The organism is Bacteroides sp. AF32-8BH, assembly GCF_003435205.1.
Classification (GTDB): Bacteria; Bacteroidota; Bacteroidia; order Bacteroidales; family Bacteroidaceae; genus Bacteroides; species Bacteroides ovatus.
The window spans coordinates 230,687-288,357 of the sequence record NZ_QVLZ01000001.1 but is presented as its reverse complement, the minus strand read 5'-3'; the positions used below and the strand labels follow the sequence as shown (position 1 = coordinate 288,357).

Below are 57,671 nucleotides of genomic sequence, written 5' to 3'. Positions count from 1 at the left end.
TTAGACACCAAATTAAATGGATCTCCATTAAAAGTTCCCGATTCGGAAATAGAATAACTATTAGACTTTCCATAAGAAACGTTCGGACGGAAAATGATATTTGTCAATGTGTCCGGTTTCCACTCCAACCGAAAGTCTGCATTAAAGTTCGTATTCTTATTGCGGCCTTTACTGTTCGAATTTGAATAAGAATTTCCATTTTGCAGGAAACGTTCCGAGTAGTTTGTAGATGTTGCATCCCGATCACTGAAATTATAACGGGCACTACCTCCCAGTTCCAATTTTTCAGTCTGGGTAGCAAAGTTAGCCCCTAACATCCTGGTAGCAGTCAAACCATTGCTGTTCCGGAAACGAGGTCCGCCACCTCCACCGGAGAATCCCTGATCGTTCACATTATTAGCAGAACCGATTAAAGAGAATTGGCTATTATCGACAAAACGATTCAACATCAAGTTGCTTCCGTAACGATCTTCTGTACCACCGGCAACACTTGCATTACCAAACCAACCTTGATTCATACCTTTCTTCACTTTCAGGTCAAGAACAGTTTCTTCTTCTCCGTCATCTATTCCGGTAACACGTGCCAAATCAGACTTTTTATCGTACGTCTTCAGTTTGTCGATCATGTTGACCGGTAAGTTCTTCAATCCGGTTTTCACATCACCGCCAAAGAACTCTTTACCATCCACCATAATCTTCTTTACTTCTTTACCATTGATTTTGACGTTACCGTCATCGTCTATTTCTGCTCCCGGAAGTTTCTTCACCAACTCTTCGAGCATCGCCCCTTCGGGAGTACGGTAAGCTGTTGAGTTATATTCCAGCGTATCTTCTTTCACGACCACCTGCGGAGCTTCGGCAGTAATCACCGCTTCCTTCAGCATGACAGCATCAGGGTCCAATGTAATGGTTCCCAATTTTTTATCAGTGGCGTTAGCAGATAATTGTACCGGTACGAGCTTGGTTCGGAATCCAATATAGGAAACTTTCAACACATATTTTCCGGCTTTTACTTTGGGGAGAGTAAACCATCCCTGGTTACTACTGGCTATACCGGCGGCATAAGCACTATCAGGTAATGATAGCAATTGAACTGTAGCCTGCGCTGCGGGCTCTTTAGTATCGGATTCCACCACACGTCCCGAAACGGTAATAACCTTATTCTGTGCAAAAATTGAGAAGGTGCATAGCAACATCAGCACCAACCCTGCTGAAAATCTTTTCATTTACCTTATTTACGATTATATTAGTAGCAATAACAATGTCTTTTTGACAAATCGAATCGCAAAAGGTTTAATTGAAAAGAAAATTATCTTTTAAAGAATCGATCAACAAGCGCTTTTTTCAGACCAAACTCCAGACAAAGCACATTAAAAACCAGAAAAGTCAGGAAAGAGGAAGTATCGACGTTTATCACATCTCCTTGCATAACACGCCACAACATACCACCAAAGACGAACAAGAATGTCAAAAAGATGGCATTACGAACAGCCGAGTTCCGGATTTGCTCCGTTTCACGGCTTTCATTCTTACTTAATGCAAAGATTATTAACAAGCATCCTGCCATCATCAACAACTTTGTACATTCTTTATAAAACAACAAATTAGTATCAGTTACTACTCCCTGCATCACCAAAATAAAAGGGATGAACAGAGCTACCAACAAGACAACATATCCTAAAGGACGACAATATACAGGTAATAATGCTTTCATGATTAAACGTTTTAATGAGACAAAAGTAAGTAAAAAAAGATATTTTATATACATTTGCAGAGTAAAAAAGCAAAAGAATCATGAGTAAACAAGAAGTTATTCTCTGCGAAAGCTTGGAAACGAGCCTCGGTCGTGCCATTGAGCTATGTCCGTATGACAAATTATTCGTCCTCACAGACGAGCATACCCAGCGTCTTTGTCTCCCCTCTCTAAAGGAATCGGGGCTGTTAAAAGATGCTGTAGAAATCTGTATCGGAGCAGAAGATGTGCATAAAACTCTGGAAACACTCGCTTCCGTCTGGATGGCATTAAGCACTCAAGGGGCTACCCGCCACTCTTTACTTATCAATCTTGGAGGAGGGATGGTGACAGATCTCGGAGGTTTTGCCGCAGCTACATTCAAACGGGGCATTTCCTATATCAATATACCAACCACTCTGCTCGCTATGGTGGACGCATCAGTGGGGGGTAAAACAGGAATCAACTTCAACGGACTGAAAAATGAAATCGGTGCTTTCGCTCCGGCAAACAGTGTATTGATTGAAACTGAATTCCTGCGCACATTAGATACACACAATTTCTTCTCCGGATATGCTGAAATGTTGAAGCATGGTTTGATTAGCAATACGGCACATTGGGCAGAATTGCTCAATTTCGATTCCTCTAGTATTGATTATGCAGCTCTCAAACAATTGGTAGGCCAATCGGTACAAGTGAAAGAAGATATCGTGGAGCAGGATCCCTTCGAACATGGAATTCGCAAAGCATTAAATCTGGGACACACTGTAGGACATGCGTTCGAAAGTATGGCACTGGCAGAAAACCGTCCTGTATTACATGGATATGCAGTAGCTTGGGGAATTGTGTGCGAACTGTATCTTTCTCATCTCAAAGTAGGTTTCCCGAAAGAAAAAATGAGGCAAACGATCCAGTTTATCAAGGATAATTATGGCGTATTTACTTTCGACTGCAAGAAATATGACCAACTGTATGCATTTATGACGCATGATAAAAAGAATACTTCAGGTACTATCAATTTCACCTTACTAAAAGATATTGGAGACATTTGCATCAATCAGACTGCCGACAAGGACACTATCTTCGAGATGCTCGACTTCTATCGCGAATGTATGGGAATTTAACCCATCTTACATCAGATATACCGCATAATAAAAGGGAATGAAATAAACTTCATTCCCTTTCTCTTCCCAATCCCTATAGATATTATTGCCTCTTGTGAGGCAATTGTCCGCACTATTGTTCTAAGTTACTCATTCGATATTGTGAAAGCGACATTCCTGTATGCTTTCTAAAAAAACGTCCAAGCGACGATTGATTCGCAAAGTTCGTTTTAATCGCTATTTCCTGAATGTTCAGGCTTGTGTTTTTCAACAAAGCCTTGATTTCTAATATGATGTATTCAACAATCCAGTCTTTGGCAGACTTCCCGCTTGTCTCCTTAATTACCATAGTCAGGTATTTGGAAGTAATACACAGTTTATCCGCATAAAAAGCCACATCCTTATTCTCCTTAAAATGCTTCATGATAAGCCCAAAGAATTTATTAGCCAACTCTTCTTTACGGGTATCCCTGCGGGCAGTCATCAAGGTAGATTCCTTTTGATAAGCATTGAACAGTTCCAGATACAGATACCTCAACAAATGAATAATCAGCTCACGCCTATATATATCTTGAGAGGTAACTTTATCTTTTATCATACCCAGATAATTATATATCCGGGGAATATCGCGTTCCGTCTGCGGATACCAGTAATGAGTCCGCATGTAGAAAAAGAAATGCGGAGAAAATCTGGGCACACCACTTAACGCATCACTAAACAGTGAAGTAGATATAACCATCGTAACGGTCGAGAAATCTTCACTTGGCTCACTAAATGAGACAAATTGTCCGGGTAATAATATAATCAATTCCTCCGGTTGTATCCAATGTACATCTTCATGCACTGTAATTTTGGCCTTTCCACCTAAACAATATATAATCAAAGCTGATTGATTATTAGAAGGATAAGAAGTCAAAGGAAGATACTTCAGATTTTGATAAAATTTAAAATCGTCACCCAGGACGTATATCTCTAATGTCTCTCTATTTTTAATGTCTAACATTTAACACCTTTCTAAACTAAGTCTTTTTACAAATGTATAACTTCCTAATTTACCACGCACCAAAAATGGAAATATAGTATCATACTAAGGAAGTCAAACACCTTTAATTTGCATTAATTTATAAACAAACTCTCTGATTGTTAGTTCATTTATCATTTTCCTATTTCGTTTTATTATAGACTGACCTGTTTTTTATAGTGTTTTTAGGACAGGAAAAGGATTAATGCTTTCAAATGAAAAATAAGCAGATTGTTTTCTAATTCAAGCAAAATTAAAGAAATGTACTTTTATATCACATAAGAGGCAATCAAAAAAACTACTAACTCATTGAAATAAAGATTTGTATGTTCACAAGAAAGACTAATAATCAGAATAATAGCTATAAATCGGCACAATTCATACTAGAAAAATCAACGGATTATTTGCTAATTAAAAATTAATCTGTACTTTTGCATCCGCAATTCGGGGTGTAGCTCAGCCCGGTTAGAGTACGCGTCTGGGGGGCGTGTGGTCGCTGGTTCGAATCCAGTCACCCCGACTGGTTAAAGAGGTTAGAAACCGAATGGGTTCTAACCTCTTTTTATTTTAGAAAACAATGAAAGAAGATCCTAGACATATCCATATCAGTGAATACAATTATCCTCTTCCGGATGAACGTATTGCTAAATTCCCGTTGCCTACCCGCGACCAGTCCAAACTCTTAATATACCGTCGTGGAGAAGTTAGTGAAGATGTTTTCACGTCTTTGCCGGAATATCTGCCGCAAGGCAGCCTGATGATATTCAATAATACAAAAGTCATTCAGGCACGCCTCCATTTTCGAAAAGAGACGGGAGCACTGATCGAAGTGTTTTGTCTTGAACCGATTCAGCCAAACGATTATGTCTTGAATTTCCAACAGACAGTACATGCCGCCTGGCTTTGCATGATCGGCAATCTGAAGAAATGGAAAGACGGACAGTTGAAACGCGAAATGACCGTCAAAGGATTCCCTATTACCCTGACCGCTACCCGAGGAGAATGTAAAGGAACCAGCCATTGGGTAGATTTTGCATGGAATAATCCGGAAGTAACGTTTGCCGATATCCTTGAAGTGTTCGGAGAGCTTCCTATTCCTCCTTACTTAAACCGGAATACGGAAGAAAGTGACAAGGAAACTTATCAGACTGTTTATTCTAAGATTAAAGGTTCGGTAGCTGCGCCTACGGCGGGATTACATTTCACTCCACGAGTATTGGATGCACTTCAAGAGAAAGGCATCGATCTTGAAGAATTAACTCTACACGTAGGAGCAGGCACATTCAAACCTGTAAAAAGTGAAGAAATCGAAGGTCACGAGATGCACACGGAATATATATCGGTCAACCGGAGCACCATCAAAAAACTGATTGACCACGACGGTTGTGCTATTGCAGTAGGGACTACTTCTGTACGGACTCTGGAAAGCCTATATCACATTGGAGTTACATTGGCTGAAAATCCGTATGCTACGGAAGAAGAACTACGTGTCAAACAATGGCAGCCTTATGAAAAGTACGACCAGATTCCTCCCGTTGTTGCGCTGCAAAAGATATTGGGATATCTCGACAGGAATGGTTTGGAAACCCTTCACACCAGTACACAGATTATCATAGCACCGGGATACAATTATAAAATAGTGAAAGCGATGGTTACTAATTTCCATCAGCCGCAAAGTACCTTGCTGCTTTTGGTTTCAGCTTTTGTAAAAGGGAATTGGCGCACTATTTATGATTATGCACTGGCGCATGATTTCCGGTTCCTAAGTTATGGAGATTCTTCTTTATTAATACCATAAGATATTCTCCTCTCCGAAAGATTTTACGCAATATAAAAGACACTATGCCAAGCGATAATAACCAAGAAATGTTCCCTATCGTAGACGAACAGGGAAATATCACCGGAGCCGCCACTCGCGGAGAATGCCACAGCGGTAGCAAACTGCTTCATCCGGTAGTTCACCTTCACGTATTCAATGCCCAAGGAGACATCTATTTACAGAAACGACCCGAATGGAAAGACATTCAACCGGGAAAATGGGATACGGCTGTGGGCGGACATATTGATTTGGGCGAAAGCGTAGAAATCGCCCTAAAGAGAGAAGTCCGTGAAGAATTGGGCATCACAGACTTCACTCCCGAGTTTCTCACCAGTTATGTTTTTGAATCCAGCCGGGAAAAAGAGCTTGTTTTTGTCCACAAAACCGTTTATGAGGAAGAAATCCATCCCAGCGACGAACTGGACGGTGGACGATTTTGGAAGATCGAAGAAATAAAAGAAAATCTAGGTAAAGGAATCTTCACTCCCAACTTCGAAGAAGAGCTGAAAAAAGTCTCTCTTATTCCTTCTCTATCCAAGTAATAATCTTTTCAGAGAACGGACTTTCTTTCGGAGACACAACTCCCACCCAATGTCCGTTCTCATCAATCATAAACTTCTGAAAGTTCCACTGAACCGGTGCGTTTTCTTTCCCATTCTGTTTTTTCTCCGTCAACCATTGGTAAAGAGGAGCCATATCTTTTCCTTTAACGGAAATCTTAGCCATCATCGGAAAAGTAACATCGTAGTTCAAAGAACAAAACTTGGCTATTTCCTCATTACTACCCGGTTCTTGTCCCATAAAGTTATTCGCCGGAAAACCGATAACAACAAAGTCTTTTTCTTTATATTTTTCATATAGTTTCTCCAGTTGAGCATACTGGGGCGTCAGCCCACACTTAGATGCCACGTTGACTACCAGCACTTTCTTACCTTTCAGTGAAGAAAGAGGAAAGTCCTTACCATCAATAGTTTTCACTGTAAAATCATAAAAAGACTTGTTTTGCGCTTCCGAAGAAATTGCAAACAACAGGCTTACCATCATCAAGACGAATGTTTTCATGTTGAATATACATTTAGTTTGTTTTTATATTAAACGAGTAAACTGAAAGAAATGTTTGTTCAGCAGTGAAACAAGAACTATGATTTTACATCTTTCAATTCCCCAATCCGTCACTTCACCCCACAATCTTTCCGCTTCATTTATTTTTAGTGATAACGGATGAAGATAGGCAGTAATTTTGTACTGTGAAATAATAATACAACGAAAGTCATGTTTACAGCTATTGTACGTTTTTCAATCAAGAAGAAACTATTTGTAGGACTCACTACTCTCTTCCTGTTTATCGGAGGTATCTATGCGATGCTGACACTACCTATCGATGCCGTGCCCGACATTACCAATAATCAGGTACAAATAGTGACCGTATCCCCTACACTCGCGCCACAAGAGGTGGAACAACTCATCACTATGCCTATCGAAATAGCGATGAGCAATATTATGAATGTCGAAGATATCCGTTCTGTCAGCCGCTTCGGGCTATCGGTCGTAACGGTCGTTTTTAAAGAAAGTGTCCCCACACTCGATGCACGGCAGTTGATAAATGAACAAATACAAAGCGTAACAAGCGAGATTCCCTCCGAGCTCGGAACACCGGAGATGATGCCCATCACTACCGGTCTGGGAGAGATTTACCAGTATATATTGAAGGTAGCTCCCGGATATGAGAAGAAATATGACGCAATGGAGCTCCGCACCATTCAAGATTGGATGGTGAAACGTCAGTTGTCCGGTATACCCGGTATAGTAGAAATCAATAGTTTCGGCGGTTATTTGAAACAATATGAAGTAGCCGTCGATCCGGACGCCCTGTTCTCTTTGAATATCACTATCGGCGAGGTGTTCGAAGCACTTAGCAGCAACAACCAAAATACCGGAGGAAGCTACATTGAGAAGATAAAGAACGCCTACTATATCCGGTCGGAAGGTATGATTACCCGCATCAAGGATATTGAACAGATTGTAGTGACCAACCGGAATGGGATTCCGGTACATATCAGTGATGTAGGAGTTGTCCGCTTCGGTTCTCCAAAGCGTTTCGGTGCCATGACAAAGGATGGTGAGGGCGAGTGTGTCGGCGGAATTGCCATGATGCTGAAAGGTGCCAACGCAAATGTAGTGACTCAAGAACTCGAAAAACGGGTAGAAAAAATACAGCAGCTATTACCCGAAGGAGTCAGTATAGAACCTTACTTGAACCGTTCGGAACTGGTAAACCGGAACATCTCTACGGTTGTCAACAACCTGATTGAAGGAGCGGTTATCGTCTTCCTTGTACTCATCCTCTTCCTCGGCAACCTCCGTGCCGGACTGATTGTCGCATCCGTCATCCCGCTGGCAATGCTTTTCGCTTTTATCATGATGCGTGTATTCAATGTCACCGCCAATCTAATGAGTCTCGGTGCCATTGACTTTGGTATTGTAGTAGATGGCTCTATCGTTATATTGGAAGGTATCCTCGCCCACATTTACGGAAAACAATTCCGAGGCCGTACACTGACCCGCAAAGAGATGGACAAAGAAGTGGAAAAAGGAGCTTCCGGCGTTACACGTTCGGCCACTTTTGCAGTGTTGATTATCCTTATCGTCTTCTTCCCCATCCTTACATTGAACGGGATTGAAGGGAAATACTTCACCCCCATGGCTAAAACACTTGTGTTCTGCATTATCGGAGCCTTAATTCTCTCACTGACTTATGTTCCTATGATGGCCTCCCTCTTTCTGAAGCATACCATTGTTGTGAAACCCACCCTTGCCGACCGCTTCTTCGAGAAACTGAACAAGATCTACCAGCATACCCTGCGCGCCTGTCTTCGTTACAAATGGCGTACCGTCATCATAGCCTTCTCCGCGCTGATCGGTTCACTTTTTCTCTTTACCCGCCTGGGAGCAGAGTTCATTCCCACTTTGGACGAAGGTGATTTTGCCATGCAAATGACACTACCCGCAGGAAGTTCGCTGACCGAAAGTATCGAAGTTTCCCGCTTGGCAGAGAAAGCATTAATGGATAAATTCCCTGAAATCAAACACGTGGTAGCCAAAATAGGAACGGCGGAAGTTCCCACTGACCCGATGGCAGTGGAAGATGCCGATGTGATGATTATCATGAAACCATTCAAAGAATGGACAAGTGCCGGAAGCCGTGCAGAAATGGTGGATAAAATGAAAGACGCACTTGCTCCGCTCTCCGAACGTGCCGAATTCAACTTCTCGCAACCGATACAGCTTCGCTTCAACGAGCTGATGACGGGAGCAAAAGCAGATATTGCCATCAAATTATATGGAGAAGACACGCACGAATTATATGAAAGAGCCAAAGAAGCAGCTACCTTTGTAGAAAAAGTGCCGGGAGCAGCGGATGTCATCGTTGAGCAGACGATGGGATTACCTCAATTGGTAGTGAAATACAACCGTGGCAAAATAGCCCGTTACGGCATCAACATACAAGAGCTTAACACCATTATCCGAACTGCCTATGCCGGAGAGTCAGCAGGTGTAATCTTTGAAAACGAGCGGAGATTCGATCTCGTGGTCCGGCTTGACCAGGAGAAAGTGGCCGACTTGAATCTTGATAAGTTGTTTGTACGCACTTCGGAAGGAATTCAAATCCCTGTTGGAGAGGTAGCAAGCATCGACCTTGTCAGTGGACCACTGCAAATCAACCGGGATGCAACCAAACGGCGCATCGTCATCGGTGTCAATGTGCGTGACGCAGACATCCAGCAAGTTGTCGCCAATATTCAAGAGACATTGAACAAGAACATCAAACTGAAGCCGGGATATTACTTCGAATACGGCGGCCAGTTCGAAAACTTGCAAAATGCCATCAATACCTTACTGGTGGTCATCCCCGTAGCATTAATGCTCATTCTATTGATTCTGTTCTTCGCATTCAAGAACATCACCTATACCCTGATGGTATTCTCAACCGTCCCCCTATCGCTCATCGGTGGTATCGCCGCACTTTGGCTACGCGGACTTCCGTTTAGCATATCGGCCGGAGTAGGATTCATCGCTTTGTTCGGGGTGGCAGTATTGAATGGTATCCTGATGGTAAATCACTTCAACAAACTTCGTAAACAAAATACCTATTCCATGACTACAAACCAGATTATCAAAAGAGGGACTCCACACTTGCTCCATCCTGTATTCCTGACAGGACTGGTTGCATCTCTGGGATTCGTCCCGATGGCAATAGCCACTTCAGCCGGCGCAGAAGTACAACGTCCGTTGGCAACAGTGGTCATCGGTGGCTTGATTATTTCTACCGTACTGACTTTACTCATCATTCCGGTGTTTTACAAAATTGTAAATTCATTTGCTACCTGGAGACGTCCGGGAATCAAACTGCGCTGGCCTTTCGGGGGATTGTGTCTCCTGTTCTTGTTTCTTCCCGCGTTCGTTTCCGCTCAACAGACACAAACAATCAGTCTCGAACAGGCGATAGAAATAGCCAAACAAAATCATCCTCGCCTGAAAATAGCCAATAATGCTATTCAACAAGCCAAAGCCACTCGCGGAGAAGTGATAGAAGCAACGCCTACCTCGTTCAGCTATTCCTGGGGTCAACTTAACGGAGAAAACAAAAAAGACAAGGAACTGGCTTTCGAGCAAAGTCTGGGCTCCCTTCTAACGCCATTCTACAAGAATGCGTTAGTCAACCGTCAGGTAAAAACGAACACCTATTATCGGCAGATGGTAGAGAAAGAAATCACAGCAGAAGTGAAAAGGGCGTGGGCCTACTACCAATATGCCACTAATCTCTGTTCAATGTATCGAGATCAGGATAAAATGGCAGAAGAGCTGCAACGCATCGGAGAATTACGATACCAACAAGGAGAGATTACCTTGCTAGAGAAAAATATGATGACCACCATAGCTGCCGATCTCCATAACCGCTGGTTCCAAGCAAAAGAAGAAGAGAAAATGGCATTGGCACGTTTCCAATGGAGTTGCTACTCCAACGATCCCATTGTTCCGGTGGATTCCACTTTATCCTTATTCTATACCGGCATTTCGGATGGAAACCTGTCGGGAGCACATACTGCCTACTTTCAAAGCCAGGCAGATGAAGCGAAAGCAATGCTCCGTGTAGAGCAGAGCCATTTCTTTCCTGAAATTAGTGTGGGGTATACACGTCAGGACATTCTCCCACTTAAGAATCTGAATGCCTGGATGATCGGGTTTTCTTTCCCCATCTACTTCCTGCCACAAAAGAGCAAAGTGAAGCAGGCACGGCTAACTGCCGCTTCAGCGCAAATACAGGCAGATGCCAACATCCGGGAGTTAAGAAATAAGACACTCGAACTGGAAGCATCCCTCCGCAGATATAACGAGAGTTTACGATATTATACCTCATCGGCCTTGAAAGAAGCGGACGAACTGACAAAGGCAGCCAACCTGCAATTGCAGCAGAGCGAAACAGGCATTGCCGAATATATACAGTCGATTACCACCGCCAGAGAGATACGCAGAGGCTATATTGAAACAGTCTACCAATACAATATTGCTGCACTGGAATATGAACTTTTCAAGTAGGTGGAAAATCGAGACATTGAATGACATACATCACCCAGAATAATTATTATAAAACATAAGATATGAAAAAGATAGTTTATCCCATCCTTTTACTAGTTCTAACGGCTTGCAAAGGAAACCAGCAAACTACAAATAACGAATCCGCCGCAATTCCCGTTGCCGAAACGATAGCAGATACCATCGCACAACCCGAAGTGGATGCCATCACTTCAGCTACCTCAAAGCCTAATCAGGTTTCGTTCAACGGACGAATCGTTCTTCCTCCTCAACGTCAGGCAACCATTGCTTTAACCATGGGAGGCATTGTAAAAAAGGCTTCTCTGCTTCCAGGGCAATGGGTGGCTGCAAACAGTGTAATCGCCACGTTAGAGAATCCGGAGTTCATCACCCTGCAACAAACTTATCTGGATAGTCACGCACAGACCGAATATCTCTTAGCTGAATACGAACGTCAAAAAAATCTGTCTGCCGAACAAGCAGCTTCTCAAAAGAAATTCCAGCAAAGTAAAGCGGACTTTCTCTCCATGAAGAGTCGCCAGGACGCCGCTGCTGCACAACTTTCTCTTTTAGGCGTCCAAACGGAGGCATTACTTAAGAACGGAATACAACCGCTACTGGAAGTCAAAGCCCCCATTAGTGGTTATGCCGCTAATGTAGCGATGAATATCGGCAAATATATCAATCCGGGAGAAGCACTTTGCGAACTTATCGATAAAAGCAGCCCGATGCTTTGCCTGACTACTTACGAGAAAGATCTTGCAGACATACAAGTCGGCAGCCCGGTACAGTTTCGGGTAAACGGAATGGGGACACAAACCTTTCACGGCATCGTGATTTCCATCGGACAAAAAGTGGACGAAACCAATCGTTCGCTCGAGGTATATGCTTCCATCAAGGAGGAAAATGTGCAATTCCGCCCCGGTATGTATGTCACGGCACACATTCAGAAACAATAATTGACCAACTGCGCCAACAGCATTCACATTTTATAACCGGTAACTCATAATTTACCACTATCTTTGTTGTATGATAGCCAAAGCAATAAAAAAAGATAAGTATATACTTTCCACAGTCATCATCTCCTTAGCGGTTGCTGTACTGATTCATTTTCCTGAATCAGTATCTCTTTTCGACCGTTTCGAAAGTCATTCCTTATTCCCGGGGATGAAGTTTATAGATGTGGCAAACGAAATACTGTTTACCTTTCTGTCACTATTGTTACTTTTTGCCATCAATACCCGTTTGTTTCATTTCAATCAGGCGTCCATTAAAATTACAGGGACAAAGATTTTGCTTTCCTTTATCGTGACATGGATATTGAGTAACTTGTCAGGACAGTTTTTTGTTTTCCTTCACAGAACGTTTGATATTCCGGCCATCGATGCCATGGTACATCATTATTTGCATCCATTGCGGGATTTCATTGTGGCATGTCTCGTCACCAGTAGTTGCTGTATCATTCATCTTATATTCAAGCAGCAACTGGTACTTATTGAAAACGAACAGCTTCAGGCAGAGAATCTCCGCAATCAGTATGAAGTACTGAAGAATCAACTGAACCCACACATGCTGTTCAACTCGCTGAATACCCTGCGTTCGCTGGTACGCGAAAATCAAGATAAAGCGCAGGATTACATTCAGGAACTCTCCCGGGTACTAAGGTATACTTTGCAAAGTAATGAGTCACAATGTGTCAGTCTCCGGGAAGAAATGGAATTTGTTTCCGCTTATATATTTCTATTAAAGATGCGTTTTGAGAACAATCTACAATTCGACATACAGATAAGCAATGCCTACGAAGAATATCTCCTCCCTCCAATGGCGGTGCAAGTGTTGATTGAGAATGCAGTAAAGCACAACGAAATCAGCAACCGGAAGCCATTGACCATTCATATCACGACGGACGATAACGGCAATTTGTCTATCAGCAACGACATTCAGCCCAAATGGACTGCAACTTCCGGAACCGGCATCGGACTTGCCAACCTTGCCAAGCGATACAGGCTTTTGTTTAAACGGGATATACAAATAACGGAGGACAGAGAGTTTACAGTTTGTATTCCTTTGATTGAAAAACCACAACTAGAACAATAATCACCATGAAGATTGTCATTATAGAAGACGAAAAAGCAGCAGTACGAAACCTGACTTCACTGCTTAATGAGATAAAACCGAATGGAGAAATCGTGACCATACTGGATAGTATCAGTTCCACTATCGAATGGTTCAGTTCTCATCCGATGCCGGAACTGGTATTCATGGATATTCACCTGGCAGATGGTTCCGCCTTCGAGATATTCAATCATATCAATATTACTTGTCCGATTATCTTTACAACTGCCTATGATGAATATGCATTACGCGCATTTAAAGTAAACAGCATCGACTACTTATTAAAACCCATCGGTAAGGAAGACATAGAACACGCTTTCGATAAGCTGCAAAGTTTACAGGATGCTGCTGACAAACACCAGTTTCCTTTTCCACAACAGGAAAATGAGCTACTGAAACTGATACATTCACTCCAAAAGCAGGAAAACTATAAAAGTCATTTCCTTATTCCTAGCAAAGGAGACAAACTATTGCCCGTTTCTGTAGATATGATACAATTGTTTTATATTAAGGACTGTCAGGTCAAAGTAGTCTTAACCGATGAAACCGAATACTGTTTTTCTCAAACATTAGATGAACTTACGGAGTGTCTCAATCCTTCTCTTTTCTTTCGGGCTAACCGCCAATATCTTATTTCGCGAGAAGCTATTAAAGATATTGACTTATGGTTCAACAGCCGCCTGTCCATTAACTTGTATTATTCAGGAATCAAAGAAAAAATACTTGTCAGTAAAGCCCGAGTAGCAGAGTTTAAAGAGTGGTTCTCTAAGAGAAAGCGTTGATTCCGAGGCATTGCCTTCTTAGAACAAATAGCAAAACAAAGTGTTTCAAGTAATGAAACGAAGTGTTTCACACCGAGAAACAAAATGTTTCGCTACTTGAAACTAAGTGTTTACCTATATGAACAAGCCATTATCTGCATAGATTCTGCAAATAACTACATACTTTCGATGGATTTACTATATCCTTATAAACTTCAGGTTTAACCTATCAACCAAATCAAGACGAGACAGGGTGAGAGTAACTGTTTACCCTCACCCTACTCTCACTCTTACCCTCACACCTGTAACTATGATGAATAAGCGGTTTGAGTCAATGGGTGAGAGTGCGAGGGTAAAAAGCATCTCCAAACTTTTTCTGAATCTTTAAGGTGCAGAAATTCTCTGAAGTAATCAGCAGACCGATAAACTTAATCCATTCTGCCTGCCTAAGGGGAGGATACATAAATAGGAATGATTTCGGAGAAAATGCAATAAAAAAAGAAAGAATATCTCCAAAGATACTTATCTTTGCCCCACAATGTCAATCTTCAGACACCGAAAATTATTTATTCATTTAAAAGATACACGAATAAAGATGAAATCTCCTATTTCAATCCTCACATGGCTATGTCTTCTCTTCCTGGCTAGTTGTATATCCAACAAGAAGACTTCTCTCGAGGCTTTCAAACAGGATGTCTATACACCTGAATATGCTACTGGATTCAAGATTCTGGGTGCGGACAAGGCCGCCAGCACACTTATTCAGGTTTCCAATCCATGGCAGGGAGCCAAGGACGTAAAAGTGTCTTATTTCATTTCACGCAACGGTGAACAGGCACCTGCCGGATTCAACGGACCTACCATCCCTGCCGGAGCGAAACGTATCGTATGTATGGCTTCTTCCTACATCGCCATGTTCGACGCTCTAGGTCAAGTGGACAAAATTGTCGGAGTATCGGGCATCGACTATGTATCCAATCCATATATTCTCGCACATAAAAATTCTATCAAGGACATGGGCCCCGAAATGAATTATGAGTTATTATTAGGACTGAAACCGGATGTTGTCCTGTTATACGGTATCGGAGATGCGCAAACTGCCGTAACAGACAAACTGAAAGAACTGTATATACCTTATATGTATGTAGGAGAATATTTGGAGGAATCACCGCTTGGTAAAGCCGAATGGCTGGTAGCTCTTGCCGAATTAACAGACAGCAGGGAAAAAGGCATCGAAATATTCCGTGAAATCCCTAAACGTTATCAAGTTTTGAAAGCGCTCACCGAATCGGTAGAACAACGTCCTACCGTTATGCTCAATACCCCGTGGAACGACAGTTGGGTGATGCCTTCCACACAAAGTTACATGGCACAATTGGTAACTGATGCGGGTGCGGATTACATCTACCAAGAAAACAAGTCTAACAGTTCCACTCCCATCGGACTGGAAACAGCTTACAAACTGATACAAAAGGCCGACTACTGGATTAATGTAGGCATAGCTTCTACGTTGGATGAACTAAAGACGGTCAATCCTAAATTTGTAGACGCCAAAGCTGTACGCGAAAAAACTGTTTACAACAATAATTTACGAACAACACCGACAGGAGGTAATGACTACTGGGAATCTGCAGTGGTACGTCCCGACGTCGTATTGCGTGACCTGATTCATATCTTTCACCCCGAACTCGTATCCGATTCACTTTACTATTACAGACATCTGGAATGAAACAGCCTGATAAACGCACTCCCTTTTTATTCATTACACTGGGTATAGTTGCCATACTGTTATTACTGATAGACATGGCAACGGGAGATACATATATTCCTATCACCAAGGTATGGGCTGTACTCACCGGAGGCGAATGTGACGAAATGACACGGAATATTCTCCTTTCTATCCGTTTCATACGGGTAGTGGTAGCGGCTTTGATAGGAATAGCACTCTCCGTTAGCGGTTTACAGATGCAAACTGTATTCCAGAATCCGTTGGCAGATCCTTACCTGCTGGGAGTAAGTTCCGGTGCAGGACTGGGCGTAGCTCTGTTCATACTAGGTGCTCCATTACTTGGATGGGCGGAGTTTCCAATTCTTCAGTCGCTGGGTATCGTAGGTTCGGGCTGGATAGGAACTGCCATAATCTTATTGGGAGTAGCCATTATCAGCCGGAAAGTAAAAAACATTCTCGGTGTATTGATTATGGGAGTTATGATAGGCTACGTAGCAGGTGCTATCATTCAGATACTCCAATACCTAAGTTCTGCCGAACAACTGAAAATGTTCACACTCTGGTCAATGGGATCTCTTAGCCACATCACAGTCACCCAACTGGGAATTATGATACCGATGTTATGTATCGGTTTACTAATTTCCGTAGCCTGTATCAAATCGCTGAACCTGTTACTGCTCGGTGAAAATTATGCACGAACGATGGGAATGAACATTAAACGTTCACGCACGTTCATCTTCGTTTCTACCGCACTGCTGACAGGAACGGTCACCGCTTTCTGTGGTCCGGTAGGATTTATCGGCCTGGCAGTACCGCATGTCACACGACTGCTATTCAACAATGCCGACCACCGGATACTGGTCCCCGGCACCATGCTGACAGGGCTTATCAGCATGCTTCTCTGCGACATCATCGCCAAGAAGTTCCTACTTCCGGTTAACTGCATCACCGCCTTACTAGGTGTTCCGGTTATTTTATGGGTAATTGCTAAAAACTTGCGTAGATTCAAATGATAGAACTTAAAGAACTGACATTAGGATATGGACAGCGCACGCTGTTGGAAACGGTAAATGCCCGAATCACAGGCGGACAACTCGTTGCCCTGTTAGGACGTAACGGAACGGGAAAGAGCACCCTGCTCCGTGCTATGATGGGGCTGGAAAAGCCTCAATCAGGAGAGATTACTCTGCAAGGAAAAAACATAGCATCATTGAAACCGGAAAAATTAGCCCGGAATATAAGCTTTGTCACCACCGATAAAGTACGTATCGCTAATCTCCGCTGTAAAGATGTAGTAGCTTTAGGGCGTGCTCCCTATACCAACTGGATCGGCCAACTGCAACCGGAAGACCAAAAGCGGGTGGATGACGCTATGCAGCTAGTCGGTATGTCCGGTTATGCAGAAAAGACAATGGATAAAATGTCCGATGGCGAATGTCAGCGAATTATGATTGCCCGTGCTCTTGCACAGGATACTCCCGTCATCCTGCTTGATGAACCGACCGCCTTCCTGGACTTACCTAACCGCTACGAGCTCTGTTTGCTTTTAAAGAAACTGGCACAGGAAGAAAAAAAATGTGTCTTATTCTCCACTCATGACCTCGACATCGCCTTATCGCTTTGCGACTCCATCATGCTCATAGATAATCCGCAGATGTACACGCTGCCTACTCCGGAAATGGTGGTCAGCGGACATATAGAAAGACTTTTCCGAAATGAATCCGTCACGTTTGATGTGCAGGAGATGAGAGTACGCATCAAATAAACAAACAGATATCCGACAAGAATCAGACTGTGTATAAAATAAATAGGTAGCATTCATTTGGGTTCTATATAAATTCGCTATCTTTGCCCCCGAATTGGTTTCAGATAGCCATATCAACTATCTGAATTAAAAGGGAATCGGGTGTAAATCCCGGACAGTCCCGCTGCTGTGAAACTCTATTCAACTTCTTGATATTTACTTTTACCACTGACCGGGTATAGATAGTCAAGGTCGGGAAGGCATCAGGAAGGGAGTCAGTCAGAAGACCTGCCATTCATACCTTTATAGCTGTTTTTACTCGTGGGATAGGAAAATGGCAAACTGTAAAAAATAATCGAGTAGTCATGACATCGGAAATGATTGAAGGAGGATAAATTCTCTCTAGCTAAAATATCAAAAGGACGGCATTAGACCGTCATGCTCAATGTGTGCGTATCCCCGCAGAAGTGATTTCTCCGGGGGTACTTTTAGCTAAACTAAATATCATCATATAATAATCACAATGGAAGTTCTAAGAAATTTATTTGAAGGTTACCCCAATCTTTGGGGCGGCGGAGTGGCACACTCCGTACTGATTCTGTCACTAACCATAGCGTTTGGAATCATCCTTGCAAAAATCAAAGTGCGGGGAGTATCTCTAGGAGTTACCTGGATACTCTTTGTCGGAATCGTATTCGGTCATTTCAACATGAATCTGGACGAACACCTGCTCCACTTTCTAAAAGAATTCGGATTGATTCTGTTTGTTTACTCAATTGGTTTGCAGGTAGGACCCGGCTTTTTTTCAGCATTCAAAAAGGGTGGCTTTACCCTGAATATGCTGGCTATGCTCGTAGTAGTATTAGGAGTAACCATTACTATTATCCTGCACTTCACCACCGGAACTCCGATTACCACAATGGTAGGTATTTTGTCCGGAGCCGTCACCAATACTCCGGGACTGGGAGCCGCACAACAGGCCAACAGTGATTTGAATGGCATAGATGCTCCCGAAATTGCTTTAGGATATGCTGTCAGCTATCCGCTGGGTGTAGTAGGTATCATCCTTTCCCTGCTTGCTTTGAAATATCTCCTTCGCATCAATACTGCTCAAGAAGAAAAAGAAGCAGAAGTCGGTCTGGGACATCTCCAGGAACTTACCGTACGCCCTATCTCCATTGAAGTGAGAAACGAATCGGTAGATGGCATCAAGATTAAAGAACTCCGCCCGTTACTGAACCGTAAGTTTGTCATTTCCCGCATCAGACACCGCGAGGGTGGAGAAACCGAATTGGTCAATTCCGAAACAATTCTACATGTAGGGGATATCATATTAGTGATCTCTACCCCGATTGACGTGGAAGCAATTACTGTATTCTTCGGAAAGGAAATCAAAATGGAATGGGAACAACTGAACAAAGAGCTCATTTCACGCCGTATCCTGATTACTAAACCGGAATTGAACGGGAAAACGCTTTCACAACTCAAAATCAGAAATAACTTCGGAGCAAACATCACCCGCGTCAATCGTTCGGGAGTAGACTTGGTAGCCTCTCCACAATTACAGTTACAAATGGGAGACCGTGTCACCATTGTAGGTTCTGAACTGGCTGTTGCCCATGCAGAGAAAGTACTTGGCAACTCCATGAAACGCTTAAATCATCCGAACCTGATTCCTATCTTTATAGGTATCGCTTTAGGATGTATTCTGGGAAGTCTTCCCTTCGCATTTCCCGGAATTCCGCAACCTGTGAAACTAGGATTGGCAGGCGGTCCGCTCATCGTTTCTATCCTGATTAGCCGTTTCGGTCCGAAATACAAGCTGATTACTTATACCACCATGAGTGCCAACCTGATGCTTCGTGAAATCGGTATTTCCATCTTCCTCGCCTGCGTAGGTTTAGGAGCAGGCGAAGGCTTTGTAGACACAGTCATTCATGGCGGAGGATATATATGGGTAGGCTACGGAGTAATCATAACCATCCTGCCACTTCTAATTACAGGATTGGTAGGACGGTATTATTGCAAGCTGAATTATTTCACGCTTATCGGGGTTCTGGCTGGTTCTACTACCAATCCGCCGGCATTGGCTTACTCCAATGACCTGACCTCCTGTGATGCACCTGCCGTTGGTTACGCTACGGTATATCCGCTCACCATGTTTCTGCGAGTATTGACGGCACAAATATTGATTCTGTCGTTGGGATAACATATTAATATATCCTTTTTCCATCCAACTGATTATTAACAAATGGGGAAAACAGAATCAGATGCCGGAATATTTGTTATTGGTCAGTAGGATATTTTTTTAGAATAAAACAAACTAATTAATAAAAACTTTCTAACTTTGTGCCGTTAAGGTTTCCTTAAACAACTTTTGCGTTGTTAAGGAATGAAAAGGGAATGCCGTGTAAACCGGCAACAGAACCTGCTGCTGTAAATCTCCGCTCCTTGTAATCAGAGAGCAAAATTGCAACACGAAAGTCACTGGATAGTTTATCTGGGAAGGCGTTGCAAAATGGGATGAGTCAGAAGACCTGCCTTGATGCTCTGATTTACACCTGCGGGATTTCGGGTAGTAGTCAAATAGAAAATAAGCAATTATCTTTTATTTGGTATAATAGCTATATGTCCGTTTGTGTAGATTGAATTCAGATCTGAACAAACGGATTTTTTATACCTATAAAATAAAAGACATGCTTTCTATTCAAGTCCATTCATACAATAAGCATTGTATCCATTTACGGTGGATATTATGTTTGATTCTATCTTTATTTACCACATTACCGGCCATTTCCCAATCCAAGGTTCGGCATCAGACTTCTCTGTCCGATACACTTCTCAAACTCAAAGAAGTTACTATCTACAGTAATCGGATGCAAAAAAAGATGTCTCCTGTGCAGATACTGTCCGGCAAAGAACTTGAGAAGCTAAATGTTTACTCCGTTGCCGATGCTTTACGCTACTTTTCCGGAGTACAGATAAAAGATTATGGAGGTATTGGCGGACTAAAAACCGTCAATATACGAAGTATGGGCAGTCATCATGTCGGAGTATTTTATGATGGTATTGAATTAGGAAATGCGCAAAATGGAGTCGTCGATCTAGGCCGTTTTTCATTAGATAATATGGAAGTCATTTCACTATATAATGGTCAAAAAAGTGCCATCTTCCAACCTGCCAAAGATTATAGTTCCGCAAGTGCCATATATATGCAGACACGAAAACCCCTATTCAAAGGGGAAAAGAAAAACAATCTGAACATCGGGGTGAAAGGCGGTTCATTCTCTACCATCAATCCGTCACTACTTTGGGAACATCGTTTCAACGAACGAATAAGCAGTTCCATCAGTACGGAGTATATGTATACATCAGGACGATATAAATTCACATACGCCAAGAAAGATGGTTACGACACAACAGCTGTTCGTCAAAATGGAGACGTAAGAATGTTACGTTTGGAGAATGCATTCTTCGGAAAAGTCCCCAAAGGAGAATGGAAAGCCAAAGCATACCTATACAATTCGGAACGGGGATACCCCGGAGCTGCGGTAAGAGAAGAACCGGGTAAGTTTCGCCATCAGGACCGGCAGTGGGATACCAATCTGTTTGTGCAAGGCTCTTTTCAAAACTATTTTAAGCCTTGGTACAGTCTGCTAGCCAACGGAAAATATGCTTATGACTATCTCCACTATTTATCCGATCCCAGACTGGATGTCACCACCATGTACGTAGACAATCACTACCGACAGCAAGAAATCTATGCTTCGGCCGCCCATTTATTCACCATCTATCCCTGGTGGAGTATGTCATTATCCAACGATTTTCAATGGAATGCATTACGGGCCGATCTCATAGATTTTGTCTATCCAACCCGTAATACAATCCTGACTTCTGCTGCCACGTCCTTTGACTTCAACCGCCTCATGTTGCAGGCGAGCCTGTTATATACTCATGTCGATGACAATACACGTACCAAAGGAGCCAATGCAGGCACCAAAAACAAATACACTCCGTCTGTCATAGCCACCTGGCAACCATTGACCAAGCTCCCTCTGAATGTACGAGCCTTTTATAAGAAAGTCTTTCGCATGCCAACTCTCAATGATTTGTATTATACTTTTATAGGCAATAAGGACTTAAAACCAGAATATACCACCCAATACGATGTGGGTATCACTTTTTCTCACACCTGGAATAACCATTGGCTGAAAAGCCTGGACTTACAAATAGATGGTTACTATAATGAAGTAGATGATAAAATCATTGCCATGCCTACCTCCAACCAGTTCCGTTGGACTATGATTAATCTCGGACATGTGGAAATTCGGGGATTAGACGCAGCCATACGAGGAGAATGGGGCTTCGGAAAGGTGGAACTTAGCACTCTCTTCAATTACACCTATCAAAAGGCACAGGATTTTACCGATCCTACCAGTGAATGGTATGGAGGCCAGATTCCTTATATACCTTGGCATGGAGGTTCCATCATCCTCAATGGAAGTTACCAAACATGGTCCTGTAACTATAGTTTCATTTATACAGGTGAACGTTATGAAGCAGTCGCCAATATCCCGGAGAACTACGCACAGCCCTGGTATACCCACGATTTTTCCCTATCCAAAACTTTTCAATGGGGGAAAACGGGAATACGTGTAACGGCAGAAATTAATAATATCTTCAATCAGCAATATGAAGTAGTGCAATGCTATCCTATGCCCGGTACAAGTTTTAAAATCAAATTAAACGTCATGTTATGAGAATATCTGTTCTATCCATCATTATCTGTTTTGTTCTTCTATCGACTTCTTGTCGCGAAGATGAACGCATTATTCCGTCAACTCCCAACCAAGTTACCCCCGGAGTAAGCGGTACCTCTGTCAAAGGTTTCTTTCTACTCAATGAAGGAAATATGGGAAGCAACAAGGCTACCCTTGATTACTTTGATTACGAAACCGGTATCTATCATAAGAATATCTATGCGGAACGGAACCCGGGAGTCGTACAAGAATTGGGGGATGTGGGAAATGATATCCAAATCTATGGAAATAAGTTATATGCCATCATCAACTGTTCTCATTTCGTAGAAGTGATGAATGTAGAAACAGCAAAACACATCACGCAAATTTCCATACCTAATTGCCGTTATATCGTCTTTAAAGATAAATATGCATACGTCAGTTCGTATGCAGGCCCTGTCAAAATAGATCCCAACGCCAGACTGGGGTATGTAGCACGTGTTGACACTACCACACTGACTGTCAAAGATACCTGTGTGGTCGGCTACCAGCCGGAAGAAATGGTGATTGTGGGCAACAAACTCTATGTAGCCAACTCCGGCGGGTATCGCGTACCTAATTATGACCGCACGGTATCCGTCATCGACTTGAACACATTCAAAGTTATCAAAACCATTGATGTGGGAATCAATTTGCATAGAATGGAATTAGACCAATACGGAAATATTTATGTCTCATCCCGGGGAGATTATTATGACACTTACTCCGAAACATTTGTAATAGATTCCAATACCGATAAAGTAATCGAAGAATTACCGCTTCTTCCCAATACAGAAATGGCTATTTGCAGAGATTCACTGTATGTATACAGTACAGAATGGAGTTATTACACCAACAGTTGGACAGTCTCTTACGCTATCTATAATACAAAAACAAAGAAAACTGATACCCGCAATTTTATTACAGATGGTACGGAAAAATCTATCAAGATACCTTATGGAATAGCAATCAATCCGGAAACAGGTGAATTCTTCGTCACCGATGCCAAAGACTATGTGACTCCCGGCACATTATACTGTTTCTCCCGGGATGGAAAAAAGAAATGGTCAGTCATCACGGGGGACATTCCGGCACATATTGCCTTTACAGATAAGAAACTAAAAGAGATTCAATAATTCACAATTCTATTAATAATTAAAAACAAAAGCAATGAAGAAAATTCTATTTTTACTGCTCACTGTCGTTACAGTATGCAGTTGCTACAATGACGATGATCTTTGGGATAAAGTCAATGATCTCGACGGACGAGTAGAAACACTAGAAACAACAGTCAAGAAAATGAACTCTGAAATTACAACTTTACAGAGTTTGGTAGACGCATTAAATCAAGGGAAAGTAATCACCAACACGGAACAGACATCTGATGGCTACACATTAACTTTCAGTGATGGAAGCACCGTATCTATCAAAAATGGAAAGAATGGTACAGATGCTCCTGTGATTGGAGTGAAAGCTGACGAAGACGGAATATATTACTGGACCATTACTACCAACGGTACTACAGAATGGCTGCCGGATGCAACTAACAAGTTAAAAGTGACAGGTACAACTCCAGTTATGGGAGTTGACAGTGACGGATACTGGACCGTTGATACAGGCGAAGGAGCCAAACGCATTAACGGAACAGACGGCAAACCTGTGAAAGCGGAAGGACAAGACGGAGACTCTTTCTTCAAATCTGTTACAGTTAATGACAATCATGTACTAGTTACTCTTGCAGATGGAACGTCGTTCACATTGCCCAAAAGGGAAACATATACATTTGACATTGCCAATAGGGATTATACCTTGTTCTCGTCTAATGAAACAAGGACGTATCTTCTTACAACTGCCAATATAAACGACGCAACATTAATTGCTATTCCGCAAGGATGGACAGCGGTTCTTAATGATAAAGACTTAAGAATCACAGCTCCGGCAGTTTCAGGTGATGATGTCAAAGATGGTGAACTTAAAATACTTGTCACTCCGTCCAAAGCTTTCGGTAAAGTAATAAAAATGCAATTAAGAGCAGTGCGTGAAGCACACTTCTTGACATTCGAGGATGTTGATTATAAAGGTGATGCTAACATGGTAGGAGAAAGAAACTGGTCATCATTAATTGACAGCCAACAATATGGTGGCTCACTACTTTATCCTAAGAATAACCAACTCTATAACTGGAGTGATGCAAACAATACTTTTCTTGCTTCCGAACTTCCTAACGGATGGGGTGATTACCAATACTGGGGTGGCGGACACGCAATTTCCAATTATCTGGATATGGATCTTACTCATGGAGACTTCCAGCACCAACTAGCGGTTTATTATCAGGATGCAAAAACTGGTTTTGGAGGACATAATGGTTCCAAAAACTTCTGCGTACATTACGGCTATGCAGACAATTCCGGATATGCCAACGGTCCATTACCCTATATTTACTTTGGAGACGGAGTTGCTCGTGTAGTTGACCACATGTATGTGACTATGACGACCTACCTAGCCAACTGTGTGGCCAACGGTAACGGTTTGACCGCACCCGCAGGCAAAGATGATTGGGTGAAACTGGTTGCTATCGGTTATGATGAAGATGGAAAAGAAGTAGCTACACGTCCGGAATTTTATCTGGTCGGAGCCGAGGGTAATATACTTGAATGGACAAAATGGGATTTATCCGCATTAGGCAAAGTGGTCAAAATAGACTTTAATGTCACTGGAAGTAATGATAACGGATATGGTTTCAGCCAACCCGCCTATTTTGCTTATGATGACGTAGCAGTGAGATTCTAATGAAATATATTATACTTCTTTTATTTGTTCTGTTCGCATTAGTATCATGCGTGAAAGAAGAGGAGGACTCTCCTCTTCTTTCCGCTCCTGTCATTACCCTGAAAGAAGAATCCCCCATCTATAAAACAAAAATTGGTCGGGAGATAACCATCGCTCCTGTTTATGAAAATACCGATTCGGAAACGACCTTTAACTGGACAATAGATGGAAAGAGTATCTGCACCGCTTCCACCCTGACATTTTCAGCCGATGAAGCAGGCAGGTATTTCATTCTGATTTCTGCCACCAATGCCGGAGGGACAACAGAAAAAGAGATACGTATCGATGTCTTTCAACTTGATATACCGACTATCTCTATTGCGGATGCCAACAAAGGTTTCAAAGTGCTTCAAGGCTCTGAACTAACCATTACACCTATAGTAGATTCTTTTCTGGAAACCAGTTACTCCTGGCAAATAAACGGTGAAGATATTTCGAGCGAATTAACCTGTACTCTCCCCACAACCGAACTTGGCGAATATCAGGTTCGTTTTGCTACTCACAATGAAGATGGCGATGACGAAGTAACTTTCAAAGTAGAAGTTTGTTCACCGGATCAAGTAGATTTCAACTGGACATTCCTGCAAACGGAATATAACATGTCAGCCGGCAGAACTATCCGTATCAAACCGGTTGACGTGAATAATGCACTGGATGCAGTCTATACATGGACCGTGGACAATGAACAAGTGCAATCCGGAGAAAATGATACTTATCTGTTTACATCCGAGCAGCAGGGAGAACACACGGTAAAGGTCGAAATGAAGAACTCATATATACTCGCTACGCAAACATTAAAAGTCAATGTTTGCCCTCCCGCAGGAACATACCAGCGGAAGATTAGCGCCACAAGTTCTGCGTCAATGAACAAAGTATATGAATATTTACCGGCTCCCGGTCAATTCATCAATGAGAATCATAACACAACAACTATGGCAGAAGCCTGCACCTATGCAGAAGAACGAATCAATCAGACGGCTTATGTTTCCCTAGGCGGATTCGGTGGATACATCATCGTTGGATTCGATCATAGTATCGTGAATGATGGAGATTACAACATTGCTATTACAGGAAACGCTTTTGATGGTTCGTCAGAACCGGGAATTGTATGGGTAATGCAGGACGAAAATGGTGATGGGTTACCTAATGACACTTGGTATGAATTGCGCGGATCCGAATATGGGAAAGCCGAAACCTGGCAGGACTATGCCGTCACCTATCATAAACCAACTGGTATTCAGCTTCCCACCCCATGGACAGACAATCATGGTCAAAGTGGGTCTATTGATTATCTGGGTGCTTTTCACCGGCAAGATTATTATTATCCCGCCTGGGTAAAGGAAAAACAATATACTTTGCGAGGTACTCGCCTGAAAGAGCGTAATTACGATCAATCCGGTAATGGTACTTATTGGGTAAATGATAGTTATGAATGGGGATATGCTGATAATTTCAGCGCCATTGATCGTCTGACAGATGATGACAACTATAATGCCGGACCGTCTGACAATCATTTCAAGATATCCCATGCTGTAACTTTCGACGGTAAGGATGCAAACCTGAAGTACGTTGATTTTATCAAAGTACAAGTGGGTGTTAATAGTAAAAGCGGTTGGTTGGGTGAAATATCCACTGAAGTTTTTGGAATAAAGGATTTCAACATGCTCAAATAATTGATAGAATATACATAAGAGATTCTTTTCGCTATTAAATATAGAGATAAAAATTACCAAATGGTAATTTTTATCTCCTCCCATAACCCTACCTTTGTCGCCATTTTCAACGACAAAGGTAGAAAGTTATGAAAGATAGTATTGATTTCGGCAGTATGAACATCTCCACGTTGTTCCGTAAGTTACTAATTCCTACGGTACTTGGGATGGTATTCTCGGCTCTGTTCGTTATTACGGACGGGATATTTGTAGGAAAAGGAATTGGCAGTGACGCGCTGGCGGCAGTAAATATCACTGCACCGCTTTTTATGATCGCAGCGGGTATCGGACTGATGTTCGGAGTGGGAGCTTCGGTGGTGGCTTCCATTCATTTATCTCAGGGAAAACGCAAAGTAGCAAGTATTAATATCACTCAGGCAATTGCTTTTTCCGCATTGCTCATACTTATCCTGTCTGCTCTGTGCCTTTATTTTATAGAGCCATTAGCCAGATTATTAGGTAGTTCGGACCGATTGTTGCCGTTAGCTGTAGAATATATGGCATGGTACATTCCTTTTCTCGTATTCTACGAAGTCTTAAATATAGGTATGTTCTGCATCCGTCTGGACGGTTCACCCACCTATGCCATGATGTGTAATGCGGTTGCAGCCATACTCAATATCATACTGGATTATATATTCATCTTCGAATTTGGTTGGGGAATAATGGGAGCAGCTTTTGCCACCAGTCTGGGGACTGTTGTGGGAGGGTTGATGACACTGATTTACTTACTCCGCTTCTCTCGTACCCTCCATCTATGCCGGATAAAGTTAAGTATCAAAAGTCTGTTACTGACTCTTCGCAACATCGGTTATATGATTAAACAGGGAAGTTCTGCTTTTATCAGTGAAGCCTCCATTGCCTGTATGATGTTTCTGGGGAACTACGTTTTCATCCGCCATCTCGGTGAAGACGGAGTGGCAGCATTCAGTATTGCTTGTTACTTCTTCCCTATCATCTTCATGGTCTATAATGCCATTGCACAATCCGCACAGCCGATTATCAGCTATAACTTCGGAGCCGGACAACCCGAGCGTGTACGAAAGACACTACATCTCGCCATTCGGACCGCTTTAATCTGCGGTATCAGCTTTTTCATTCTTACCGTACTATGCTGCCAAGACATCGTTTCGTTATTCATTGACCGCAGCTACGCTGCATTTGATATAGCAGTAAACGGGCTTCCTTATTTCGGAGTAGGATTCATTTTCTTTGCCGTCAACATGATTGGCATTGGTTATTATCAGAGTGTCGAAAGAGGTCAGCGAGCAACAATTATCACTCTTCTCCGGGGAGTCGTATTTATGTTGATGGGATTCTTTGCGCTCCCTCCGGTATTGGGTATACCGGGTATCTGGCTAGCCGTACCATTGGCAGAGTTATTAACCACTTTCTATATTTTCGGAATTTATTTGAAAGATCGTTTCATTGTCTGCCGACGATAAGTATCTTTGCAATATGAGAACATTCATTGAAAAACTTTGCGATAGATACAAGGTATCAGAAACCGATGTACAGTCTCTACTGAACTGTATGGAAGAGGTACATTTCAAAAAGAGAGATTTAATAGTACGCGAGGGGACAAAGAACTGTAATCTTTATTTTATCAAGACAGGAATATGGCGAGCCTATTATCATAAAGACGGAGTGGATACTACCATCTGGTTTGCTTCAGACGGAGAAGCTGCTTTCTCCGTCTGGGGCTATGTAGATAATGCCTACTCATTAATAAATATTGAGGTCATGTGTGACAGTGTGGCCTATTGTATTTCCCGAACAGCTCTGAATCAGCTATTCGCCTCATCCATCGGACTCGCTAATTTGGGGCTCCGCCTCATGGATCATCAGTTTCTTCAACAGGAGAACTGGCTTATCAGCTCGGGAAGCCCACGGGCTAAAGAACGCTATCTCAACCTTATCAAAGAGACTCCGGAATTATTGCAATATGTACCTTTAAAACATATTGCGTCTTACTTGTGGATAACTCCGCAGTCGCTAAGTAGGATTCGGGCGAAGATAGCATCTTCTCCGCAATAATACTACGCTTTCGCGGTCTTCACCCCAAAAGCACAATAAGTCAAATAACACACACAAGCTAAAGTAACAAAAACGCCTCCAATAACACCTACTGTTCCTATTGCAAACCCAATCACCGGGGTAACTACTCCGCCACCGGCAACAGCAGTAATCATCAATCCTGAAATTTGGTTTGCTTTTTCCGGCCTTGCCTGTAAAGCCATCGAATAAATGATAGAAAATACGGATGAGGCAAAGAAGCCGACAGCACCGATACAAATCAGATTCACCATATCATTTTTTACAAAGGCCAGAATAAGCAAAGAGAAAATACAGGCAACAATATTCACACGGAAATATTTCATTTCAGCAATACGGGCTAACAAGAAAGCACCCAGCAAAGCACCTACCGTACGGCTTAAAAAATAAACCTGTGGGGCAAACTTTACTTGTTCTGCCGTCCAGTCAAATCGTTCCGCCATCAGTTTGGAGCTAATAAAGTTGGTAGCAACATCTACTCCCACAATAAAAAAGATACCCAGAAACAACAACAGAATCGTTTTATCCTTCAACAAAGAAAAAGTATCACTGATAGAAAGTTGTTGGGTTGCGGCACTGGAAGCTTCCCGTTTAACAGGTGTAGCCATCAGCCAAATGGCAGACAATAACGTGATAAAGCCTAATATAGGAAAACAATAATACCATTTGTCATCTCCAAAATGTGCTACAGCCAGCAACACAATCTCCGGCCCGACGAGAGAAGACACAGCTTTAATCACTTGTCCTGCCGTCAAACTACTTGTCAGCAAACGTTGGCTGGTTACCACATTACTCAATAACGGATTCAGTGAAACCTGTAAAATGGCATTGCCAATTCCCAAAAGAGCATAAGCTATCATACAAGTCGCACTGTTATAAACGACTAATGGCAGCAGCATACCCACTACCGTTATTCCCATACTAAGTAAAACCGTATTTTTACGTCCCCATTTGTTCATCTGATTTCCAACAGGAATACCTAAAAACAGGAACCAGATAAAAACCAATGAAGGAACAAATCCCGTCATCACGGGAGACCAGTTGAAAGTACGTTGAACATAATCGGACGAAATACCGACTATGTCACAGAAGCCCATTACAAAGAACCCGAAAAGAACGGGAAGGGCGGCATAAATAGAATTTTGTGTTTTCATGTTTAACCCACTATATTATAAAATGTAAAATCCCCGGTGTCCTGTCAAGCAACATCGACACCGAGGAAAATAAGCTGTTTATTCAGAACAATGAGGCGGATTTTCCACTCCCCATTTCTCATTCGGTTGATTTCCCATTGTGAGTTTCAATGTCCCACCTTTATAGAGTTCATCCCGGTACAACCAGCACTGTTCCAATGGTTTGCCATTCAGCGTAGCCGACTGTACATAATATGCATCCGGGGTATTACCTGTCGTTTCAATCACAAACGTTTTTCCAGTTGCATTCACCGGACTAAGTTTAATTTCAATCTTATCAAACAATGGACTGCCCATCTGGAAAGTCGGCCGTTCACAAGCTCCTCCCTGTACATCGAACAATCCCATTGCTGCCATCACATACCAGGCTCCTAACTGTCCCTGGTCTTCATCCTGACCATAACCATAACCATGTTCTCCGTTTGTTCCATAAAACTCATCACAGATCAAACGCGTCCATTTCTGTGTCAGGTAAGGCTTACCGGAGAAATTAAACAACCAGGAAATATGAAGACTGGGCTGGTTTCCGTGATTATAAGGGCTCTGTAAACCAGAGAAAGCATTTACTACTTTTCCACCACCAAAAATCGACTTACGGGCTTCTGTGAAGATAGAATCCAACCGATTGTTAAACTCATCTTTGCCGACTTTTTCAATCAAACGAGCCGGATTCTGCGGTACAAAGAAAGTATATTGCATTGCATTCCCTTCCTGAAAACCTCTCCATGATTCCAATGGATTAAAGTTATCAATAAACTCACCATTGGGTACTCTCGGACGAATCATCTTCAGCGAATCATCAAACAACTTTTCCCAACCTGCAGAAAGCTCCATCAAACGCTTATAATCTTCCGTACGTCCCAAAGCTTTTGCCCATTGAGCCACTGCATAAGCACTAAAACTATATTCTAATGTGTGAGATACGGAGAAGCTCGAACCTTCCGGATGTGTACCGAAATGAACACTGTTCTCATAAGGCACATACCCTCTCTCTACAAACTGTTTCACATCCATCTTGCCTGCCCCTTCAATGCGGCCTTCCCAGCCTAATTCATTCTTCAAGGCTGCCTGATAAGCTGTTTCCACATCAAAGTTACGAATTCCGCTATTATAAGCACCCGCTAAAGTGATGCTCACCATATTGGTTCCCACTCCGGAAACATACTTGCTGGTGGCAATACCATCCCCTAGCCAACCGGCATCTTTATACACTAGCAACTGACTGTTTACAAAGTCATTATAGTACTCCGGATATGCCAATGCCCAAAGAGAAGTCAGATTCCAGTAAGCTCCCCAAACCGCATCCGTATTATAGTGATTATATTCCGGTTTACCATCCTTAGTCAAAGGTATCTGACCAATGGTACCGTCATTTTTAGGATAAGCTCCGTTGACATCGCTGGCAAGCCCTCTACCCAATAATGCATGATACAACCCGGTATAGAATTTGATTTTGCTATCTTCCGTACCTCCGGAAACCAAGATGCGGCTCAAAGACTCATTCCATTTATCCGTAGTCGCTTTCATAGCCTCATCAAAAGCCAAGTCTTTCGCCTCCGATTCCAAATTCACTTTTGCATTTTCTATGGAAGTATACGATAAACCTATTTTTACATTGACTATCTCGTCTTTCTTTGTTTTATAATTCAGACACATGATAGCACCCGGCCCTTTTATTTCATTACGAGCCATCAAAGCACTATCTTGATAGAAAACTTCGACAGATTCCGGCGCACGGTCCAATTTTGCATAAAAATACATGGCAACCGAGGCACCTGCCTGATATTTCTTCACATATTCCGGCTCTGTAATCACATACCCTTCAATAGTATTTCCATCTACCTGTCTGATGTACGCATCACGCACAGCTCCACTTTCGCCCTGGCGATTGCCGATATTAAACAATATATGGGCATTCTCCGATTCCGGGAATGTATAACGCTGGAATCCGACACGAGCCGTAGCAGTAAGTTCAGCCTTTACCTGATAATCCTTTAATAACACAGAATAATATCCCGGACGTGCAGTTTCATCTTTTTTATCAAAGCGGGAACGGAAACCTTTATCCGGTTCTTCCAGCTTTCCGGGGTTTGTTTTCACTTCTCCCGTAACAGGCATCAGTGAAATTCCTCCTATCTGAAACTCGTGCAAGCAGGGAAAACCATCAATAGAAGTATGACCGTCCTCATAACCTACAGCCTCCCAACCTTGATTATTTCCGTACGTGCCGTTTGTAGATGCACCCAGCTTAGCTAAACCGAAAGGCTCGGCAGCCGGAGTATAGAAAAACCACCGACTATGAACCGTACCAATATTCGGATTCACATACTCTACCAGATTGGGACGATCAGGTGTTTTGCACCCTACGATACCTGCCAGAATCAACAGGCTACCTATCCATTTCAATTTCATCATTTATTTATTTTTCTGTTTTAACTTCTCCTTTAATCATCGCCACACGTGCATAATATTCCGGCACACACGAAGCATCCAACAACCATTTCGGTCGGCGTTTTTCATCAGTCCGCCCTGTCCAGTCATGATACATCAATCCGGCCTGATCGCGTGCATGATCCCAAGCATAATCCAGCCCTTTTATCATGGTATCCACATATTTGGGATCTCCCGTAACATTGTACAGATCGTGATATCCTCTGAACAAAACCAGATTAAACCAAGGCAAATCGGCAATATAGGGAATACCTTCTTCCGTGTATTTAAAAAACACTTTATAACTTCCTTCTGCCAAAAATTTAGCATTATCCAAATACGCCTGTTCACCTGTATAATTATATAAAGCTACAGCTGCTTGTAGCAAAGTACCAGTATTGTAAGTATACAAATCCGAGCATACAGCCGAAGTCGTCGTAAGCCATGAGTTCCAGACCACTCCCCTTTCAGGATCTTTCAGATATTTATCAATCCAATGATAGAATTTCTTTCCTACCTCCAAATAGTAATTGTCTTTAGTCGCTTCATACAGTTTTAAAGCCAATACCATCGCTTTTCCATTAGAGCAGGCTGGTTTCTGATCCTTCACTCCTTCCAGCCAGGAAACAGCCCCTTCAAAGTTCTCATCCCAACCACTTAAAATAAAGGTCAATACCTGTTTCGCCTTCTCCAGATAATGAGGATTTTTAGTTACCAGATAAGAATCAATGTAATCAATACCTACCAAACCATTATCGTCATAATAACGGTCTACCTTCCCAAATTGAACAGGGTAAGCCTGATAACCGAAAGGAACGCGTGTTGTATCATAATAATGTTCCATCGCCATCACCATCGAATCGACATAAACTGTATATTTCTCCGGTTCGATGGCAGCCATCAATACTGCTGAAGAAAAGACACCACTCATAGGCCACAGATAAGAAACTTCCTGTGCTTGCCGGGTGGAATCATTAAAATAAGTCAGATCAGGACGATGACTGCTTGGGTAATATTCAGAGAAGAGGCCGTATTTGGGAACCCGGTAGAGTTCCCAAACACGCTGAAACATTTCTTCTGCCTTATCTTTATTCGGAGTCGTTTTTGATTCTCCGGCACAAGAAAGAAGCACGAATACCATCGATACAAATAAAACTATATTTCTAATTTTACTATTCATATCCTATTCCTCTGTCACTGTTTCTCCTTTGTACAAAGCAATCATTCCCAAAGATTCGAGCGCAGCATCCTGCATCAACAACTGTTCAGCACGTTTTGGAGTTGCTCCTGTCCAGTCTTCATAGAACAGTCCGTTTGATAAACGGGCATTTTCGTATGCATAATCCAGGAAGTTGATGAATGTTTTGATATAATTGCCTGCATTTTTATAGTAAGGCTCAATATCAATAAATGCACGGATCAGTTTTGTTGTGAACCAAGGATCATGATCGGGATAAGCCAATGCCAGCCCATTAAGCGGACGTACAAAATAATTATACGCACCTTCGGAAGAAGCAATGGCACTGTCCAGATAAGTCTGCTCACCCGTTATTTTGTATAAACGGACTCCGTTAGAAATCATCACACCTGTATTGTAAGTCCATTTTGTTTTATTAATGGATCCGTCTGCTTGTTTATCATTCCAGTAACATCCATCTTCCGGATCACGCAAGTTAGTCAACGTCCAAGCATATAAACGTTTTGCCAAAGCCAGAACATCCGCTTTTTCCTCTTGAGGACATACAGAATGATATTCAAGCAAGAATAGCGTTGCATATCCATTAGCACATGTCGGTTTATTCGAATCACCAACTCCCTGCTGTCCTTTCTGGTCCTCATTCCACCAAAGACCTCCTCCAAACGTATCATCTTCACCAGCTTGCAGGAACTCAACGATTCTTTTAGCTTTCGTCACATAATCTTGATTATTTAGCAAATTAAAGGCCTCTACCAGTTCAATCCCCACAATAGAATTATCATCATAAAAACGTGTTCCACTACCGGTAGTACCATTGGTTTGAGAGCCATAACCACCCACAGTTCCATTAGGAGTACGATAATAAACTTCAAACCGGTCTACCATATCCGCATAATTCACATCATAACCCAAAGCATGCAAAGCTGCAGCTCCGGATACCAGTCCGTCATACGGCCATAAGAAAGAAGCCGAGTTATCACCATCTTTCTTGGGATAATTTTCATTATACAATCCTTCTGTCGCCCCACTATTGATCCGGTAACACTGATTAATCAAATCAAACTGCTCTTTAGCGCGTTTATGATAAACGACTTCCTCTCCGGGTTCTGACGGAGTAATCGGTGTAGGCGGAATATATTTCTCTACGTCATCTCCGGCACAGGAGAATAATAGTGCCGGAAGAATAGCTAAAATAGTCTTTATCTTTTTCATAACTTAGTTTTATTAATTAATCGGAGTCACATTAGTAAATGTATGTATCATCAATCCATCCGAATTCGTATCGATAGTGATAGTCGCATGCGTATAATCCAGACTACCTTTCATTTTCCAAAGATGATCCCACTGACTCCATTGGAACTCATACAAAGCATAGAAAGAAGCAGGTTCTCCACCTACCGGGCGTTCGGCACTCACGCCATCACCTCTACCCCAACACATAGTTCCACCATTTACTTGAGCTAAAAAGTAATAACGTTCCTCTATCCAGCCGAAAGGAGGATTCGTTTCCGGTTTCGCCGGATCATAAAAACGAATATCGCCTTCTCCTACAAATTTACCGTTACCAACATATTCCAATACAGCTATATCAGCAAATGTCGCTCCCCAAACACAACGAACAGCAGAACCGATTTTTTCCGTCGTCATTGCCATTGTATTAAAGTTCACAGTCAAGCGGGTTACTTCTTCGGAAGCAGCGACTGCCGTTTCACCATCTCCTTCTCTTAACTTCGAGCTATCATCAATATAATAGCTGAACGTTTCACCTGTAGTAGCTGACTTGAATGATATATTTCCTGCTGACAATTTTGTATAAATCTGGAAAACACCCTCTTCTACACAACGGAACGGAATTCCACCCTGTCCACTGTTTTCCGTAGCCGAACCATATAAATACAATTCCGCCGGAATATTATCAATTCCCTCTCCACGAGTTACTGTGATAGTAGCCACCTTGTCGGTTCTCTTCACTACTCCACCTTTCGAAGCGTTTACTGTCCATTTTATATCTCCGGTTTCCAAAGGATAAATGCCTGCATTTCTAGCAATCGTATTAATAGCTGCATGAGTGATTGACAAACTGGTCGCAGCTCCCAAATCACTTTTTACCGTAGCCAGCGGCTTTGAAAAATCGCCGTCTGCCTTGTCAAACAACACCTCGTACAATACAATTCCGCCATCTGCCGCGCCACCTCCTGACCACGACAACACAACAGGCGTTGGAGATGACACATCCAACTGGATAGAAGCAGGAGAACTCAATTCCGTAGGGACCGCAAAATCTGCGTTCAATTCATAATCTTCCTGGCATGATACCATTGCCAGAAGTACTGAACATATCCATAATATCTTTTTCATAATTATTCCTTTTTGAGTCGTTTAACCAATTACCAATTCGGATTCTGCTCCAAATTACCATTCAAGTCACGTTCAGCCTGTGGTATAGGCCACAAATAATGTCTATTTGCATTAAAGGTTCTGTTTTCAACCCGAACGTATCCATCATCCGTACCTACCACATCATTTGTCTTTAGTCCGTGACACCATCCATTCAATACATTATCCGCAATTCTCCAACGGATAATATCTTTATGACGATGTCCTTCCAATGCCAGTTCCGAACGACGTTCATTCCGTACAATCTCAATCAGTTTATCTTTAGAAGCTCCTTCCGGGAATTCCACTGCCGAAGCAAGTGTAAATCCGGCTCTATCACGAATTGGTTTAATAGTTGCATCCCAAGCCGTCTTATCCAGTTCACCTAACTCTGCCAATGCTTCCGCATTCATCAATAGAATATCAGCATAACGAATCAAAATCGGATTCAAACCGGAATAAAGAGTAGCACGATACGTATTATCCCAGTATTTCTTGATATAATAACCGGTAGCCGAACAATCCGATCCTACACCGTATCCATCTTTACCTTCTCCTTTCTCACAGTTGATAACGACTTCTGTTCCGTCAGCCAACGTATATGAGTTCCCAGTATACATCACTGTTGCTTTCAAACGTGGATCACGATTAGCATACGGATTACTTTCGTCAAACGATGTTCCTGTTTCTCTTATTGTTTTTCCATCTAGCATAATATAACTGTCTACCAACTCCTGCAAAGGAGAAAGCTGGGAATATCCCCCCAATGAAGGTGGCAGGAAAGCATACATCATCTGATGTTCACGGCTGGTCGGACGATACTGTGCATCCAAAATTACTTCAGAGTTGTATTCATTAGCAATCTCAAACAATCCTGCATAACTTCCAAAGAGCCTAAAACCTCCCTCCGTCATAATGGTGGACGTGATATTTTTCACTTGCGTCCAGTTACCTTCGAACAGATAAATTTTAGCTTTGATAGCCATTGCCGCCCAACGGGTAATCCGTCCTTTATTATCCGCATCATAAGAAGCCGGCAGGTAATTACCGTTAATCACTTCATCCAAATCCGCCAACATATTAGCAATGACAGTAGCTCTATCTGTACGTGCGATAGACATACTTTCCTTAATAGAAAGCACTTTCGTTGTATAAGGCACATCTCCGAACTTCGTATACAATTCATAATAATTATAAGCACGAAGCACTTTAGCCTCACCGATATAACGTTTCTTCAATTCCGGATCTAAATCAGGAACCCGGTCAATATTTTCGAGCAACTGGTTGCACATACGGATACCCGTATAACGTCCGTCCCAAACCTGTTTCACGTAAGAGTCGGCTGTAGAATATGAACCATTACCAATATTTTGTGTAAAATCATTAGGTTGTTTGGTATATGCATTGTCCGTCATAGCTTCACTATAAAGCTGTTCGTCCATATTTCCCAAATACGTATAGCAATTATTCAACGCCTTGACAGCTGCTTCAGGATCTTCTTCCCAATAAGTCAAGTCCGTTTCTCTGTCATACGGTGCCGTATCCAAGTCAACACAAGAGGCACCGCCCACTACCAAAACAGCAGATAAAATCAAATTCTTTATAGTTGTTTTCATCACGGTACAGTTTAAAATTTAACATTAAGTCCAAATGAATATACTCTTGCCACAGGATAAGCACGACCACTGCCGTCTCCGGTATATTCCGGGTCCCATCCACCTTTCATCTTCGTGAAAGTCAACGGATTCTGCACGCTGGCAAAAATTCTCAAATTCTTGACATAGAGTTTTTTCATCCATTGCTGTGGGAAAGTATATCCGATCTGCGCATTTTTCAGACGCAAATATTTAGCGTCCTGAATCCAGAAATCTGATTTTGCAGCATTATTAGCCGATTCTGCTCCCATTGTCAGACGGGGATAAGTAGCATCCGGATTATTCGGAGTCCAACGATCCTGATGGAAATCCATTACCGGACCTTCATTATTATTATGGAAAGCCTCAACAGATTCACCACGCATCCATTTGTTACGTCTTCCCACTCCTTGCCACATCATCGAGAAATCAAAGCCTTTATATTCCAACCCATAAGTAAAGCCGAAAGTATATCTCGGAAAATCATTACCTACGATAAAGCGGTCATCATCCGGTTTAATCACACCATCGCCATTTTTATCCAGATAGCGGATATCTCCCGGTTTCGGTGTAATACCTTCCAGGTGCGGTCCTTTCTGACATTCTTCCTCATTCTGGAAAAATCCGTCTGAACGATATGCATAATAAGAATACAAAGGATAACCTTCCTTAATAATGGTCTGTACATCCGAACCACCGATAATTTCCGTACCGCGTGTATCTATTACTTCATTAAAGCTATCCGAAATATTTCCGGAGAAGTTATGCACTACTGGGCCAGTCTTCAAGCGATAGCTCACTGACAACTCCCATCCCCTCGTTTCTACTTTACCAGCATTCTGAATAGGCGCACCATTACCAAACAGTCCGGGAACCGGTAAATTCACCAAAATATCTTTTGTGCGGTTATTAAAACAGTCAAAAGTAATATTCAAGTCATTATTCAATAATCCCAATTCAAAACCGATATTAGCCATACGGGTAGTTTCCCACTTCAGATCGGGATTTGCAGAAGCAAATGTAGCAGTCTGTGCCAGTTTATCTCCGAAGCTGATACCGTTAGTTACAGACACCGTTTGCATATATTGATAAGCACCAATCCGGTTATTACCTACCAATCCCCAAGAACCTCTGATTTTCAGAGAAGGAACATACGGTTTCAATACAGACCAGAATTTTTCTTCCGAAATACGCCATCCTGCAGAGAAAGAAGGGAAGACTCCCGAACGGTTTCCTTTAGCAAAATAAGAAGAGTAGTCATTACGGATATTAAATTCCAGTAAATATTTCTCATCATAATTGTAAGTGGCTCTTGCAAAACCGGAATAGATAGCCCAATCACTTCCCGAACCTGTATTACTTACCTTATCACCACTCAAATCACCTACAAAAATGTCGTATTTAGAATCTTCCGTCAAACGACTGGTAGAGAATTGTTTTTCAGAGAAACCCTCATAAGCATATCCTAATAATCCACCGATAGAGTGTTTCCCTATTTTCGTATTATAAGTCACCATAAGATTGGTAGTGATATTCTTAGAACGATAGAATTGCTCGGTCAACTTATTTTCACTATCTCCCGTACCTTCGAAGGCCTTCCGGTTCTCATGCAAATTATTATTCCAAACACGTCCACCGGCACTTCCGATCAGTTTCAGTCCTTTATATACTTCCCATTCGGCTTGTATGGTTCCCAATAATTCATCATTCACATTCTGGCGATAACCGCCTTCTTCCAAACGCTGCAAACCGTTTGAGTTACTTCCGGCAGGATAATTATAACTGCCATCCTCATTCTTGATCGGGTAAATCGGCGGCATACGGTTTGCCTGCTCGATAATCCATTCCGTCCAGTAAGCATGTTCTTTAATGTCATTACGGGCAAATTGAGAAGTCAAATTCAATGTAAAGTTATTCGTCACCTTATGGCTTACATTCAGACGTGCATTGTAGCGTTTATAACCATAATCAGGTCCCTTGAACATACTACTCTGATCCAGATAACCCAGAGAAGCCATATAAGACAACTGATCGTTACCGCCTGTCATCGAAACATTGTGTGAACTTTGAGGAGAATTACGATTATAAAGTTCTTTCACCCAATTTACATTCGGACCACCATTTCTATATTGCGCAATCTGCTCGGGAGTGAATTTTGCAGCTCTTCCCGAATTAACAGCCGCTTCATTATACAGTTCAGCGTATACCCACGAGTCTGCTATCTTAGGCAATGAAGTAGGTTGCTGAACACCATACATAAAATCATAAGAGATTTCTACCTTACCGGCTTTTCCTTTCTTGGTAGTGACAAGTACCACACCATTGGAAGCACGTGAACCATAAATAGCAGTAGAAGAAGCATCTTTCAAAATAGAAATCTGCTCAATATCAGCCGGATTCAGATTGGCGAGCGATCCTTCAATTCCGTCAATAATCACCAACGGATCATTGTTGTTCATTGTATTCAAACCACGGATATTAATAGAAGGTACACTACCCGGAGTAGAACTTCCCTGCTGAATTACCAAACCGGGAGTCGTTCCCTGCATCGCTTCCAATACATTGGAAATCGGCTTTCCTTCCAATTCATCCGTAGAAACAGAAGACACAGCTCCTGTCAGGTTGACTTTCTTCTGCACACCGTAGCCTACCACTACCACATCTTTCAAAGCAACCACATCCGACTTCAACACCACATTGATAAACTGGCGGCCGTTCACCGGAACTTCCTGTGTTTCATATCCTATTGAGGAAACTACCAATACCGCTTTTGAAGCAACATTCAGTGAAAAATTTCCATCCATATCCGTAGCCGTACCCGTAGATACACCTTTCACCAGCACGGTAGCCCCAATCACGGGTTCCCCGTCTGCCATTACCTTACCTTTCACTGCGATTGTATTAGATTGCGCATACAGTTTGGAACCAACAGCCACATTCATACAAACAATCAACATAACAGCCAATAATTGCCAACTCGAAAATGCCGCTCTGAAAAGCCGGCGGGCAAATTGCGCGTTCAATAGATTAGATTGTTTCATAATATTTTATATTTGAATTAATAGAAGAGTTATCATATATTATAAGATATTAAGTTGGGACAAAGCAAAGGAATAAGCCCCTAAAGCAACGGCTCTGCTTGCTCCTAATGTAGAAACAGCAATGCCTATTTTCTTGTGACAGGCATAATGCACCTCTCTCTCCGAAAATGGTATTTTCACCATCTTGTCTTTTTCCTCCAGAAATTTATCAAATGCCTCTTTTTCGGACAGATTGAACACCTCCATCTGCAAACAAGGGAAAGAAGCTCCTGCAAATGTGCCGATCTGCCGATTCATCTCATTCATAACTCCCGGAAGTATGTATTTAGCCGCTCCGGCCACTCCTCCGCCAATCACCACCAAGCCATCAACAATATTCAATGCACGGATGATAGCATCACCGGCCATCTCTCCCAGTTCGTTAAAACTCCGGACAGCAGCCTGCTGATCTCCCTCTGCGGTCCCTTCGGCAATATCATATATATCTTTGGGAGTCAAAGAAGAAGCATCCTTTCCGGTCAATTCCTGATATACTCGCCTGACAGCCCTGATGCTGACACTTTCTTCCGCGATCATTTCGGGATATTTCTTATTCCGCATAATCCAGACGTCGCCGCCGCAACCGTTGTCTCCGGTCAGTAACCGGCTGTCAATCACCACTCCGGCACCAAACCCTGTACCCAGTGTAATTCCGAGCAGGTTCTTATATACCTTACTGCTGCCTGCTTCTTTCAGGCGTTTATTCACTTCGGGCAAAGTGCCTGCCAAGGCTTCGCCATAAGCAAACAAATTACCGTCATTATTAATAAAAACCGGAATACCAAACTGTTCCCTCAAATAAGGTCCAAGTGCCACTCCTCCCCTGAAGGCCGGGAAGTTAGGCAAGTCACCAATAATTCCATGCTCATAGTCAGCAGGCCCGGGGAAAGCAAAACTGATAGCTACCGGAAGTTTCGGCAATCGTTTCTCAACTTCCAGGAAACCTTCTACAAGAACAGACAAGCAACGCTCCAAGTCGTCGGACGCTGCCGGAAGGCAAATAGGTTCCACTATTTCGCGACAGCCTTGTATCGCTGAAAACACGAAATTAGTGCCTCCCGCATCGAGCGTCATTACGATTCGTTCATCATGTTCATACATAGTTTTCAAGATATTAGATGATTTATTTCATTATTAAAAGCGTACGTAAGCTTTGATCGTTACACATTCTTTTCCTGCAGATTTACCATACGGGGCAATGGTATATTCTTTCACCCCGGCAGGAATGATAAATGTTTCAGCATAATGCACCACGAAAGGCTCAAAAGCATGAGTAGGACTCTCAACTACGGCCTCTTCTCCCTCCAACAGATTCAGTACATTTACACTATCGTTTGTGTAATGCAACACCGGTGATGAGAAACGGTGGCGACGAGTTTCGATAAATTCGTTCGGATGCAGTCCGGTACGTTCTTCTACCCAACCTTCTCCGGAAGCGACTTCCGTAAACTGATTACGAAGGTGTTCATTTACATATTCCGTATCGCGATTCCAGTTGATAACGCATTTACCACGTTCCACATTGATCGGACGCGGTTTTCCATCCAGTCCCAAGCGTTGCCAGTCCCATAGTTTGAAAGTGAAGAGGTTCGGAGTCGAGCTGATTTCAAGCACCATACTGTTGGCACCGGAACAATGAACGGTTCCTCCCGGGATCAGGAAGTGATCGTGTTTCTTCGTCGGAATCTTATTTACGTACTTTTCTGCGTCGAACACCAGTTCACCTTTTTGTGCTTTACGCAAATCGCCGATCATCGCTTCTTTGTCCACTCCTGTCTTTACTCCCAGATAAACGACGGCATCTTCTTCCGCGTCTACCATGTAGTAACTTTCATCCTGCGTGTAGTACATACCGAAACTGTCACGGATAAATTGAGTAGTAGGATGCACCTGCAAACTCAAATTACCTCCGCCCATCGTATCCAAAAAGTCGAAACGAATAGGGAAGTCTTTTCCAAAGCGTGCCTCCACCGGTTCACCAAGCAACTCTTTACTTTTCAGTAAAACCAAATCAACCGAAGGCAGTTCAAAGCGCACTCCGTTCACTTCAAAATAAAGGCTGTTCTCTTCAGGTACACAGTCAAAGCACCAGCCGAAATTTTCGCGTTCACGATCCAGGTCGCAAACCTCTTTCATCCATTGACCACCCCAGGGAGCCGGATCGAAGAAAGGAACTACCCGGAACGGTGTGTTCACCGTTGCCTCTACCCCTTTAAAGAAAGTATCCTTATCAATCATCTTCGGTGTCCCGGCCACATGGGTGTCAATCCAGAATTCTACCCTATCAAACAATCTTTCCTTATACCTATCACATACTCTCCAATCGTTGAAATACCCTCTCTTGTATTGCAAAGAAACAGCATCGTTCCGATTGTCTATACCTAAAGCTTTTACCTCATGCCGGCGGAAACGTTGTTGGATTTCCCAACGTGCCATATCCGCATAAACTACCATCGCATCCTGTGGAGCAACAACAGCAGCACCCGTACCTATGATTACAATGGTTTCTTTTGCTTCACTGATTTGCTTCCGTGCAGCAGCCACCTTATCCGCATCCAAATAATCTTCCAGCTTCAAATTGGTAACATAGCCGAATAACACATCTTCAGTCATGAAGCGTTCTGTCAACGTTTGAATTTCTTTTTCCGGTTTCATCAAATCACGTACATTCATCACTCTTCCGGAGAATTCTTTTGAAAAAGCATCCAGCACTTCTTCTTCATATACTCCTGTATATAAATCCACAGCCAGCACTTTTCTTGCATCCATTTTCTTTTTTAACATAGAAATGATACTATCCCAACCCTGAACAAGCATCCCCGTCAGCTTCGTAGAAGGAAATTTATCATAATTAGCTTTTCTCATGTTTATAGCGTTTTTAAATTTTATATGTTCATACATACTTTCAATTGTGCAAATATATAGATTTTATTTTTATTCCAAACAAAACTTGGATTATTTTTTGATAAATCTTATATTTGCTGAAAATAAACCAATCAGAATAGATATGAAATTAGATCATAATAGTGATAAACCGCTTCATATTCAGGCAGAAGAGATACTAAGAAGACTCATAGAATCTGAAGAGTACAAAAACGGGAAGCTATTTCCCAACGAGGTCGAATTGTCTGAACAATTACACATTTCAAGGAACACATTAAGACAAGCTATCAACAAACTCGTGTTTGAGGGGCTTTTGGTGCGAAAGAAAGGTTACGGAACGAAGGTAGTAAAGAAAGGTATCGTAGGCGGAGTAAAGAACTGGCTTAGTTTCTCACAGGAGATGAAGATGTTAGGTATCGAGATTCGCAATTTCGAGCTGCATATCAGTTTAAAGCGTCCAACCGAAGAAATCGGCACATTCTTTGATTTAGGTTCCAATCCCGACACTCGCTGTGTAGTGATGGAGCGTGTCAGAGGAAAAAAAGAATATCCGTTTGTTTACTTCATCTCTTATTTCAACCCCAATATTCCACTAACCGGAGAGGAAGATTATACACGCCCATTATACGAAATGCTGGAAACCCAATATAATATAGTAGTAAAGACCAGCAAGGAGGAGATTTCAGCCAGACTTGCAGGGGAATTTATTGCAGAGAAACTGGAGATAAAATCCAATGACCCTATATTAATAAGGAGAAGATTTGTTTATGATGTGAACGGAGTACCTATTGAATACAACGTCGGGTATTATCGGGCAGACAGCTTTACTTATACAATAGAGGCAGAGAGATAGACCGTATGTTCATACATATATAATATAAGGAGGCTATTTTAGAAGTTGAAATTTCTATCTTTCCTTTAAAATAACCTCTTTATATCATCTCTCTTTCCATAATTATGTCCTACCCGTCATTTATTATCGAACTTACCATTAGAGCATCCGGCAAGAATCCGATCCAGACTTTCATCCACAACACCTATCATCTGAAGTTTGGATAATAAATGATAGTAGGAAGTTTTTCCTACTCCTTCTATTCTCAACAGACTTTTCCAACCTCTTCCCGATACGATTTCCAATAAGTCTTTTACTGTTCGAACATCTTGATTATACAAGACATTAGCCAGCCGAGTATCAGCTACTTTACAAACAGGCAATTGAAGTATCCACTCCTCCTGCCCAACATTTATATTCTTATTATTGTCTGCCAAAGATAAAAAACGAGCATCGATAGCACGCTTTCGATAAGTAGCCAATATATCTTTCTTCAAATTCAACCCTTTAAGTATAGAGTTATACATTTGCAATGTCTTCCCATAGGTAATTCGATGCCGATCAGCCACTTTCGCTACTGATTCTCCTGTAGAAATTGAATAGAAGATATCGCGGGTAACAGGGTGAAGAATCAATGCTGCCAGTTCACGAATGATTATTTCATATAGAGGTTTACAAGTCTTCTGTGTTCTCAATACATATAGTAGATCATCGTATTTTGAAATGATAAAGTCCCGTTCCAGTTTCTTTTCTTCTACGATTTTAGAAAGGTAACCTGCTTCTAAACCAAGTCTTTTGTGAGCTTCCAGATAAGCATCCAAACTCTCATCATCCAAAAACAACTGATCGTTGATTCGGGAACTCGTAATGTATCCAAGATTTGCCCAATTTCTAAGAATCGTCTCCTGGATGCCGTGTCTTTCAGACATCTGTTTTGTTGTGAGCCAATTTGACATAAAAAAACGGAACTAGATTAATAATATTAACTAGTCCCGTACCTTTTATTATAAAAGAGTACGGAGCTGTCACATCCCGCTAGTAGGAGGTAGTAACGGCTACCCAATGCATACGGGCAGACAGCCCGTACCCTATGAGAAGTCATAGAAGTACAGGCGTCTTCCCAGCATGCATTAAAAAATCCGTTACAATTTCCTACTAGCCGAGGAAACGCACAATCGCACACCACAAAGGCGTGCTACGTTCCAATGACAAAGGTACAAATACTTTTCGGAAAATAACAAGAGAGAGGCATAAATGTTTAGAATGATGATTGTATAATTAAAGCGTATGTATATAAATAGACAGGCTTCAATTAGTTATCTTATTCAAATAAGAAACCACTCTACAATTAAAGCACCTCTCTCTTACATAAACTACCTACTTTTGTAGCAAATAACAATTCGTTCCACCTAGGTAGAACTAAACAAATACCATGGTCGAACCAAACGATAACCAAGGTAGAACTAAAGAATAACCTTGGTAGAACGAATTAATAGTAGTAATTAATCCATTAATAATAGAATATGAGTGCTTTATATGACTTATTTGAAAATCCACCGTCACCTGACGGAGAGAAACAACCGCTACATGCCCGTATTGTCTCCAAAGGAACCGTAGATAAAGAAGAGTTTCTGGATCGTGTCCACAAATTCACCGGTATCAGCAGAAGTTTATTGGCAGGAGCCATGGAAGCCTTTGCCAATGAAGCACGGGATTTACTAGCCGACGGCTGGAATGTAGAAATGGGAAACTTCGGATTCTTCTCTACATCGTTGCAATGTCCGCCGGTTAAAGATAAAAAAGAAATTCGGGCAGCGTCTGTCCAAATGAAAAATATTAATTTCCGCGCAAGTCGTCCATTCAAGAAAGAAGTAGGCGACAAAATGAGGCTGCAACGAGGAGAATCTATCACACGCCCTAAGAAAAATAGTATCTCCCGTGAGACGTGTCGCGACCGCCTCAACACATATTTGGAAAATCACCTATTCATCAGCCGGACAGATTATAGCCATCTGACAGGACGAAATAAAAAAGTAGCTATTGAAGAATTAAATTCCTTTATTACCGACAGAATAATCCAAAAGGAAGGGGTTGGAAAGTTGACTGTATATATAAAGGTATAAACTCTTGGAACACAGAATTAAGAGCCACAACAAGATTATTGCTGTTGTAACTCAAGTATGATTTCATCAGTGATGTAGGCATCACTCAACGTTATAAGCGGATATTGTTTATTAAGAAGCAATGCATATACCTTACTATTATAGAACAAGTGCAATGCTTTTTCGGGAGAAATATTCAAACGCTCCGCTAATTGCATCACCACACGAGTGTATTTATTCCATACTAATACATCTATCATAAACGCAGTTTATTTTATTGTTACATATTCTTTGAAAGAGAGACACTCGTCAATGAGACGTTGATTGAGAATCCTTTACCAAAGTCGAGGTTTTCGCGTCCGACACCGACCAAAGGATACTCTACGGCCTGCGTACTACCATGATAGACCTTCATACAGATTCTCCTTTTTCTTTATAATGGGCTTCCCAGTTTTCAAGAGCTTCTACCAACGTATCGGCTATGTACTCACGACTCTGGGTGTGAAGCATGTCATATCCACTTATCAGGTATTGACGGATAAGATTCAGTTTTTCCAAACGGTTATAGAGAGTAGGAGCCGGAATACCCAACTTCTGGGCGGCACTCTCAATGGCAAAAATCACAAACTCCATGACTTTGCCATCAACAACGGGGGCTGATTGGCTTGAATGTAGCATACTATACCTCTATTATCTTAGTGTAATATGTACAAATATAGTGTTTATTCTTGCAACGTTCATCGTTTTTCGGCATATTTTATGATTATCAAGAACATTTGAGTATCGTGAAACTGATTGAAATACTCCCTATTTGGAAATGGCTATTAAAGTAGAACATCTAAGAATCTATAAATCAGAATCATACAAACAAAATAAATAAAAGTGAATCAAAGTACGTACATCTAGGATCGTTAAAGCACCTCCCCGGAAAGTGCCCATAGTATCTTTGCATCGTGATCACAAAGAGAATTGATAAGTAAAGTAACTAATTAAAAAAAAACAAAAAACTATGGCACTTAGATACGTCATTAAAAAAAGAACATTCGGCTTTGATAAAACTAAAGCTGAAAAATATGTAGCACAAAATGTAATCACCAATACGTTGGATTTCAGAGATTTGTGTGAGGAAATCACTAAAGTTGGAATGGTTCCCAGTGGAGCAGTGAAATTTGTACTCGATGCTTTGATCGATACATTGAATCTCAACCTTAGAAAAGGCATCTCTGTTCAATTAGGAGATTTCGGATGCTTCCGTCCAGGTATGAATTGCGAAAGTCAGGATGCTGAAAAAGATGTAGATAGCGATACGATACGCAGAGTGAAAATCATTTTCACTCCGGGCTACAAATTCAAAGAGATGCTAAGTAAAGTCAGTGTTCAAAAAGCGGTGGCTTCCGATGATGGTTCCATCAGCCCGGAGCAACCGGATCCCAACCCGAATCCAAACCCGGATGACGGCAAAGGAGAAGCACCGGACCCGGCAGCATAAGACTAATCATCAGCCTTTAAAAGCAGGAAAACAGTACCCGCCTACGGGCGGATACTGTTTCCCAAAGTATTCCTGTAAAAGACTTGACAACGCCTTTTTTATTTTGTATCTTTACAACATCTTAAAACATTAAAATATCAACATGAAAGAATTGCCATCAGAAGAGGAAGAAATTCCGTTTCGCATTAAAACTTATAAGAAAAAGGAATTGGCTTGTATGTACAATCCGAACATTACACCCCGTTGCGCCATACGCATATTCACCAAATGGATTAAAATAAATAAAGAACTGCTCCGGTTATTGACTGCCACAGGTTATCATCCGCGTACACGAACTTTTACTCCCCGACAGGTACAAATCATCACCAGTATTCTGGACATTCCATAAGGATGTCCAGAATACTGGTTTTATCATTGCAGTTGTCCCGCCGCTTTCAAATAAGCCACATAATTCACATACAATTGGAAATGGGCATCCACTTTCGTCTGATAAGCCTGCTGCCAAAGCACTTGTGCTTCCAGATAATCCGAAAGAGTTTCCAGTCCCACTTCATATTGCTTACCACTGACTTTCATATTCTCCTCTGCCTGTTCCAGCGAACGTTCGGAAAGCTCCGTTTCCAACCGGGCCTCATCCAGATTATTGGCAGCTTGCATCAACTCCAGCAACATCTTTTCATTGACATTTTCCTGTTCAAGACGAGCTTGTTCCAACTTCACTTTGGCAGACTTTACTTTATTGGTACGTTCGCCAAAATGAAACAGAGGGACAGAGACATTCAGGAATACGGAAAAAGCACCCTTTTTCATCAAAGTTTCATCATTGACTTCCAATCCGTGAAGATAATCATAACTACCTCTGACGCCGATACGCGGTAACAGTTCACTACGATTCAGCTTTACCTCCTGCTCGGCAATGGCTATTTGTTTGTTCAAGATTCCATATTCGGGACGGGCAGTTATGTCAGAGACCTGCACTTTCCACTCCTGCTCCACTTCCGGAAAATCATCGGATATATCAATCTGTGCTGTCAAAGGGCGGCCGATGTAATGACAAAGATTCATACTTGCAAGACGGAGGGCGTTATCAGCCTTTCGCAAAGAAAGTTCACTCTCGTTGAGTTTCACTTGCACTTTCAGTACATCATTTTGCGGTTTCATGCCATGCCGATGAGCACTCTTTACATTTTTGGAAAGTTCCGTCAGTAAGGCGTGATATTTTTCCGCTACTTTTTTCATCTCCTTGGCTTTCACTAACTGCACGTATGCTTTATCTGTATTCAGAATAACTTCCGAAGTAGTTAAAGCTTCGTTCAAATGTGCCATTTCCTTTCCCAATAGTGACATTTTATAGGCGGCACGGATTTTTCCTCCCATATAAAGAGGTTGCTCCACTTGTACACCGCCCGAGTAAACAGTTCCGACCTTATAGTCCAGATTCAGTCCGGGAAAATAAGCGAAACCGCTCGATACCAGTTCTCCGGTAGCAGGATTGGGCAAGAAAACCGGAAGGTTTCCTCCCGGAACTCCGAGACTTCCGTCCGCTGTGCTATAAATACCCGTTCCGTTGACTGTAAAATTAGGGAAGAAATTGGCTTTATAACTAAGAGACATCAATCGGGCTGCTTCCGTCTGCTTATTAGCGGCAGCCATATCCTTATTATATTTCAGTGCCATTTCACGGCATTGCGCCAGACTTAGTTTTTCTTGCGCGGCAAGAGAAACCGACAGGCCGAACAATACACCCGCTACACTAATGGCTACAAGAATTTCTTTTTTCATTTGTCTGTCTTTTTTATATGAAAGAATAATGCATACAAAATCGGGATAAAAAGCAACGTTATCAACGTGCCGAACAGCAACCCACCCATAATAGAAGCCGCCAACGAACCGAACATGGCATCCGGCAACAATGGAATCATTCCCAAAATCGTAGTCAGCGAAGCCATCATCACGGGACGGAGACGACTTTGCGAACTGTCTATCAATGCCGTCACAGGTTCTACTCCCTGATTAATCTGCAAAGTGATCTCATCCATCAATACAATACCATTCTTAATAATCATGCCGATCAATCCCAATGTACCGACGATAGCCACAAAGTTGAATGTCTTCCCGGTAAGCAGCATTACAGCAACAACACCGACAAATACCAGCGGAATAGTACAGAAGATGATAACCGGTTTCCGGTAATCTTTGAACAGCATGATTAGAATGGATATCATCAGAATGATAGCAAACGGGAAATTCTTGAACAGATATTGCATAGACTTTGTGCTGGCGTTCCTCTCGCCTTGCCATTGAAGCCGATATCCGTCAGGCAGCGGAATCTGTTCAATCTGCATGGCAATGGATTGCCGCGCCTTCTCCGTTTCTACCCCCGGAACAGGAGAACATTGCACCCGTTGGCTACGCTGCCCGTTATAACGGGGAACCACCGGATCTTCCCACTTCACATCAATCCGCTTACTGATTTGTTTTAACGGAGTTGTTCCCATCAACGTTTCCACCAGTTCTTCTTTTGATAGTGTTCCTGTCTTCAGTTTCATCATCATTTCCTGTGTCAGCAAACCGTTCAGAGAAGGAAGAGACGAGAATATCTGCGTATTGCCCAGGTTTTCAATCGGATTTCCGTGTTCGTCCAGACAACGCAAGTAGATATTATCTTTGTGAATACCTTCGTAGAAAGACCCGATAGGGATGCCGCTGGTAGCGGTCAGTAGAGATAGGCTTACATCATTACGGCTCAATCCGATAGCACGTGCCGCAGGCTGGTCATATTCAATAGTCAGTACCGGAATTTGCGGTTCCCAGTCCGTGGTAATCAGGTAAACATCCGGGCAATTCTCCATAATCTTGCGGGCACTGTCTGCCAACTGATGCAAAACAGCAGGATCAGGACCGGTAAATTGCACTTCAATAGGATATTTCTTGAACATCAGATTGTAGCGGTTCATCTTTACGTAAGCATCCGGATAATGTTGTGAAAGATATTGTTGAATTTCCGCCATGTTATCCACCAAATCGTCCGGAGAGGTGAAGTCGATAATCAGTTCACCGTAAGATAAGGAAGGATTGGCTACGTTACGCACCAAGTTATAACGAGCAGGTGTACCACCGATAGAAGTAGTGACGTGTGTAACTTCCGGACGCTTTTTCAGGTAAACTTCGATTTCTTCCAAGTCACGTGCTACACGAGTGGAGTTAGTCCCTTCCGGCAATTTATATTCCATGTAAAGCTGATCGTAGACCATATCCGGGAAAAAGCCCTGCTTCATAAACCGATAACTGAAAGCCGAAAGCAATACCAAAGCAATCATTGTAAACACAAAACTCCAACGATGTGCCAGACTGAATTTCAATAATGAACGGAGCACAGCATAAATCTTTCCTTCATACACACGTTTTCCGGCAGCAGTAGTTGCCGCAGAGATTTCCGGATGCAAAATCCGGTCAGCCATCAACGGGACGTGCACCAAAGCCAGCACCCAACTAAGCAACAGGGAAACTGCGAGTACGATAAACAAATCGCGCGTATAGACGCCTGCCGTATCAGGCGATATAAAGATAGGAAGAAAAGCGATGATGGCAATCAGAGTAGCTCCCAGCAAAGGCATTGCTGTCTGCCGTCCGATAGCAGTCATTGCTTCCATCCGGCTCTTCCCGGCTTTCAAATCTACCAAAATACCGTCGATGATAACAATCGCGTTATCCACCAGCATCCCCATCGCAAGCACGAACGAGGCCAATGAAACACGCTGCATCGTACCATCCATAAAATAAAGGAACAGGAAGGAACCGAATACCGTCACTACCAGGCTGATACCGATAATCACCCCGCTCTTGAATCCCATAGCAATCATCAGGATAACGACTACGATAATCACAGATTCTATCAGATTAAGAATGAACGTCCCTAACGAAGTACCTACGCGTTCCGGCTGATAGAAAACCTTATGACACTCTACTCCTGCCGGAAGGCGTTCAGCCTTTAGTTGCTCCAGTTTCTTTTCCACTCGATGCCCCACTTTGATAATGTCGGCATCCGAAGAAGCGGCCACCATGATTCCTATCGCACGCTGACGGTCATAAAACAATTCGTTGCGGGTAGGATCTTCATAATCTTTCTCAATACGGGCTATATCACTCAACCGCAACTGATCGGCATCATGTCCCTGAATCAGCATACGACCGATATCCTCCACCGTCTTAAACTTGTCACTGACTGTCACCCGGATACGATTATCGCCATTATCATAGTAACCAGTATAAGTCGTTTGGTTCTGTCCGTTCAATGTGGCTAGCACTTCGGCGGGTTTCACACCCAAGTTAGCCATCCGGTCTTGCAAAAGAGAGAGATTAATACATTCGGGACGTTTACCGTATAAGTCGACGCGTTCCACCCCATCCAGTTCACTGACTTCACGTTTCACCAGTTCTGAATAATCAGATAGTTCCCTGTCGGAAAGTCCGTCACCCGTCAAAGCGAAAAACATTCCGTAGACATTTCCAAAATCATCTTTTACAATAGAAGGGTTGGCACCTTCGGGAAGTTCTGCCTGTGCGTTCACCACTTTACGACGCAACAGATCCCAGCATTGTTCTACGTCCGTCTCTTTGACAGTCGTTTTCAGTTCTACCTGAATCAGAGAGAGATCGTTGTAGGAATAACTTTCCACATTATCTATATTCCCCATGGAGCGGATATTTTTCTCCAGCACATCCGTCACTTCCAACTCTACCTGATGTGCAGACGCACCGGGATAGGTAGTGACTACCATAGCGAGCTTTACCGTTATTTCAGGATCCTCCAGTTTACTCATTTCATAACTGGAATAAGCTCCTCCTACAATCAGTACGGCAATCAGGAAGTAGATCAACTTCTTGTTCTCAAATGCCCATTTACTAATATCAATCATAGCAGTCCTCCCACATTGGTTTCAGTAGCCGGAAGAAGCGGTTCCACCTGTTCTCCCTCTTTTACATGATGTACCCCCGAAGCGACAACCAAGTCACCGGGATTCGCTCCGTCTGAAGTAATCAGGCATCTGCCGTCGCTAAGCAGACGGGTGACGGTCACATCACAACGGCGAATAGCGTGACTGGAAGCATCATAAAGAAAGATACTCGTACGCCCGTTCTCACGAAGAATCGCTCCACCGGGAACCGACAGGTTACACACATCTCCTTCACTACATTCGATAGTTACCATTGTATTCATGCCGGGCGATGGAACTGCCTGTTTATCTTCTTTTTTCAGTTGAAGCCGCATAGTGTACAACTGATTGGCATTTGCCTTAGGGGTGACACTAATCAGTTCCAAAGCATATCTTTGATGAGGATAAATATCGAATGTACAATAGTAGCGGGTAAACTGCTGTCGACGAATATATTCCACTGCCGGAAGATTAATCTCCACCTCCGGGCTTCCCTCACTGATGATGGAAACGACGGGCATACCGGCAGCTACCGTCTCATGGGAATCAAAAAGACGTTTCTGCACATATCCGTTAAAAGGAGCATACAAACGGGTGTATGCCAACTGGTCTTTAGCATGGTTATATTTGGCGGTAATCTGTCTCAATCCGTACACGGCCTTATCGTTAGCATCCGGTGTTGTCACATTTTCCTTATAAAGTGCCATCACCCGTTCCGCCTCCGCTTTCACACTTTGATATTCTGCTTCTGCCGCATCCAGCTGAATCTGATAGTCTGTCGGATCTAATTCTGCCAATAATTGCCCTTTACGCACATAGGCACCGTCATTTACATGCATATACTGAATAGTACCACTCACCCGGAAAGACAGACTTATGTCCTGTGCCGCTTTCACTCGACCCGGAAACTGCAAAGCTATTTGTCTGTCGGCAGAAAGTACGGTATCAATCTTCACTGCCGGCTTACTGTCTGTGTTTTGTACACGTTGCCCACACGAAGTCAACAGAACTGCTAAAAATCCTGTTAATAAGAAGTCTAATCGTCTCATATTTTCACTTATTAGTTAGTTGCCACAAAAGTATCCCAAGCAAACATGAGGAGAAAGGTTGATTTAGACGAAACATTGTTCTATTTGTACGTTACCTAAGATAAAAAGCCGAAATAGTTTGCTATTTGTATTTATTTGTTTATTACTTTGTAAAGAAATTCATTTCAACGAAAAGGAATATGGAACCACTGATGCCATTCAAGTATGTTATAATATCTCCGGAAGATACTTCCATGAAAGAAGGATGCATTATTTCCGAATTCAACCAATGCGGACTTTTCCTCTGCCAGAAAGGACAGGCGGAAATCCTGTTGGGAGGTAGACCATATCAGATTAACAAAAGGAATCTTTTCATATATACAGCAGCCAACCTTCTACAGATACGCCAAAGAAGCGCAGACTTGGAAGGAATCATGATAGAGGTCGACCTGGATTATGTCATACCAATAGTAAACAAAGTAGCTAACTCGGAAAATTTGCTTTATTTGCGGGAAAATCCCTGCCTGTCGCTCTCTGAAGAGCAATATACATTTGTAGAGAACTTGCTCAAATCTGTAGAAAAACGAATTAACAGGGAGAATATTTGTAACAGTTCCCGACAGAAACAACATTTAACTTCTGAATTAATCAAATCCTGGGGACAGGTGATATGCTATGAGTTATTAAACATTTATTTCAGTAACGAACCCCAAACACCACTGCCACAGGATAAAAAGGATAAAATCTTCCAAAATTTCATGATTACCCTTTATCGATATTATCGTCAGGAACGTGATGTTACTTTTTATGCAGACAAGCAATGCTTGTCCGCCCGATATTTTTCTTCTGTCATCAAGGAGAAATCAGGGAGCAGTGCTTTGCAGTGGATCATACAGAATGTCATTACAGAAGCTAAATATCTGCTCGATAATACCGATTTAAGTATTAAGGAAATAACAACCAAACTCAACTTCCCCACACAATCATTCTTCGGGAAATATTTCAAGCAGTATGTCGGTATATCTCCTAAAGAATATCGGAACAAACTTATCAAACAGTAACTTTCTTAAACTGCCGGAACTGCCACCACAACATTCCTCCGGATATAAGACTAGCCGCCAAATCTGCCACAGGCATACTGGCCCAAACGCCCATTTGTCCATAATAGTGAGGTAGAATCAATAAACAGGGAACGAGAAATAACATCTGCCGCGTCAGCGACAAGAAAATGGCTTTACTTGCCATTCCAATACTCTGGAAGAAGTTGGAAGCTACCATCTGAAACCCAACAATCGGGTAGAAAAATACCACAATACGAAAACCTTTAGAAGCAATGCTGATTAACTCTTCGTCCGAAGTAAAGATGGAAGATACGATTTCCGGAATAAACATACCTATCAGGAAACCAATCGTTGTCACTACAGTTGCACAACAAATGGTTACTTTCAGTACTTCCGTCACACGAGGATAGAGCTTCGCACCAAAATTATATCCCGCAATGGGCTGCATCCCTTGGTTTAGTCCCAATACAATCATAATAAAGACAAAAACAATACGATTAACAATACCGAATGCACCGATCGCCAAATCACCTCCATGCTCTTTTAATCCCTGATTAATCAGAATCACAATAAAGCAAGACGCCATATTCATCAGAAAGGGAGACATACCAATAGCTAGCGAATCCAACACGATTTTCCGTTTCAAACGAAAAATCCCCTTTTTCAACCGTATCAGTTCATCTTTGCGGCAGAACAAATGAAGCTGCCAGACCAATGCAATCAACTGCGCACAAACCGTAGCCGTAGCCGCCCCACGGATTCCCCAGTCGAATACAAAAATAAACAATGGAGCAAGCAATACATTGATTATCACTGTCGTTATTGTTGCCATCATCGCTTTCTGCGGATGGCCCGAAGCACGGAGCACTGCATTCAGCCCCAGATATAAATGGGTAACCACATTTCCGAGCAAGATAACCTGCATAAATTCACGGGCATACTTCACCGTTTCATCGCTTCCTCCGAAAAAGTAAAGTATCGGATCGAGAAAAGGAAGAACGATTACCGTAAAAGAGATACCTATAATAAGGTTTAATACAAACACATTTCCCAAAACCCGCTGTGCGGTATCATAATCTTTCTGTCCCAGCTTCACCGAAATCAATGTAGCCGCACCGACACCGACCAACGAGCCGAAAGCCGCGGCAAGATTCATTAGCGGGAAAGTTAATGCCAACCCGGAAATAGCCATCGCACCTACCCCGTGACCGATAAAAATACTATCTACCATATTGTAAAGAGAAGACGCCGTCATGGCGATAATTGCCGGAATGGCATACTGCATTAAAAGCTTCCCAATCTTTTCCGTACCCAACGCAGTGGGTGTCTTTTGTCCTGTCATACCTATTAGTTTGAGGCAGCAAAGATACAAAAAAGAGGTGGATTACAGGATATATGAGAAAAGTTTCGTATTTTTGCCTCCAAAATTGAGTTAATACGTAACGAAATGAATATATTAGAACTAAGTGAACAGGAAATCATTCGACGCAACAGCCTGAATGAGCTTCGTGCGATGGGTATTGATCCATACCCTGCAGCAGAGTATGTAACCAATGCTTTCTCTACAGATATTAAAGCTGAATTTAAAGACGACGAGGAGCCACGCCAAGTTTCCGTAGCCGGCCGTATCATGAGCCGCCGCGTGATGGGTAAAGCATCTTTCGTTGAATTACAAGACTCTAAAGGTCGCATCCAGGTGTACATCACCCGCGATGATATCTGCCCAGGAGAAGACAAGGAACTGTACAACTCTGTATTCAAACGCCTGCTCGACTTAGGTGACTTTATCGGTATCGAAGGTTTCGTATTCCGCACACAAATGGGTGAAATCAGTATCCATGCTAAGAAACTGACTGTACTTGCAAAGTCTATCAAACCGTTGCCTATCGTTAAATACAAAGACGGGGTAGCTTACGATTCTTTTGAAGATCCCGAACTCCGTTATCGCCAACGCTATGTGGACTTGGTAGTTAACGACGGTATCAAAGAAACATTCCTAAAACGTGCCACTGTAGTGAAAACTTTGCGCAATGCTTTGGACGAAGCCGGTTACACGGAAGTGGAAACTCCCATCCTGCAATCTATTGCCGGTGGAGCAAGCGCACGACCGTTCATCACTCACCACAACTCACTGGACATGGATCTTTACCTGCGTATCGCAACAGAACTTTATCTGAAGCGACTGATCGTAGGTGGTTTTGAAGGTGTATATGAAATAGGTAAGAATTTCCGTAACGAGGGTATGGACAAAACCCATAACCCGGAGTTCACTTGTATGGAACTCTACGTACAATATAAGGATTACAACTGGATGATGAATTTCACCGAAAAGTTGTTGGAACGTATTTGTATCGCAGTAAACGGTAGCACAGAAACAGTGGTTGACGGAAAAACCATCAACTTTAAAGCTCCTTACCGCCGTCTGCCCATCCTGG

The 57,671-nt window shown here is 42.4% G+C and carries 44 protein-coding genes, 1 tRNA gene and 2 riboswitches (2 of these 47 running past the window's edge); of the genes, 24 read left to right on the top strand and 21 right to left on the bottom strand.

What is annotated here, in order from left to right:
* Both DWZ47_RS01200 and DWZ47_RS01195 read right to left on the bottom strand, forming a co-directional pair.
* Window positions 1–1,226: the 5' end (the start) of a TonB-dependent receptor gene (locus tag DWZ47_RS01200; protein WP_115484510.1), read on the bottom strand. 1,696 nt of this gene lie to the left of the window's left edge; only the first 1,226 of its 2,922 coding nucleotides appear in the window; it begins with the start codon at window positions 1,224–1,226; the stop codon falls past the left edge of the window.
* 83 nt (window positions 1,227–1,309) lie between these two features.
* A complete protein-coding gene (locus DWZ47_RS01195; RefSeq protein WP_004305412.1) occupies window positions 1,310–1,714 on the bottom strand; it encodes a hypothetical protein in 405 nt (134 codons plus the stop codon).
* An 80-nt stretch (window positions 1,715–1,794) separates the two neighbouring features.
* On the opposite strand from DWZ47_RS01195, the gene aroB reads away from it, so the two are divergent.
* Entirely contained in the window at window positions 1,795–2,856 is a 1,062-nt protein-coding gene (gene aroB / locus DWZ47_RS01190) for a 3-dehydroquinate synthase (protein WP_117512121.1), read from the top strand.
* Window positions 2,857–2,968: 112 nt separating this feature from the next.
* Here the strand turns inward: aroB and DWZ47_RS01185 are convergent, their stop codons facing one another.
* The gene (locus DWZ47_RS01185; RefSeq protein ID WP_004324776.1) at window positions 2,969–3,838 is read right to left on the bottom strand and encodes a helix-turn-helix domain-containing protein; all 870 of its coding nucleotides are present in this window, start codon (window positions 3,836–3,838) and stop codon (window positions 2,969–2,971) included.
* A gap of 463 nt (window positions 3,839–4,301) precedes the next feature.
* Here DWZ47_RS01185 and DWZ47_RS01180 point away from each other — a divergent pair.
* The 3 genes from DWZ47_RS01180 (at window position 4,302) to DWZ47_RS01170 (ending at window position 6,217) form a co-directional block, all read left to right on the top strand.
* Window positions 4,302–4,376, top strand: a tRNA-Pro gene (locus tag DWZ47_RS01180).
* Between the two features lie 57 nt (window positions 4,377–4,433).
* Window positions 4,434–5,654, top strand: coding sequence for an S-adenosylmethionine:tRNA ribosyltransferase-isomerase (locus tag DWZ47_RS01175; protein ID WP_115484512.1), 1,221 nt, complete (start codon window positions 4,434–4,436; stop codon window positions 5,652–5,654).
* Between the two features lie 44 nt (window positions 5,655–5,698).
* Window positions 5,699–6,217, top strand: a complete 519-nt coding sequence (locus DWZ47_RS01170; protein WP_115484513.1) for an NUDIX hydrolase — start codon at window positions 5,699–5,701, stop codon at window positions 6,215–6,217.
* On the opposite strand, the gene DWZ47_RS01165 is transcribed toward DWZ47_RS01170, so the two are convergent.
* Window positions 6,195–6,737: a glutathione peroxidase gene (locus DWZ47_RS01165; protein WP_008642023.1), complete on the bottom strand. Its 543-nt coding sequence runs from the start codon at window positions 6,735–6,737 to the stop codon at window positions 6,195–6,197. The genes DWZ47_RS01170 and DWZ47_RS01165 overlap by 23 nt on opposite strands.
* A gap of 210 nt (window positions 6,738–6,947) precedes the next feature.
* Between DWZ47_RS01165 and DWZ47_RS01160 the strand changes: the two genes are divergently transcribed.
* The 14 genes from DWZ47_RS01160 to DWZ47_RS01095 all read left to right on the top strand — a co-directional run bounded on the left by DWZ47_RS01160 (window position 6,948) and on the right by DWZ47_RS01095 (window position 28,975).
* Window positions 6,948–11,273, top strand: coding sequence for a CusA/CzcA family heavy metal efflux RND transporter (locus tag DWZ47_RS01160; protein ID WP_117512120.1), 4,326 nt, complete (start codon window positions 6,948–6,950; stop codon window positions 11,271–11,273).
* A 62-nt stretch (window positions 11,274–11,335) separates the two neighbouring features.
* Window positions 11,336–12,229 (top strand): efflux RND transporter periplasmic adaptor subunit, encoded by an 894-nt coding sequence (locus tag DWZ47_RS01155; protein ID WP_004301142.1) that lies wholly within the window; start codon window positions 11,336–11,338, stop codon window positions 12,227–12,229.
* A gap of 70 nt (window positions 12,230–12,299) precedes the next feature.
* Window positions 12,300–13,367 (top strand): sensor histidine kinase, encoded by a 1,068-nt coding sequence (locus DWZ47_RS01150; RefSeq protein WP_004305424.1) that lies wholly within the window; start codon window positions 12,300–12,302, stop codon window positions 13,365–13,367.
* Between the two features lie 5 nt (window positions 13,368–13,372).
* The gene (locus DWZ47_RS01145; RefSeq protein ID WP_004324760.1) at window positions 13,373–14,167 is read left to right on the top strand and encodes a LytR/AlgR family response regulator transcription factor; all 795 of its coding nucleotides are present in this window, start codon (window positions 13,373–13,375) and stop codon (window positions 14,165–14,167) included.
* A 574-nt stretch (window positions 14,168–14,741) separates the two neighbouring features.
* On the top strand, window positions 14,742–15,875 hold the full coding sequence (locus DWZ47_RS01140) for an ABC transporter substrate-binding protein (protein ID WP_182281599.1): 1,134 nt from the start codon (window positions 14,742–14,744) through the stop codon (window positions 15,873–15,875).
* The gene (locus DWZ47_RS01135) at window positions 15,872–16,888 is read left to right on the top strand and encodes a FecCD family ABC transporter permease (protein ID WP_008998867.1); all 1,017 of its coding nucleotides are present in this window, start codon (window positions 15,872–15,874) and stop codon (window positions 16,886–16,888) included. The genes DWZ47_RS01140 and DWZ47_RS01135 overlap by 4 nt, the downstream gene beginning before the upstream one ends.
* A complete protein-coding gene (locus DWZ47_RS01130) occupies window positions 16,885–17,640 on the top strand; it encodes an ABC transporter ATP-binding protein (RefSeq protein WP_004312391.1) in 756 nt (251 codons plus the stop codon). Before DWZ47_RS01135 ends, DWZ47_RS01130 begins: the two co-directional genes overlap by 4 nt.
* Window positions 17,641–17,718: 78 nt before the next feature.
* A riboswitch (cobalamin riboswitch) is annotated at window positions 17,719–17,930 on the top strand.
* Between the two features lie 212 nt (window positions 17,931–18,142).
* Window positions 18,143–19,828 (top strand): putative transporter, encoded by a 1,686-nt coding sequence (locus DWZ47_RS01125; RefSeq protein ID WP_117512119.1) that lies wholly within the window; start codon window positions 18,143–18,145, stop codon window positions 19,826–19,828.
* Between the two features lie 132 nt (window positions 19,829–19,960).
* A riboswitch (cobalamin riboswitch) is annotated at window positions 19,961–20,179 on the top strand.
* A 136-nt stretch (window positions 20,180–20,315) separates the two neighbouring features.
* On the top strand, window positions 20,316–22,379 hold the full coding sequence (locus tag DWZ47_RS01120; RefSeq protein ID WP_117512118.1) for a TonB-dependent receptor: 2,064 nt from the start codon (window positions 20,316–20,318) through the stop codon (window positions 22,377–22,379).
* On the top strand, window positions 22,376–23,533 hold the full coding sequence (locus DWZ47_RS01115) for a DUF5074 domain-containing protein (protein ID WP_004312388.1): 1,158 nt from the start codon (window positions 22,376–22,378) through the stop codon (window positions 23,531–23,533). The genes DWZ47_RS01120 and DWZ47_RS01115 overlap by 4 nt, the downstream gene beginning before the upstream one ends.
* A gap of 34 nt (window positions 23,534–23,567) precedes the next feature.
* On the top strand, window positions 23,568–25,187 hold the full coding sequence (locus DWZ47_RS01110; protein ID WP_117512117.1) for a PL29 family lyase N-terminal domain-containing protein: 1,620 nt from the start codon (window positions 23,568–23,570) through the stop codon (window positions 25,185–25,187).
* Window positions 25,187–26,899, top strand: coding sequence for a PKD-like domain-containing protein (locus DWZ47_RS01105; RefSeq protein WP_117512116.1), 1,713 nt, complete (start codon window positions 25,187–25,189; stop codon window positions 26,897–26,899). The genes DWZ47_RS01110 and DWZ47_RS01105 overlap by 1 nt, the downstream gene beginning before the upstream one ends.
* A 128-nt stretch (window positions 26,900–27,027) precedes the next feature.
* Window positions 27,028–28,383, top strand: coding sequence for an MATE family efflux transporter (locus tag DWZ47_RS01100; RefSeq protein ID WP_087320562.1), 1,356 nt, complete (start codon window positions 27,028–27,030; stop codon window positions 28,381–28,383).
* A gap of 13 nt (window positions 28,384–28,396) precedes the next feature.
* Window positions 28,397–28,975 (top strand): Crp/Fnr family transcriptional regulator, encoded by a 579-nt coding sequence (locus DWZ47_RS01095; protein WP_007766934.1) that lies wholly within the window; start codon window positions 28,397–28,399, stop codon window positions 28,973–28,975.
* Window positions 28,976–28,977: 2 nt separating this feature from the next.
* Here the strand turns inward: DWZ47_RS01095 and DWZ47_RS01090 are convergent, their stop codons facing one another.
* The 9 genes from DWZ47_RS01090 to DWZ47_RS01050 all read right to left on the bottom strand — a co-directional run bounded on the left by DWZ47_RS01090 (window position 28,978) and on the right by DWZ47_RS01050 (window position 43,769).
* Window positions 28,978–30,147 (bottom strand): MFS transporter, encoded by a 1,170-nt coding sequence (locus DWZ47_RS01090; RefSeq protein WP_004306681.1) that lies wholly within the window; start codon window positions 30,145–30,147, stop codon window positions 28,978–28,980.
* A 78-nt stretch (window positions 30,148–30,225) separates the two neighbouring features.
* Window positions 30,226–32,601 (bottom strand): GH92 family glycosyl hydrolase, encoded by a 2,376-nt coding sequence (locus DWZ47_RS01085; RefSeq protein WP_117512115.1) that lies wholly within the window; start codon window positions 32,599–32,601, stop codon window positions 30,226–30,228.
* A gap of 4 nt (window positions 32,602–32,605) precedes the next feature.
* Window positions 32,606–33,796 (bottom strand): glycoside hydrolase family 76 protein, encoded by a 1,191-nt coding sequence (locus tag DWZ47_RS01080; protein ID WP_117512114.1) that lies wholly within the window; start codon window positions 33,794–33,796, stop codon window positions 32,606–32,608.
* A gap of 3 nt (window positions 33,797–33,799) precedes the next feature.
* Window positions 33,800–35,026 carry a glycoside hydrolase family 76 protein gene (locus tag DWZ47_RS01075; protein WP_117512113.1) on the bottom strand — a complete coding sequence of 409 codons (1,227 nt, stop codon included), beginning with the start codon at window positions 35,024–35,026 and terminating at the stop codon, window positions 33,800–33,802.
* A gap of 12 nt (window positions 35,027–35,038) precedes the next feature.
* Complete coding sequence (locus tag DWZ47_RS01070; protein ID WP_117512112.1) at window positions 35,039–36,172, bottom strand: SusE domain-containing protein; 1,134 nt, start codon at window positions 36,170–36,172, stop codon at window positions 35,039–35,041.
* A gap of 29 nt (window positions 36,173–36,201) precedes the next feature.
* The gene (locus DWZ47_RS01065) at window positions 36,202–37,806 is read right to left on the bottom strand and encodes a RagB/SusD family nutrient uptake outer membrane protein (RefSeq protein WP_117512111.1); all 1,605 of its coding nucleotides are present in this window, start codon (window positions 37,804–37,806) and stop codon (window positions 36,202–36,204) included.
* An 11-nt stretch (window positions 37,807–37,817) separates the two neighbouring features.
* A complete protein-coding gene (locus DWZ47_RS01060; RefSeq protein WP_117512110.1) occupies window positions 37,818–40,865 on the bottom strand; it encodes a SusC/RagA family TonB-linked outer membrane protein in 3,048 nt (1,015 codons plus the stop codon).
* Between the two features lie 39 nt (window positions 40,866–40,904).
* Window positions 40,905–42,005, bottom strand: a complete 1,101-nt coding sequence (locus tag DWZ47_RS01055; protein ID WP_008650195.1) for an ROK family protein — start codon at window positions 42,003–42,005, stop codon at window positions 40,905–40,907.
* A 33-nt stretch (window positions 42,006–42,038) separates the two neighbouring features.
* A complete protein-coding gene (locus tag DWZ47_RS01050; RefSeq protein ID WP_117512139.1) occupies window positions 42,039–43,769 on the bottom strand; it encodes a class I mannose-6-phosphate isomerase in 1,731 nt (576 codons plus the stop codon).
* 142 nt (window positions 43,770–43,911) lie between these two features.
* Here DWZ47_RS01050 and DWZ47_RS01045 point away from each other — a divergent pair, with 142 nt between their 5' ends.
* On the top strand, window positions 43,912–44,640 hold the full coding sequence (locus DWZ47_RS01045) for a GntR family transcriptional regulator (protein ID WP_004321898.1): 729 nt from the start codon (window positions 43,912–43,914) through the stop codon (window positions 44,638–44,640).
* 116 nt (window positions 44,641–44,756) lie between these two features.
* On the opposite strand, the gene DWZ47_RS01040 is transcribed toward DWZ47_RS01045, so the two are convergent.
* Complete coding sequence (locus DWZ47_RS01040) at window positions 44,757–45,548, bottom strand: hypothetical protein (protein WP_117512109.1); 792 nt, start codon at window positions 45,546–45,548, stop codon at window positions 44,757–44,759.
* A 594-nt stretch (window positions 45,549–46,142) separates the two neighbouring features.
* On the opposite strand from DWZ47_RS01040, the gene DWZ47_RS01030 reads away from it, so the two are divergent.
* Window positions 46,143–46,742 carry a DsbA family protein gene (locus DWZ47_RS01030; protein ID WP_008650186.1) on the top strand — a complete coding sequence of 200 codons (600 nt, stop codon included), beginning with the start codon at window positions 46,143–46,145 and terminating at the stop codon, window positions 46,740–46,742.
* 35 nt (window positions 46,743–46,777) lie between these two features.
* On the opposite strand, the gene DWZ47_RS01025 is transcribed toward DWZ47_RS01030, so the two are convergent.
* From DWZ47_RS01025 to DWZ47_RS01015, 3 genes are read right to left on the bottom strand one after another with little or no spacing between them, the layout of a single operon-like run.
* A complete protein-coding gene (locus DWZ47_RS01025; RefSeq protein WP_004299389.1) occupies window positions 46,778–46,981 on the bottom strand; it encodes a DUF3791 domain-containing protein in 204 nt (67 codons plus the stop codon).
* A 20-nt stretch (window positions 46,982–47,001) separates the two neighbouring features.
* Window positions 47,002–47,136, bottom strand: coding sequence for a DUF3990 domain-containing protein (locus DWZ47_RS01020; protein ID WP_004299388.1), 135 nt, complete (start codon window positions 47,134–47,136; stop codon window positions 47,002–47,004).
* Window positions 47,133–47,399: a DUF3791 domain-containing protein gene (locus tag DWZ47_RS01015; RefSeq protein WP_004299387.1), complete on the bottom strand. Its 267-nt coding sequence runs from the start codon at window positions 47,397–47,399 to the stop codon at window positions 47,133–47,135. Before DWZ47_RS01015 ends, DWZ47_RS01020 begins: the two co-directional genes overlap by 4 nt.
* A 331-nt stretch (window positions 47,400–47,730) precedes the next feature.
* On the opposite strand from DWZ47_RS01015, the gene DWZ47_RS01010 reads away from it, so the two are divergent.
* Window positions 47,731–48,210 carry an HU family DNA-binding protein gene (locus tag DWZ47_RS01010; protein ID WP_008650185.1) on the top strand — a complete coding sequence of 160 codons (480 nt, stop codon included), beginning with the start codon at window positions 47,731–47,733 and terminating at the stop codon, window positions 48,208–48,210.
* Window positions 48,211–48,352: 142 nt separating this feature from the next.
* Window positions 48,353–48,598 (top strand): DUF4248 domain-containing protein, encoded by a 246-nt coding sequence (locus DWZ47_RS01005; RefSeq protein ID WP_004299385.1) that lies wholly within the window; start codon window positions 48,353–48,355, stop codon window positions 48,596–48,598.
* Between the two features lie 23 nt (window positions 48,599–48,621).
* On the opposite strand, the gene DWZ47_RS01000 is transcribed toward DWZ47_RS01005, so the two are convergent.
* Genes DWZ47_RS01000 through DWZ47_RS00990 form a run of 3 tightly spaced genes read right to left on the bottom strand, consistent with a single transcriptional unit; the run spans window position 48,622 to window position 54,196 of the window.
* Entirely contained in the window at window positions 48,622–49,992 is a 1,371-nt protein-coding gene (locus DWZ47_RS01000) for a TolC family protein (protein WP_008650184.1), read from the bottom strand.
* The gene (locus DWZ47_RS00995; protein WP_117512108.1) at window positions 49,989–53,129 is read right to left on the bottom strand and encodes an efflux RND transporter permease subunit; all 3,141 of its coding nucleotides are present in this window, start codon (window positions 53,127–53,129) and stop codon (window positions 49,989–49,991) included. Before DWZ47_RS00995 ends, DWZ47_RS01000 begins: the two co-directional genes overlap by 4 nt.
* Complete coding sequence (locus DWZ47_RS00990) at window positions 53,126–54,196, bottom strand: efflux RND transporter periplasmic adaptor subunit (protein ID WP_004321911.1); 1,071 nt, start codon at window positions 54,194–54,196, stop codon at window positions 53,126–53,128. Before DWZ47_RS00990 ends, DWZ47_RS00995 begins: the two co-directional genes overlap by 4 nt.
* A 179-nt stretch (window positions 54,197–54,375) precedes the next feature.
* Between DWZ47_RS00990 and DWZ47_RS00985 the strand changes: the two genes are divergently transcribed.
* Complete coding sequence (locus DWZ47_RS00985; protein ID WP_008650181.1) at window positions 54,376–55,236, top strand: AraC family transcriptional regulator; 861 nt, start codon at window positions 54,376–54,378, stop codon at window positions 55,234–55,236.
* Here DWZ47_RS00985 and DWZ47_RS00980 read toward each other — a convergent pair.
* Window positions 55,226–56,578 carry an MATE family efflux transporter gene (locus DWZ47_RS00980; protein WP_008776263.1) on the bottom strand — a complete coding sequence of 451 codons (1,353 nt, stop codon included), beginning with the start codon at window positions 56,576–56,578 and terminating at the stop codon, window positions 55,226–55,228. The genes DWZ47_RS00985 and DWZ47_RS00980 overlap by 11 nt on opposite strands.
* 105 nt (window positions 56,579–56,683) lie before the next feature.
* Here DWZ47_RS00980 and lysS point away from each other — a divergent pair, with 105 nt between their 5' ends.
* Window positions 56,684–57,671, top strand: partial view of a lysine--tRNA ligase gene (gene lysS, locus DWZ47_RS00975; RefSeq protein ID WP_004312362.1) — the 5' portion only. 740 nt of this gene lie beyond the right edge of the window; 988 of the gene's 1,728 nt are visible here — the first part of the coding sequence; the start codon lies at window positions 56,684–56,686; its stop codon lies off the right edge, out of view.

Coding starts and splice junctions, on each gene's coding strand:
- DWZ47_RS01030 (WP_008650186.1), top strand. CDS start 46,143: ATGAGTGCTTTATATGACTTATTTGAAAATCCACCGTCACCTGACGGA.
- DWZ47_RS01075 (WP_117512113.1), bottom strand. CDS start 35,026: ATGAAAAAGATAAAGACTATTTTAGCTATTCTTCCGGCACTATTATTC.
- DWZ47_RS01090 (WP_004306681.1), bottom strand. CDS start 30,147: ATGAAAACACAAAATTCTATTTATGCCGCCCTTCCCGTTCTTTTCGGG.
- aroB (WP_117512121.1), top strand. CDS start 1,795: ATGAGTAAACAAGAAGTTATTCTCTGCGAAAGCTTGGAAACGAGCCTC.
- DWZ47_RS01050 (WP_117512139.1), bottom strand. CDS start 43,769: ATGAGAAAAGCTAATTATGATAAATTTCCTTCTACGAAGCTGACGGGG.
- DWZ47_RS01160 (WP_117512120.1), top strand. CDS start 6,948: ATGTTTACAGCTATTGTACGTTTTTCAATCAAGAAGAAACTATTTGTA.
- DWZ47_RS01130 (WP_004312391.1), top strand. CDS start 16,885: ATGATAGAACTTAAAGAACTGACATTAGGATATGGACAGCGCACGCTG.
- DWZ47_RS01065 (WP_117512111.1), bottom strand. CDS start 37,806: ATGAAAACAACTATAAAGAATTTGATTTTATCTGCTGTTTTGGTAGTG.
- DWZ47_RS01155 (WP_004301142.1), top strand. CDS start 11,336: ATGAAAAAGATAGTTTATCCCATCCTTTTACTAGTTCTAACGGCTTGC.
- DWZ47_RS01115 (WP_004312388.1), top strand. CDS start 22,376: ATGAGAATATCTGTTCTATCCATCATTATCTGTTTTGTTCTTCTATCG.
- DWZ47_RS01060 (WP_117512110.1), bottom strand. CDS start 40,865: ATGAAACAATCTAATCTATTGAACGCGCAATTTGCCCGCCGGCTTTTC.
- DWZ47_RS01125 (WP_117512119.1), top strand. CDS start 18,143: ATGGAAGTTCTAAGAAATTTATTTGAAGGTTACCCCAATCTTTGGGGC.
- DWZ47_RS01005 (WP_004299385.1), top strand. CDS start 48,353: ATGAAAGAATTGCCATCAGAAGAGGAAGAAATTCCGTTTCGCATTAAA.
- DWZ47_RS01105 (WP_117512116.1), top strand. CDS start 25,187: ATGAAATATATTATACTTCTTTTATTTGTTCTGTTCGCATTAGTATCA.
- DWZ47_RS01120 (WP_117512118.1), top strand. CDS start 20,316: ATGCTTTCTATTCAAGTCCATTCATACAATAAGCATTGTATCCATTTA.
- DWZ47_RS01110 (WP_117512117.1), top strand. CDS start 23,568: ATGAAGAAAATTCTATTTTTACTGCTCACTGTCGTTACAGTATGCAGT.
- DWZ47_RS01095 (WP_007766934.1), top strand. CDS start 28,397: ATGAGAACATTCATTGAAAAACTTTGCGATAGATACAAGGTATCAGAA.
- DWZ47_RS01145 (WP_004324760.1), top strand. CDS start 13,373: ATGAAGATTGTCATTATAGAAGACGAAAAAGCAGCAGTACGAAACCTG.
- DWZ47_RS01170 (WP_115484513.1), top strand. CDS start 5,699: ATGCCAAGCGATAATAACCAAGAAATGTTCCCTATCGTAGACGAACAG.
- DWZ47_RS01185 (WP_004324776.1), bottom strand. CDS start 3,838: ATGTTAGACATTAAAAATAGAGAGACATTAGAGATATACGTCCTGGGT.
- DWZ47_RS01165 (WP_008642023.1), bottom strand. CDS start 6,737: ATGAAAACATTCGTCTTGATGATGGTAAGCCTGTTGTTTGCAATTTCT.
- DWZ47_RS01135 (WP_008998867.1), top strand. CDS start 15,872: ATGAAACAGCCTGATAAACGCACTCCCTTTTTATTCATTACACTGGGT.
- DWZ47_RS01000 (WP_008650184.1), bottom strand. CDS start 49,992: ATGAAAAAAGAAATTCTTGTAGCCATTAGTGTAGCGGGTGTATTGTTC.
- DWZ47_RS01085 (WP_117512115.1), bottom strand. CDS start 32,601: ATGATGAAATTGAAATGGATAGGTAGCCTGTTGATTCTGGCAGGTATC.
- DWZ47_RS01025 (WP_004299389.1), bottom strand. CDS start 46,981: ATGATAGATGTATTAGTATGGAATAAATACACTCGTGTGGTGATGCAA.
- DWZ47_RS01195 (WP_004305412.1), bottom strand. CDS start 1,714: ATGAAAGCATTATTACCTGTATATTGTCGTCCTTTAGGATATGTTGTC.
- DWZ47_RS01175 (WP_115484512.1), top strand. CDS start 4,434: ATGAAAGAAGATCCTAGACATATCCATATCAGTGAATACAATTATCCT.
- DWZ47_RS00990 (WP_004321911.1), bottom strand. CDS start 54,196: ATGAGACGATTAGACTTCTTATTAACAGGATTTTTAGCAGTTCTGTTG.
- DWZ47_RS01015 (WP_004299387.1), bottom strand. CDS start 47,399: ATGCTACATTCAAGCCAATCAGCCCCCGTTGTTGATGGCAAAGTCATG.
- DWZ47_RS00980 (WP_008776263.1), bottom strand. CDS start 56,578: ATGACAGGACAAAAGACACCCACTGCGTTGGGTACGGAAAAGATTGGG.
- DWZ47_RS01055 (WP_008650195.1), bottom strand. CDS start 42,005: ATGTATGAACATGATGAACGAATCGTAATGACGCTCGATGCGGGAGGC.
- DWZ47_RS01040 (WP_117512109.1), bottom strand. CDS start 45,548: ATGTCTGAAAGACACGGCATCCAGGAGACGATTCTTAGAAATTGGGCA.
- DWZ47_RS01020 (WP_004299388.1), bottom strand. CDS start 47,136: ATGAAGGTCTATCATGGTAGTACGCAGGCCGTAGAGTATCCTTTGGTC.
- DWZ47_RS01010 (WP_008650185.1), top strand. CDS start 47,731: ATGGCACTTAGATACGTCATTAAAAAAAGAACATTCGGCTTTGATAAA.
- DWZ47_RS01140 (WP_182281599.1), top strand. CDS start 14,742: ATGAAATCTCCTATTTCAATCCTCACATGGCTATGTCTTCTCTTCCTG.
- DWZ47_RS01080 (WP_117512114.1), bottom strand. CDS start 33,796: ATGAATAGTAAAATTAGAAATATAGTTTTATTTGTATCGATGGTATTC.
- DWZ47_RS00985 (WP_008650181.1), top strand. CDS start 54,376: ATGGAACCACTGATGCCATTCAAGTATGTTATAATATCTCCGGAAGAT.
- DWZ47_RS01150 (WP_004305424.1), top strand. CDS start 12,300: ATGATAGCCAAAGCAATAAAAAAAGATAAGTATATACTTTCCACAGTC.
- DWZ47_RS01070 (WP_117512112.1), bottom strand. CDS start 36,172: ATGAAAAAGATATTATGGATATGTTCAGTACTTCTGGCAATGGTATCA.
- DWZ47_RS00995 (WP_117512108.1), bottom strand. CDS start 53,129: ATGATTGATATTAGTAAATGGGCATTTGAGAACAAGAAGTTGATCTAC.
- DWZ47_RS01100 (WP_087320562.1), top strand. CDS start 27,028: ATGAAAGATAGTATTGATTTCGGCAGTATGAACATCTCCACGTTGTTC.
- DWZ47_RS01045 (WP_004321898.1), top strand. CDS start 43,912: ATGAAATTAGATCATAATAGTGATAAACCGCTTCATATTCAGGCAGAA.